Below are 57,671 nucleotides of genomic sequence, written 5' to 3' on the forward strand. Positions count from 1 at the left end.
CAACCCGCTTTCTGCCTTTCTGGCGACGGCGCTTCAGCGTATTCCTGCCGGCCTTGCTCGCCGAGCGCACGAGATAACCGTGAGTCGTTGCTCGCTTTTTCTTCTTTGGTTGGTAGGTCTTTGACATGTGCGTGAGTATAACATACCAACCGCCAACTTGTATAGTTACGGAAAAATTTTTAAAGAGTACAATATCAGTCTAATTCGAAAGTAAAAATTCGAAATTAGAAATTCAAAACCTTATGCCAGACACGAAAAAATTATGGGATGAGGCGCTCCTCGAGATAGAACTGATTATTTCGAAGGCAAATTTTACAACTTGGTTTAAAAATACCCACATCTGCCACTACGACGACGGTGTCGTCAACGTAAGCGTCCCGAACGAGTTTGTAAAAGAATGGATGCTGACGAAATATCATAAATGTATTCTAAAAGCTCTGCGTGATAAACATCAATCGGTAAGATCTGTCGATTTCGTTATCCAAAAAGACGAGGATAAGCAGCGTCCGCAGAAGCTGATGATCCAAGATGAGGCGCTCTACAGCGACCAGATGCATTTCCCCGAGCTGTACGTGAGCAAAGAGGATAATCTTAATCCTAAATATACCTTCGAGACGCTGGTTATCGGGCCTTTCAACGAGCTGGCTGTTGCCGCCTCTCAGAGTGTGCTCAAAAATCTCGGCACGACGTACAACCCGCTGTTTATTTACGGCGGAACGGGTCTCGGCAAGACCCACTTGATACAAGCTATCGGCAATCAACTCAAGAAGAACGATGCTAATAAGAAAATTTTTTACATAACCTCTGAAAGGTGGGCGACCGACCTTGTCGACTCAATAAGAAACAACAAGATCCACCTTTTTAAAGAGAAATATCGCAAGTATGACCTGCTTATAATAGACGATATCCAGTTCATCTCCGGCAAAGACAAAACGGAGGAAGAGCTCTTCCATCTCTTCAACAGCTATCACGACAACAATAAGCAGATAATCTTCTCCTCTGATAAACCGCCGCGCGCCATTATCGGCTTAGAGGAACGCCTGCGCACCCGCTTCGAAGGGGGGATGATGGTTGATATCTCCCAGCCGGAATATGAGACGCGCCTCGAGATATTAAGAACGAAGGCGAAGGGTTCGCACATTATGCCGCCGGAAGACGTGCTGGAATATCTGGCGACATCCATCCAAGACAGTGTTCGCGAGCTGGAGGGCGCCCTGAACCTTATTGTCGTCCAATCACAGGTGAAGAATCGCGCCCTTTCCGTCCAGGAGGCGAAGAATCTGATCAAAAACAACCTCAAACCGCAGAAAACCATCTCACTTAAAGACGTTATCAGGGTCGTCGCAGAGTTCTATAATATAGAAGAGAAGATACTATACGAGAAATCAAGGCGTAAAGAGATAGTGAAGCCGAGGCAGATCATTATGTACATCCTGCGAGAGGACTTTAATACCTCATACCCATATATCGGCCAGAAGATGGGTGGTCGCGACCACACTACCGTCATCCATGCCTACGAGAAGATCAAGCGCGATCTGAAAATAGACCAGCTTCTCGGTCAGGAGATGGAGCAGATAAAGACAATATTATATAAAGAGTACAGACCTGTGTGATTTTGGGTATAACCATGTTGATAAAGTGTGGAAACTGGTGATATAACGAGAGTACAGCCTGTCTAAAACAATTGAGTTACACACACCACTGTTCCACCCCGCACCGAGCTGTCGATATTATTAAAATAGACTCCGCCGTTTATCCAGAGTAGAATTCAAGAAAAAGCATTGTCGGACTACAATAAAACAGAGATATCCACTTATCCCCAACGCTAATAGTAATAATAAACTTATATATAAGATATATGAAGATCGAGTGCATAAAAGATAAATTACGGAATGCGGTAACCCAAGCAGAGAGGCTGACAGGTAAGAACTTATCATTACCGATACTCGCGTCGATACTTATAGAAGCGAAAGGGAGCAAGCTGCACATTAGAGCAACCAATCTTGATCTGGGGATAGAACTCGAATTACCGGTCAAGGTAGAAGAAGAAGGTAAGGTGGCGATATCCGGCTCTTTGTTAAATAACGTACTTAGCTTGCTTGATGGCGATGATAAAATAAAACTCGAGACGGTAAACGATAACATCGTTATTTCTACAAAAAAGAGCTCCACCTTAGTGAAATGTTTTCCGGCAGACGACTTCCCGACAATACCGCGTGTCACAGATGGTTCCGAATTTACGATTACTTCACAAAAACTCGTTCTAGGTTTGCGTTCTGTTTGGTACGCTGCCTCACTTTCTGATATGAAACCGGAAATCTCTTCCGTCCATGTATACTCCGAAGGCGGTGAATTTATTTTCGTTGCGACTGATTCTTTTCGTCTGGCGGAAAAGCACATAGAGAAGAAAGGCGAAGGTGGGGATGATCTCTCGATAATAATTCCGTATCGTAATGCCGTCGAACTCATCAGAATATTCGAAGGAATTACTGATCATGTCACTGTTTTGTATACTAAAAATCAAGTCTCGTTCGTTTCCGAGGTTTATGGATTACATATAACTTCTCGACTTACTGCCGGAGTGTTCCCGAATTATCGTCAGATAGTGCCGAAGGAGAAAAAGACCGAGGCCTGCATAATGAAGAAAGATCTGCTCTCAGCACTTAAGATGGCGACGTTGTTTACCGACAAATTCAATGTTATTGCAATGAAGATAATGCCGGTCGAACGGCTCTGTGAGGTGACAGCTAAGAACGGCGATGTAGGAGAGAGTGTTAGCCAACTCGATGCCACATTGGAAGGTGATGATTTACAAGCAAACTTTAATGCTAAATATATTCTGGATTCCTTCCAGTCAATAAAAGAAGACAGTATTGTTATAACGGGAAGCGGGCCATCCAAACCACTCGTCATCCGCGGTATCGGCGACAATACCTTCCTCTATCTCGTCATGCCGATCAATAGATAATTTAGGCCACTATGGCACTCCAAGGTATCCGGAATTTAGTCAGTAAGTATGATAAGCTTACAACGCCGGATAAAGAGGTGCGGGAGGCTCTAATCGCTCTCTGTGAACGTTTTGCCGGGGTAGAGATACCAATGGGCTCTATCAAGATAATAAGGGGTGTGGCGCAGATGCGCGTCTCGCCGGTTGTTAAGAATCAGATACTCTTGAATCAAGAGAAGATATTAAGCAATCTCGCTTTGCTTACGGGTAAGAAAATCGAAAAAATTTTATAACAGAAGACCGCCTTCTGCGAACCCCAGAAGGCGGTCTTCTGAGATTACTGGATGTTTATCGATACGGTAGCTTCGCCTTTGTTCTGAACGGTGTCATAAGCTACAACCTTAAGCTGGTACACTCCAGGTGTGAAATTTGGACCCAAAGAATTTGGTGTGAATTTAAAATTGAACGGTGCCGAATCCGAAAGTCCCAAGTAGATATCTCCAAGGAAGAAGGCCGCTTGATTGATGGGGTATTGACTACGCGCAATGAACGAGACTGTTACCGCGCTTTCTTTTGGATAATTAATAGTTGGTGCGGGCGAAGATATACTTACAGTAGGTGCCGCATTGGTTGTGTGGATGTTATCGTAGGCTGTCGGGATGATTGCGTCTGTCTGATTAACGACACCGTTTTCGGCAAGCCATTTTTGCGCCGGTATCTCCCAAAGATTATATTGCGGATCACTGGCTGGATTTGATGGTACAGAGCCGCGCGGGTCGTCTTTGTTAACCCAGTGAAGGATATCGTGAGCATCAGTCACAACTTTATGAATTCGCTGACTCTCCGGTGTCGCGCCAGTGGCTAGCAAGCCGGTCGTGCGGTCGATTATATATTCTTTATTCCCTTGCCACATACCTCGTAGTACCGGCTTAATATCTTGTGGTGTTGGCTCTGGCTGGATGAATTTCTCTACTGGCAGACCAGGTAATATTTTATTCATAAGGTCGTTCCAGATCGGAGCAATGATAAAACCGGCAACTTTTTTCTCGAGCGGAGTATTGTCGTTGTTGCCCGCCCAGAAGCCAAGTGCGAAATTCGGCGTGTAGCCTGTAATCCAGACATCACGATAATCATTGGTGGTTCCTGTTTTGACTGCCACAGGGCGAGAGGGGATATAAAGAGCCGAGTTGGTACCGAAGGCCGGCGCGCGGGCAGCATTATCAGACAGAACATCGTTGATTAGTCTCGCTGTGTTCTCCGGCAGGACTCTGCTCGAATCGGGCCGCCATTCGTCTATAACATTACCCTTAGAATCTTCAACCTTCAGGATGGTCGTCTCGGGGTAACGTACACCATCATTTGCAAATCCTCCATACGATTCTACTAGATCCAGAAGCGAGACTTCACCGCCACCAAGCACGAGCGTGAGTCCATAACGCTCTTTGTCGGCTAGGCCTTTTATACCCATATTTGTAGCCGTGGTTATAGAGTCTGTTATGCCGGCGAGATATAACGCTTTTACCGCAACGACGTTTACAGACTCGGCTAGGGCGCTCCTAAATGACATTGGGCCGTCATACTTTTTATCGTAATTCCCCGGCATATAACAATCGCTCGGTTTTGAATTTCCGACGGGCTTGCCTAATGAGTCACAAGCAGTCGAAAATTGTGTCTCGACATTAAATACCTCTGTTTCCGGCGTGTAGCCCTTATTAAATGCCGTGGCGTAAACGAAGGGTTTGAAAGAAGACCCCGGTTGGCGATGAGCGATAGTAGTATTGAAATTGCCTTCATCTGCGGTATTGAAGTAGTCGCGAGAACCGACCATAAGCAGAACTTGTCCTGTTTTGGGGTCGACGCCGACGGTGCCGATATTCTGTGCGTTGAATTTCTGCAGAATTTCCGGCGAACGATCCTTTATGACCTGTTCGGCATTCTGTTGCATCGTCCAGTCAAGCGTCGTGGTAACTCGCAATCCGCCATTCTCGACCAAGTCCTTTCCGTATTTCGCTTCAAGTTGCAACTTCACATACATTACGAAGTGCGGCGCCTTGATGGTGCCGTCTGATATAGGTCGGAAGGTGACATTCTCTGCTTTCGCGGCAGAGTGTTCATCTTTTGTAATATAATGCAAAGCGAGCATTCTATCCAAGACAAAATTCTTGCGAGAGTCCAGAGCGGAACGATTATTGCCCAGCGGCGAGTAATAAGTTGGTGCCTGGGGCAGAGAAGCGAGATAGGCGGCCTCTGCCAGGTCCACGTCCGAGGCGTGTTTACCGAAGAATCCAAGGCTCGCTTCTTCTACACCATAGACCGTACCGCCGTACGGAACTTCATTAAGATATAAACCAAAGATATCATCTTTACTCATCACTTGCTCCATCTTAAGCGCCAAGACTATTTCTTTTATCTTGCGGGTGATATTTTTATCGCTGGTGAGAAGAGTGTTCTTAATAACTTGCTGGGTAATAGTAGATCCGCCTTGCTTGGCCGACCCGGAAACGATGTCTTTATAAACCGAACGTAAAATAGATAAAGGCCTTATGCCGGCATGGGTGTAGAAGGAATCGTCCTCTATGGCCAATGTCGCATTCTTTATATTAAGAGAGACTGATGAGAAGGGGACCACGGTACGGCGAATCTGATTATGAACATCATATAAAACAACCGTACCGGTGCGGTCGAATATCTTTGTTGACTGAACAACTTTGCGCGAGTCAAATGACTTAAAGTCAGGGAGCTGGAGATTGGCAAACCAGATGATGCCAACGCCGAAAACAATGAAAAATAGGGCCAAACAAAGCAGAACGAGCCTTTTTATGTAGATTATCACACGGCGTCTTTTATGATGTTGCATTGTTCTATTTTACCATAATTCAAAAAAAGGGGATATTGTGATAGAGTATATTCATATGAAAACAGCACTAACGCGTGCGGTACAAAATATATATCCGAGTCGCGAGCTTTTAGAAAAAAAACTGGCGGGCGGTGACAAGCTCCGTATTTATCTGGGTATCGACCCGACCGGGCCGACGCTACACATTGGTCATGGCGTGGTGCTTCTGAAACTGCGCGAACTGCAGGATTTGGGACACCAGATTATCTTACTCATTGGGGATTTCACGGCGATGATCGGAGATCCGAGCGACAAAACCGCAGCACGAAAAAAATTAACAAAAGAAGAAGTGCTTGCGAACTGCAAAAACTATGTCGCGCAAGCCGGCAAGATCATCGATGTCGACAAAACAGAGATAAGATTCAATAGTGAGTGGCTGGGAAAAATGAATTTTGCAGATGTGTTGGAGCTTGCGGCAAATTTTACTGTTCAACAAATGCTCGAACGAGATATGTTCGAGAAGCGACTCGAAAACAAACAACCGATTTATTTGCACGAGTTTTTCTATCCGGCAATGCAAGGATACGATTCGGAAGCGCTCCGGGTTGATGCTGAAGTTGGCGGGAACGACCAAACATTTAATATGCTCGCCGGCAGAACTCTCATGTCCAAACAGGGCAAAGAAAAGTTTGTGATGAGTGTTAAGCTTCTGACAGATCCAACCGGGAAGAAGATGGGCAAGTCGGAAGGTAATATGGTGACCATGGAAGACTCACCAGAAAGTATGTTTGGCAAGGTTATGAGTTGGCCCGACACAATGATGGAAACGGCTTTTGAAATCTGCACACGCGTGCCGGCTGATGAATACAAAAAAATAACAGAAGGTAATCCGCTTGAGGCGAAACTGGCTTTGGCTGGCGCGATTACGAAGATTTATCACGGAGAGACGGGAGCCAAGGAGGGCAGAGAGTACTTTGCCGCGACTATTCAGAACAAAGAATTACCCACAGATATCACTGAAGTTACAGCCGAGAAGGGCGACGCGCTTTCAGAAATAATATTAAAACATAAGCTCGTCGCCTCGAAAGGCGAATTCACGAGGCTTGTTAAAGAAGGCGGAGTGCAGATAAACGGCGAAAAGCTCCACGACCCATTCTATAAAATAAGCGAACCGATCACAGTTAAAATCGGCAAGTTGCGTTATCTGAAGATTCTCGTTTAAATATTTCAGTATTTAAATATTTAAACTGCCGAAAGGCGTAGTCTAGTTCATATCTTCAAAGTCCGGAGCCTCTTCTTCCGGGTCTTCTTCGTCATCATCGACAGTGTGAAAGCCGAGAGCATCGAGCTCTTCGACGTCTGCGTCCAAATCGTGCGCGGCCGTCTCATCAAGGCTGGCCTCGAGGACGTCGGAATCAATCGCCGCCTCCTCTCCACTTTTACTCTTCGTTTCTTCGGAATCTTCTTCCTCTTTATCCTCATCTTTTACATCGTCGTCCTGTTTCTTTTTCGCCATATTAAAATTTACTTTTATTTTTTACCCGCCTCATCGGCGGGTCGCCGTTGAGGCGACAGCATGTTTGTAACAAATCGTGCGCAAATTTGCAACTGTGGACAAGCACACAAGACTGCCTTCTGGGATTCAGCAGAAGGCAGTCTTGTGTGCTACCGTTTTGTTGCCAAACATGTGAGCGCGATTGCTATTGCATCGTACTCATCATCGAGTTCTATTTCTTTTTTTATGTCGATAAGCTTAGGAATCATTTTAAATATGTCTGCCTTGGTTGCTCTGCCGTATCCGGTTACCGCAACTTTTATTTGGAGCGGTGTAAATTCTGCAACTCGCAACTTTTCCGACATGGCAATATAGGCGAGCATGCCTTTTACTTCCGCCACGTTCATCGCGGTCTTCTGATTATTTTCGAAATATAATTTCTCGACAGCGAAGACCTCCGGCTTCCATTTACGTATCTGTAACCAAAATTCTTCGCCCAAATTAAAAAGACGTTCGCTGAATTCAAGTTTGGGCGAAGTGCGAACACAGGCAGAATAAAGCAAAGTGTCAGAAGTGCCTTTTTTATGCTCGACAACAGCGATACCCATTCGTTCGTATCCTGGGTCGATGGCAATAACTTTCATGTTTACTCTAACGCGCCGTGGTAGACAGTCTTTACATCCTCAAGTTCCTCTAATGCGTCGATGAGCTCACCGAGTTTTTCGGCATCGGCATCATTTATGGGGAGTGGGGAGTTGGCGAGCCAGCCCTCGGGGCCTTTCATAAATGCCCAAGAGGCCGAGCCGGGTGTACCGAGGCTACCGCCGAAGGTTTCCATCGCGTGCTTGATCTCGGCATTAGCGCGATTCTTGCTGTCGGTAATGCCTTCTATCATGAGGGCAACTCCGCCTGGGCCGTAACCCTCGAAAAGTATTTCAGTATAATTTTCGGCCCCCGCGCCTTGCGCTTTCTTGATGGCGCGCTCGATATTTTCGTTGGGCATATTGGCGGCACGGGCCTTATCAATCAACGTTCTTACTCTTGGCGAGTTGGCATCGCCATTGGCCTGCTTGACCTCCATTGTTATCTGGCGCACCAGCACAGAATACAATTTACTCTTCTTTGCATCTTCCGCACCCTTCTTATGCTTTATCTTAGACCATTTGTTATGACCGCTCATTTTTAACAGAATTATAGAATTTGAGAATGTAAGAATTTTAGATCTTTAATTCCAAAATTCCTTAATTCTTAAATTCTGTTTATAATAGCTTTTCTTGTCTCGATTTTGGCACATCGTATCCTAAATGTACATACCCGCGAGTTGTGACGACACGACCGCGCGGTGTTCTTTCTATCAAACCTTCTTGCAGTAGATACGGCTCGTTGACCTCTTCTATTGTTGCCTCTTCTTCAGAAATTGCTGCGGCTATAGTGCTTAAGCCTACTGGCCCACCGGCAAACTTTTCTATCATCGTCGATAAAACTTTTCTGTCGGTTGTGCCAAGGCCGAGCTCGTCTATTTCAAGCAATGCGAGTGCCTCCTTTACCGCCTTCATATTAAGCGGAATTTTATTAACTTGAGCGAAATCACGGACGCGTTTGAGAAAATGATTGGCGATACGCGGAGTCTTACGGCTTCGTGAAGAAATTTCTTTCGCCCCGCCTTCTTCGAGCTCTACGCCTAATATTTTCGCCGAGCGCTTGATGATGCGTTCAATCTCGGTTTCTGTATAAAATTCCATATGAAATGTCCCGCCCGAGAATCGCGAACGCAAAGGCGCAGAAATCCGAGCCGCTTGTGTCGTTGCGGCAATTAAAGTAAAGGGCGGTAGGTCAAGCTGTATCGTGCGCGCTGACGGACCTTTGCCGATAATAATATTGAGAGACCCGGACTCCATGGCGGGATATAAAACTTCCTCGATACTTTTATGAAGTCTATGAATTTCATCTATAAAGAGAATATCGCCAGCAGAAAGATTGGTGAGTATTGAGGCAACATCGCCGACTTTCTCGATAGCGGGACCGGAAGTGACTTTTATCTGCGCTACCATCTCCTTGGCGATGAGATAGGCGAGCGTCGTTTTGCCGAGACCCGGCGGGCCGTAAAATAATAAGTGCTCCGGCGGATGTTGGCGCTCCTTGGCCGCGCGCAAAAGTATCTTCAGATTATTCTTGATAGTCTCTTGACCCACGTACTCATCCCAAGTGGATGGGCGCAGGGCGCTATCCAAGAATCGGTCGTCTGATTTTATGGTGATTTCGTCACTTGACATGATTTTATCCGTGTGCTAGTATGGAGTACTTACGTTTTTGTCTTTGTAAACAGAAAATTTTTTCGTTAGAGCGCACAAATCTCTAAGCAATAAGGTGCGAGCCTATCGGACTAGTTTCAGAGGACACTCTGGTTCGCTTCTTCGGAAGCTTGCTGGAGTTATCCCTAGGAACTAGTCTAACTTGATGCTCCCTGAGTATCAAGAGTTGCTTAGAGATTTATACGCTCTAAACTTCGTGTCCAGCCTAGCACAGAATCATTGAGGTTGAAGTGGATATGTAGCGCGTTCGACACCAGGTGTCTTTTGGGGTAAAATTTATTTATGGAAAAAGATAAAAAAATTGTCATCAAGGTTCGCGCAGTTATTTTGCACGATGGTCAATTGCTGACAGTTCGGCATGCGGGGAATATGGACTACGTCGCTCTTCCGGGCGGACACTTAGAATATGGAGAAGATTTAAAACAATGCGTATCCAGAGAAATGATTGAAGAGCTCGGAGTTAAGCCAGAAATAGGAAGATTGCTTTATATCAGTACGTTCGTTGAGGAAGAAAAAGGGAAGCAGTACGTAGAAGCATTTTTCGAAATAAAAAACGGGATAGATTATGTCGGTTGTGAAAAGCTAGCCCGTTCTCATGCCCAAGAACTTGATGAGATAGTTTGGGTGAGTCCTAGTGACACTGTATGTATTATGCCGAAAAGCTTCGGCGACGATTTTATGGCAGGGAAACTTCTTTCCGACGAAGTCAGATACATTAGTGTGTTCTAGACCACGTGGTCGAGTGAGAAGACTGGGGCTGTTTCATTTCTCAAAATCCTTTTTTGAAATTCCCGCCTGCTTGCGTATTTTTTCAATAAGTATTCCGGAGATGTCGCCCGTATGCGGATTGGGGATAGTCACCCTTAAATCACCGCGTTCCATTTCCTCGTGTTTGCCACCGCTAAAGGGGCCGGTAAATCCGTTTGCGCGTAATCGTCGAATCAGCTCACGCCGCGGCAAAGGCTTTGACATTGAGGTGGCTAAATTCAGAACCCAGTTTCTTTGGATTTGTGCCTTGGCGAAGAGAGGCAATCAGACGTTCTTCGAGTATTTCTGCAAGATCATTACGTACGCCTTCAAGCGTTTTTGCCTGCGCAATTACGCCGGGGACAGAGTCAATCCAGCCAACCCACGCCTTCACCGCCTTATCATATTCATAAGCAGCCTGGGCGAGTCTATTTTCTACATATTGCTGGGTCAGTAACTTCATATGCTCATCCTAGCAGAAATAGTGACGTACTTCAAACGAGCCTCTTACGTCAGATTGTAAAGATCGACGACACGGCCGAGTTCGGCCATCGAGGTTACGCCTTGCAATACTTTTATCACGCCGTCTTGCCGCATATCGAGGATGCCCTCGGGCGCGGCCGCTTTTTTGATATCGCGCTCGCTCGGATTATTGATGACCGTCTCTTCTACGGCGCGGGTCATTAAGATACCTTCGAAGACGCCGATGCGCCCTTTATATCCTATCCCCGCGCACTTTTCACATGCTTTATTCGGCCCTACGTCGCCAACCTTACTTTTGTCCGGAATCGGCACCTTACATGACGAATCTATAGAGGCAAGTGTCTCATCGATAACTTTTTTCTCGTCTACTGTCGGTTCGCGCATTATCTTGCATTCACTGCAAAGTCGGCGGAGTAAGCGCTGGGCCAATGTTAAAGTTAATGCAGAACTGATAACTTTAGGATTAACGCCGAGGTCTATGAGACGGGGGATAGCGCCAGCGGCATTGTTGGTGTGCAGTGTCGAGAATACCAAGTGGCCGGTCAAGGACGAGTTGATGGCAATCTTGGCCGTCTCACTGTCGCGGATTTCTCCCACCATTATAATGTCGGGATCTTGGCGGAGCGCAGATCTAAGTCCCTCCAGAAATGTATATCCTTTCTCTTCATTAACTTGTGTCTGTGAAATACCCTTCAAGTGATATTCGATTGGGTCCTCTATAGTAATGATTTTCGTGCCGGACTCGTTGACTTGATTCAGAAACGCGTAGAGAGTCGTTGATTTACCGGAGCCCGTCGGACCGGTGGTCAGTATCATACCGTTCGGCTTGGCTATCTCGTGCTGGATGACTTCATAGAGATGCGGCTCGATACCCATGTCGGAAAGCTTGATGGCCAAGGACTTAGGATCCAAGATACGCATCACCACTGACTCGCCATAGTTGCCCGGTAATACGGATACGCGGATTTCTAATGTATTGTCAGATAATGTGATAGAGAATCTGCCGTCCTGTGCGCTTAGCTTCACATTTAATTTCATTCCCGAGACAAGCTTGATGCGCGATATGATCAGATGATAAGTGTCATTACCGATATAAGCGGCATCATGGAGCACGCCATCCATACGATAACGCACGCGCACATTGCCTTCTTCCGGTTCGATATGGATGTCTGATGCGGAGAGAGAAATGGCGCCGGCGAGAATCGCTTCGAAAACGAGTGAAGTGCCATGACTCTTCTCTTTCGCCGAAGAAATAATCTCTTCAATTGTCACTTCGAGGGCTTTGAGCGACTTGAGCTTATCAACGAACTCCATCATCCGGTCTCCGGCGATATCGATAAGCCCTGCGCGCGTGACCGTCGCCTCCGATACCTCCTTGTACCTTTCCCATGCGCGTTCGAGCGAGACATTAGAGACCAAATGCTGGCCGACCTCGTACTTATTGCGCTTCAAATTCTCCATTATCTCCGGCAGATGAGGGTTGTTGGGGGTAAGGATAGCGAGCTCGAGCTTGCGGCCAACGAGCTGGAAGGCGGCGACGTTCGCCGCCCGTGCCTCGGCCTCCGGAATAGAGCGCAGAGCGTCCGTATTAATAGAGAATTTAGAGAGGTCGGCGTAGGGAATAGAGTATTTGCCGGCAAGCATCTGGGCCAGCTCTTCCGCCTCCTCTTGATGGAGCTCTGTAATCTTTTTAGTGCCTAGGTCGTCATTAAATTGCGCCATACTTCAAGCCTAACACACTATTATAATGAACGAAGTGGACAACCCCACCCCTGCCCCTCCCCGACCTGCCCGCCAGTGCCAGGCGTTGGCCGGCGGGAGGAGAGGGGGATGAAACACTTGACAAAATAAGTGCATAGTGTATAATACACTCACTAAATTTAAAGAAAAAATTATGCAAAAAATCACTATATTTACAGGCGTTTTTCTCGGTCTGGCTATCGGCGCGCTCACTGCTGCACCGGCTTATGCGCGCACAACGGCGTGCGGTACCTTCGATCCGACTCTTGGCTATTATGGCCAGTGCGATGCGAATAATAACCCTATTCCCGACACGACTACGAATAATACGAACGCAAATACCAATACCAATACCAATACGAATACAAACACAATCAATACGAACGGCCAGCAAACTACGACTACAGAATTGCCGACCGTTGGCTGTAATCAGTACGATACTCGTCAGGGCGGTTACGTGATCTGCGATACGTCCGGCCATGCAACGGGGTATTGGGTAACTGCACAAACAACCACCCAGCCGACCAATTATAACGTAACGGTTAATTATACCAACGCGAACACCAACACCCAGACGCCGAACTACTCCAACTACTACACAAGCCCGTATAACGCCTCGAATAATTACGGTTATGTGAGCGGGGTGAATGCATATTCGAACTACAACACTGTTCCGTATAACTACGGCGCCATCACATCTCCTGCGTACTCTAACTATGGTTACAATTCGTATCCGACATATTCGAATTACACCACGCCGTCATCCGGTGCCCAATTCTTCGGCTCATTGCTCGGTTCGTTGTTAAATAATAGTTATAGCAATAACAGTTACGGCAATAGCTACTACAACGCAGGGAACAACTACGGTTACTCTAACTACACGACTCCGACGTACAGTTCGTATCAACCTGTCAGGTCGTACGATTATTACACGCCGGAATATGTCAGTGTTCCCTACAGCAACTACGGAAACGAGATAGATAACTGGAGTGGCGGGGGATATACCAGCGGGTATTCAAACTACGGCAACGAGATCACTAACTGGGCAGACTAAAGTATAATCAGAAGCCTTAAAAACACCCCGACACGGGGTGTTTTTGTATCTTGACAAAATATTATTTTACTGTATAATTATACCCAGTTAATCATGGTGCGGGTTGGGCTAGTACTTGTGGCCTTAAATAAGGCTAGAAGTACCAGTCCAACTTTACAGCCCCTTTAAGGAGGAGCACTCATGAGCAAGATCATTTCCATCGTTCCGGTTTCGTTTTTTGTTCTCGCCGCCGTTTCCGCCAACGCCTCGCTCTTGCCGATTGCGGCAGAGTGGTGGAATTGCGATGGGCGGAGCAACGAAGAGGTTGTCGCCCGAGCCCGAGCCATCTTGCATTTTACAGATGGTCGAGCCACAGCCAACCCCCTCCAACCCAAGGTGACCGTCGAGGACTTTTTGTCCAAGACGGGTACAACCGTTGCCGGGTTCAGGGCTTGGAGACTGCTTCAGGTGACCGAATCCATCGAGGCTTCGGCGGTTGCAGGAGTTAATCCTACAACTGGGAAGATCACATGGGGAGACGGGAAGGAAATCCCAATCGGCGTCTGGGTTCTTTCCAATGAACCCAAGACACTCAAGGGAGGCGAAGAAGTAATATCGGTCGACCTGCGATGCTTTAACGTTTACAAGCATCGCGTCAAGACCAAGCAAGTGCTCCGGTGGGTCCGTCACCACGTGACGGAACTCCAACCCCCCGATAGGGTAGTTTACGAAACCCGCACGCTACCAGCGAGGGAGCAGCGAGTCCCATACTACTACCAACAACAGCAAGTACCGGTTCCGGTTGGTATGGGCGCAACAATGGGTGGCGGGTTCGGCGGTTATCAAACGCCACCGAACGTAATGTCGCAAAACTTTGCCCCGCCAATCTCGCAGGTTTTCGCCCCCGGGCAGGTCAACCAGCAGGGTGGCAACGTGAACATCACGTTGCCGAATCCGCCGCAGGTGCAGAACCAGCCCGGATACTACCGGCCGATAGTGTCGGACGGATCCGGTGGGCGAGGCTTCGGCGGCGGTGGCACTGGTGGCGCCGGTGGCCGGGGCACCGGTGGAGTTTCCACCGGAGGTTCCGGCGGTCGAGGCTTCGGGGGCAGTGGCGCCGGAGGCCGAGGATTCGGCGGTCCGGGCCACTGAAGTTAAGGGGTCGCCTCGTTGAGTTCGTGTGACAACGACTCAACGAGGCGACCCTGATAGGGAAGAATACAGAACGAAAAACGAAAGGAGAATTTGATCTTTACGGCTTAAATGTATGTCACTGCATTTGAGCACATTGATGAGGGTAGGAATTATGGCGAGAATAGGCATAATTCGTGCACCGATCAATGTCGAGCGGTGTCCAGAGAAAGGCTTGACAAGTTATGACATTAGTGGTAGTTGTATAGCTTAATTATGAGTAAAAATAATAATAAAATTATGACCAAATTAATCCGGAACAAGTTTGTTCAGGGGCTTTTCGTTGCCTTGGCGCTCATCGCCACGCCAGCCGTTGCCTCTGCCGCGTCTTTTAACACGGCGTCGAACGACCTCACAACTACGGCTGTTCTGAATGCGACTCAAAATCCGAATTCCAATACCGCATGGGGGCCATCAACAACAGCGCGCGGAGGGGACATGGTTACCGTGGAAATTTATTATCACAATTCGGGTACCGATGCGGCACAGAACACGATACTCCGCATGAATGTTCCGAATGGTCCGCAATCGTCAGTCACAATCAGCGGCTCGGTATCGGCGTCTAACGCGAACACCGCGAGCGGTTCGAGCATTATTACTTTCAGCGACGGTCAACAGCACACTCTGACATATGCCGGTTCTATGCGTTGGTACCCGGACCAAAACAGTTTGCACAACAACTCACCCCGCCCATTGTTAAATGGCCAATCGGGATCAGAAGTATTCAGCCAGGGTCTACAGGTTGGAACGGTTCCTATTGATAATCCTAATTCTGCTCCGGGTCAAGCGTGGAACTTTAGTCAAGGGACGCTTGATGTCGATTTTATCGTCAGCCAGACAGTGGCTCCGCAGGCTTCCCTCACTGCCACCACTAACCCGGCATCGGGCCTCACGCAGAACTCTGCAATGTTAAATGGTTCTGTGAACGGAACAAATGTGACCAACGTGACGCGCTGGTTCGAGTGGGGGACGACACAGTCTCTCGGCCAATCAACCTCACAGCAATTCGGCCAAGGGTCATATTCCGATTCCGTATTTAACTTACAGCCGAACACTACATATTACTTCCGTGCCGCCGCTCGCTCGAATGAGACGAACACGGTGTATGGCAGTATCATGACATTCCAAACTGTCGGCAATCCTGCCGTTTGTCCGGCCACGGCATTTACTAATCAGCCGACCAACATCACACAGACCGGTGCTTCATTTACCGGTACGGTTAGCCCGACTCCGGCCGGTTCATACACAAACTGGTTCGAGTACGGCACGACGCCTTCATTCGGCCAGTCGACATTCCAACAGTCAGGGAACGGCGCTGGCTTCAGCGGTTCTGTATTTAGCCTTACGTCAAACACGACCTATTTCGTCCGTGCCAATGTGCGCTCGAACGATTTCGCTTGCAATAATCAAATTATAATCGGCAACACAGTCCAGTTCCAGACCCAGCCGGTGATACAGCAATCATCGCTTGTTGCAACCACTAACTCGGCAACGGGAGCCACACAAAATTCTGCGATGTTGAACGGTTCTGCTAACGGCACAAATGTTACCAACGTCACACGTTGGTTCGAGTATGGTACAACATTCGCTCTTGGCCAATCCACAAGCCAGCAATTCGGCCAGGGGTCATATTCCGATTCTGTATTTAATCTCCAGCCGAACACTACATATTACTTCCGCGCCGCCGGTCGTTCGAATGAGACGAACACGGTGTATGGATCGATCTTAACCTTCCAGACCCAGCCGATCACACAAACGTCTTCTCTTGTGGCGACAACTAACTCTGCATCAGGCATGACCCAGAACTCGGCCGTGCTCAATGGTACCGATACTGGCACTAACGTCACCAACGTCACTCGTTGGTTCGAGTACGGCACTACATTCGCTCTCGGCCAATCCACAAGCCAGCAATTCGGCCAGGGCTCATATTCTGATTCTATATTTAATTTACAGCCCAACACCACTTACTACTTCCGTGCCGCTTCTCGCTCGAATGAGACGGGTACGGTTTACGGCTCCATCTTGACCTTCCAGAGCGGTCAGGTTTCGGCCGTCTGCCCAACATCAGTATTCACCAATCAGCCAACAAACATTACATTGAACAGTGCCTCACTAAGCGGTACGGTAAGCCCGACTCCGGCCGGTTCATACACGAACTGGTTCGAATACGGCACTACTGCCGCATTCGGTCAGTCGACCGTTCAACAGGGAGGCAGTGGGGCATCGTTCGCGGGATTCTTAAATAGTTTACTGCCTAACACGACGTACTTCGTTCGTGCTAACGTGCGTTCGACCGATGTGAATTGTACGGCGAACACGATCTTCGGTAACACGCTTTCCTTCCAAACCAATTTCCAACAGCAAAACAACTCGACGCTTGCCGCGACTACTCAAAGCGCGTCCGGCATAAGCCAGAACGGCATGACCTTCAACGGTTATGTTGCCGGCACCAATACTACGAATATGAATGAGTGGTTCGAGTACGGTACGACCATGAGCCTCGGCCAGACAACATATCAGCAATATGCAAGCAACGGCAACTATTCCTCCCAAGCCTATAACCTCCAGCCGGCGACGAACTACTACTTCCGCGCAGTTGCTCGCTCGAACGAGACAGGCACAGTCTATGGCGCGATCCTGACAGCTCAAACACTGGGTACAACTTATTATAATAACTATCAGCAAACGGCGACTCTTTCGGCTACGACCAATACTGCAACCGGCATCAGTACGAACGGCGCAACCTTGAACGGATCTATCTATAATAACGGGGCAACCAACGTGACTCGCTGGTTCGAATATGGAACAACACAGTCTCTCGGGCAGCAAACTTCACAGCAGTATCAGTCATATGCTTCGGGTAATTATTCTGACAACATCTACGGTCTCCAGTCGGGCGTGCTCTACTACTTCCGCGCAGCGGCTCGTTCTAATGAGACAGGTACGGTCTACGGCAGTATTGTACCATTCTCGACAACCGGGCTCGTTACTCAAACATACTTCCAGTTCCAGCCGCCGGTACAGCCTACGGTCGCTACCAATCCCGCAATTAACATCACAACATCTTCTGCCCGCTTAAATGCAAGTGCGGTTATGAACAACGTGCAAGCTAATGGCTGGTTCGAGTGGGGGACGACACCTTCATTGGGTCGGACAACCCTTCAGCTCAATCTGGGTTCTGGTGTATCAAACGGTTACTATACGACTGTGACCGGCCTCTCTGCTCATACACTTTACTACTTCCGCGCGGTGACACAGAATACTCAAGGCCAGACGGCTCGCGGTCAGATACTCTCATTCACCACGCTCACCCCGGCCGTAACATACGTTCCGCCGAAAATCATCACTCCTCCTGCACCGAAAGTTACGGTAGCCGTCGCTAATTATGTGCCGGTCAAATCCGGCGAAGTTATTACGAAGACTGTTGACGATATCTCATTCCCGTGCGGTACCAAGACCTACGTCTGCGCACGCGAGGGCCACACCATCCAGTACACTATTACCGTTATGAATCCGAGCTGGTCGGCCACAAGCAACGCTGTTATTACAGACACTCTCGCGCCGATCCTTGCCTTCAAGAATGCCTCGGAAGGCGGTACCTATAATGCAGGTACGCGTATGGTCCAATGGTCGCGCCAGCTTGGTCCGCGCGAAGGTCACACCTTCATGATCCAAGTTCTCGCCCGCGATATCGCCGACAACATCGTCGTGACGAACAATGCCCAAATCTATGTGAACGGCAAGACCTACGCATCCAACGACACACAAGTCTGCATCACTATAACACCGATAAAGCTTGAGATCACAGCCGACAAAGCTAATGTTGCGCCGGGCGATAACATCACTTACACCGTTCGTTACTCGAACGTTGACGGTGCACCGGTTCAGAACTTGAACTTGCGAATGTCTGTTCCTCAAGGTACGACTTTCGTCAGCTCCGACCATCAGAATATCCAAACACAGAACGGCATGGTGAATCTTACTGTCGGCGGGCTCAACCCCAAGCAGGACGGTACCATAAGCCTTGCTCTCAAAGTAGATTCGAAGGTTAATAAAGACCAGCCGATTACGTTCACTGCGAACGCAAGCTTCCAGGACACTCAAGGTGTCCAACAGCCCGATGTGCTGGCCACTGTTAATACGCCGATCTCGGCCGAGAGCACGAAGCTTAACACCGCAAGCGCCGTAAGTGTCGGCAGCTTCCTCCCCTCATCCTTACTCGGTTGGCTTGCCTTCATTCTCTTGTTCCTAATAATTATCCTCATAATTACTCGCATCTTGAGCGATTATAAGGGAGGCAAAGGCCATCCGCCCGCGACAGTGTAATAAAGAGTTGAAAGTAAAAAGTTATAAAGTTGAAAGTTGCACAAAAGCCTCGTTAATTCGGGGCTTTTGTTTTTCGCATTTTGCGCTATGATTAGCCTTATGGCGAAGCATACGACCAAAAGTTTGGAAGAGACCCATAAACTTGCTGCTGATTTTGTTTCGCGTCTCCCCAACTCCCAACTCCTAACTCCCAACTCCTGTCTCATCTTCGCTCTGCATGGCGACCTCGGCTCTGGCAAAACGGCATTCGTGCAAGGTGTTGCAAAAGCGCTAGGCGTTAAGCATCATGTAACGAGTCCCACTTTTGTAATCCAAAAGCGTTATGAAATCCCAGATTTATCGAAAAATATTATTCATATAGACGCATACAGACTAGGCGAGGGAAGCGATATGAGCGCACTAAGATTTAATGAGACGCTCGCCGACCCGAATAATATCGTCTTCATTGAGTGGCCGAACATTGTAACAAGCGCCCTGCCCGAACATGCCATCCCGCTAAAATTCAAATTCATCGATGAGACTACGCGCGAGATAGAATTACCAAACTAATATGAAAAAAGAAACAAAGACATTACTACTCCTAGATTCGCACGCGATCTTGCATCGGGCATATCACGCACTTCCGGACTTCCGCAGCGAGAATGGGGAGCCGACCGGCGCGCTCTACGGCTTCGTCGCCTTCGTGCTTAAGGCCATCAAAGATCTAAAGCCGGACTATGTGGCCGCCTGCTTCGACTTGCCGGGGCCGACATTCAGGCACGAGGAATATAAAGAATACAAAGCAACACGAGCGAAGACAGAAGATGATTTGATATCACAGCTTAAAGTGGCAAGAGGCGTGGCCGAGGCGCTAGGTATACCGGTCTATGAACATCCCGGCTTCGAGGCGGACGATATGTTGGGCACGATCGTGAAGAAGGTCGCCGAGGAGAGACCTCTCTCTGGGGGACTCACCTCGGCGTGCAAGATTATTATTGCTTCGGGCGATATGGATACTTTGCAACTGGTGAAAGACGATGATGTGGTGGTCTATACTTTAAAAAAGGGATTGAACGATACAGTTATATATAATGAGAAGGCGGTAGAAGAAAGATTCGGCTTTAAGCCCAAGCTCTTACCGGATTATAAAGGCTTGCGCGGGGATGCTTCCGATAATATCATCGGCGTTAAGGGGATTGGCGAGAAGACGGCAGAAGAATTAATTCAGAAGTTTGGCACGATAGAAAATATAATGAAGAAGGCGAAGACGCATCACGACGAACTGCTCGAGGCGGGAATCAAAGAGCGGATTATCGGCCTGCTCAAGACCAACGAAGATGAGGCGTTATTCTCCAAGATGCTGGCGACAATCCGCGATGACGCGCCGATTGATTTTAAACTACCGGAGAAGACTTGGCGAGAGGGAGTTGATATTGAAAAGGTTGAGGCAATGTGCAAGCAGTATAGCTTCCGGACTTTGGCGGGGCGGATACGAGAGGCGGTTGCTGGAACAGGAGATAGGGTGAATTCCCCAACTCCCAACTCCCAACTCCCAACTCCTCCCAACTTTAAAAAGCTCCAGATAATGGCATGGCTCGTTGACTCCAGCGCGACCGATCCGGAAATTGAGAAAGTTCTGGAAGTTGCCGGTGTTAGTGACGTTGGTGAAGTCGAGGCCGTGCTCATGAAGAAAATTCATGAGGCCAAGCTCGAGAAAGTTTTAAACGATATTGAGTTGCCGCTTGTTCCAATCATTGACGCGGCGGAGAAGTGCGGCATCTTGGTGAGTAAAAAGAAACTCGCCGACTTGTCGGAAGAGTATCACATTCATACGGCGCGATTAGAGAAGCAGATTCATGATTTAGCTGGCAAGGAGTTTAACATCAGCTCGCCGAAACAGATGGGCGAGGTGCTCTTCGATACGCTCAAGCTTGAGGTGAAGGGGCTTAAGAAGACTGCCGGCGGCGCCCGCTCAACCAAGGAGTCAGAGCTAGACAAGCTCAAGGACCTGCACCCGATAATCAATAAAATTCTAGAATACAGAGAATACAAAAAGCTTCTCTCGACATATATAGACGCTATACCCAAACTCTTGGATAAAGAAGGCAGATTACATACGACACTCGTGCAGGCCGGCACCACGACAGGCAGAATGTCTTCGAATAACCCGAATCTGCAAAACATCCCGATAAAGACCGAGCTTGGCCGGGCGATACGTGAGGCCTTCATTGCACCCAAAGGGACGGAACTTCTCGCGCTAGATTATTCGCAGATAGAGTTGCGCGTAGCGGCAGCGCTATCGGGTGATGAGAAATTACTTAAGATATTCAAAGAAGGCGGGGATGTGCACGCCTCGGTGGCATCTCTCGTCTTCGGCGTCCCGCCGGATAAAGTGGATCACGAGATGAGGCGCAAGGCCAAGGTCATCAACTTCGGCATCATCTACGGTATGGGCGTGAATGCGCTTAAGACCAACTTGGGCACTACGCGCGAAGAGGCCCAGCAATTCCATGACGCTTACTTCGAGCAGTTTAAACAGCTGGGTGAATATCTGGATAATATTCTGGCCGAGACCAAACATACTAAATATACGACGACTCTCTATGGAAGGCGCCGATACTTCAAGAATATCAACTCCCGTATGCCCCAGCTCCGGGCGATGGAGGAGAGGATGGCCGGCAATGCACCGCTCCAAGGTACCGCCGCCGATATTATCAAGCTCGCGATGATCAAAGCGGAACACGAATTAAAGAAAGCACATTTACACGACGACGCGAAGCTTCTCCTGCAAGTTCATGATGAATTGATCTATGAAGTGAAAAAAGAAAAGGTAGAAGAAGTCGCGAAAGTTATTAAACAAGCGATGGAAACGGCGTCAGACATCAAATGCCCGATAATAGCCAACGTTTCCAAAGGCCCAAGCTGGGGCGAGATGAAGAAACTAAATATTTAGAATTCTGAACAGGGCGATGCCGGTGGCCACGGACACATTGAGCGATTCTTTCTTTCCTTTCATCGGGATTTCTATAATGCTGTCACATTGGTCTAGGATGTCTTGCGTGATGCCGAATCTCTCTTCGCCGATTATTAAAGCCGTTTTTCCTGACGATTTGAAGGTTTTATAGTCTACGGAATTCTCGGCTTGCTCAAGCGCGACGATATTAAAACACTCCTCCCTAAGTTGCGCTATCGCGTAGGATAGGGAGGGGTGTTGTTCCCAAGAAACAGACTTCTCGGCGCCTAATGCCGTCTTCGTAATATCCTTTCGTATACTGCCGAAGCGGTCTAATGGGGATGGGGTGTAGCCGGTCAGGTATATTTTAGAAACCCCGGCAGCATCTGCGGTGCGGAATATCGCCCCGACGTTATAAACACTGCGGATGTTATGAAGAATGAGGATCATGACAGAATTAAAGAATTTAGGAATTAGAGAATAATACAGTAAAATCAAGAATAGACAAGCGGGTCTAAAACTGGTATTATTTCGAAACTTCGCGCTCGTAGCTCAGTTGGTAGAGCAGCTCCCTTTTAAGGAGATGGTCGAGGGTTCGATTCCCCCCGAGCGCATAAACTAGAGTTCCAGCACGAAGCGTTCTAACGATGTTTCGAAATCGGTGAGACCCCTGCGGGCTTTATGGTAGATATTAATAAGCTTCAATGACAGATGGGGTAGTTCTTCTGCGCGATAATTTCTAAGCAAGGGTTTTATTTTGCGAATCTGCCAGTCCTGTAAAGAGCTTTTATCCATCGGCGTCATTTTGGCAACCATAAGCATATTTTTGAGCTGCCATGTCAGCTTCCAAAATAATTCTTCTGCTGGCAAGCCGGCGGTAAGCGCCGTTTCGTACTCGACCCACAGCTTTTTCTTATCTCGCAGGCCGAAGGCGTCGCTAAAGCGGTAGATGTTGTAACCGGCGAAGATCGGATGAGACACTTTGACCTCGCGCGCGCCGGCATATCCTGCCGGCTCTGCTTTCATGAATTTATTAAGCTTGGCGCCGGCAGATTCCAGTTTCGCGAGTGGTTCTTTGGTCAACGAGCCGTCTACAATAATTACGTCGTGCGACGACGTTTGCAGATGGGGGATTAGATGGATGAGCAGTTCACGCCCTGTCGCAGTCTCGCAAAAGTAGCGCAACAAAATGAGATATGTCTCGCCAAAGAGACTTGTACTTGCCGCGAAATTTTTTATTTTTTCGGCATTTTCTTCGCTCGCCTCGAACTGGACGACCTGAATATCCGGTTGTTTCTTGACGAGTTCGTCGAGCTGAACACGAGCCTTGGCCTGCACTTTGTCCCGATCGGAACCGTAAAAAATCGTAATCATAGTATGAAAAATAAATTTGCTGCATCACGAGAACACGGATATTTTTCTGCTGAAAAATTCCTCGTGTTCGCGCCGACCGCGCTCGCAAGTTTCTCGAGACGCACAATTTTATTTTTCATAGCCAACGACGAACTTTTTCTGTATATCGTTTGTAGCGCTCGCCGAATTTGCGCGAGAGATAATGTTCTTCCGGGATTACGACCAAATAGTCGAGGATGGCGTATTGAGCAATATCGAGAATAATAAGCCAGAGCGTCCCAACCCACAGCCCGATACCGAAGGTCAAAATTAGAAAAGCAAGATACATTGGATTACGGCTGTATTCATGCGGGCCGGTTATGACCAAGTCAGTGGTCGCGCGTGTCGGATTGGAATGAGTACCGACGTTTTTGAATGTTACATCCGACCACCAGAGGATAAGCATTGCGCCGATAGTAAGCATAAAGCCGATGCCTCTAAAGAACGAAGATGCAATGACCGGCAAGGGGAAGAGGAACTGCATCAGGAGGCCGAAAGCGATGGTCGCAGTGACGACGACGGGCGGGTAAATCTTCACGTGAGGTACGTCGTGATGAGTATTTGGTTGATGAGTTTCGTTGTCCATATGTGTATTCTATTGCGTATTTGTCGAAGAGGCAAGCGGATGGAGGAGTGTGCCGAACGATTCGCCTGTGCCTAGTGGAGCGGGGGAGGTGAGGAAGGCGCCGGGATGTTCACGTTCATACTTGGCCGGGCCGCCGATAGCCAGCCAGACGAAGAACATTGCGATCATTAGCGCAACGAATCCCAATAAAAATGCTCCGGCCTCGTTCATATTTTAACAGAATTATTGAATAAAGAATTTTGGAATTTAAGATCTTTAATTCTCAAATTCCTCAATTCCGTTTAATGCTGGTGCTTCGGGCAGAAGTGTGTTGAGCGACTGCCTAATACTATGCGCTTTATTATACCACCACAGCCCTTCTTTTTGCACGCCTCGCCCGTCATGCGATATGCCATATGATGATTTTGAAAGCCGCCCTTCTCGCCGTAGATATTGCGGTAGTCTGATTTAGAATCACCGCCGAGTTTAATCGATTTAGTCAGAATCTTGCGCATTGATTTTAATATCGCACCGGATTCTGCTGGGGATACATCTTTTGCTTTTCGCGTCGGGATAATCCCTGCGTCCCATAACGACTCATCGGCGTAGATATTGCCGATACCGGATATTATAGTCTGATCCAGCAGGGCGAGTTTGATAGGCAGATTCGGTCGGCGTAATAAACGCGCGAGCAAAACTTTCAACGTAAGTTTTTTATCAAAAGGGTCGGGGCCGAGTGTTTTAAGTGTCTCGTGCTCATGAAGTTTAGAAGTTTCGATAAGTTCGACTCGGCCGAATTTACGCAGGTCGGAGAAAGAAAGCTCGTGCCCTTTCGACAAGAAAAATCTCTGGTGAATATATTTAGAGTTCGGTCGGTCGAAGAGCAGTTGGCCGGTCATTTTCATATGAACGCGCAAGGTCATTCCGCCGGAGAGATGAATTAAAACATTTTTCGCCTGACGCGATACTGAAAGAAACTTTTTGCCTATCAGTAATTTCTTAAAGTCTTTGAAATTGTGACCCTTGATCTGCTTGGGCCAGCCCGTCCAAACGTCAGTAATAACAAGCCCGGGCAACACCGCATTAAGCCCTGTAACAGTGGTATGTACTTCAGGCAGTTCCGGCATAATGGTTATATAAAAACTCAAAAATCAAAGTTCAAAATTTTGATATTTGATATTTAATCTTTGATCTAAGTAAGTTTCATCGCACGCAATATTTCTTCTTGCGCTACTTCGTAGTCGCTCCATGGTTCTTTAGTGCCATTCGTGCCCATGATGTACGGGTCGGTGCCTTTGCCGGAGATTAAGACCACATTATTTTTCTTCGCCTCGGCTATTGCCGCTCTTATCGCTTCGCGTCTGTCCATTATGATGCGATATTTGCGGCGGCCCATACCCTTTGCTATTTCCTCAACTATCGTTTGCGGGTCTTCGTCATACGGATCTTCATTGGTCAGAATGATTGTATCGCAATATTCTGCCGCTATCTTGCCCATCTGTGGACGCTTCCATTTATCCCGCCCGCCCCCGCACGAGCCAAGCACGCAAATCTTGTGTGAATTAGGGAAAACTTTATATAACTTCTCTAAAGAGTCGGCAGTATGGGCGTAGTCCACTATTACAGTATAAGGCGGCTCGATGCGACCGGCAGGGAACTTGGCGCGCACCTCCTCGGGGAAGCGCGATGGATCGATAACCACTTTCTCCAGCCGGCCCGGGACGCCTTGGAACTTCTCGATGGCGCGCTTAATAACGTCCGGTGCGATACCCTGACTTTTCGCGAACATGGCGGCGGCCAAGATGTTGTAAGCGTTGAACTCGCCGGCGAGTTTCGTCACAATTCTTTCTCTAAAAATATTTAATTCTGAAGAATCTTCTTTGAGGGTGAATGGTTTGGCATCGCCGATATTGTAAGCCACCTTTTGGGGCACATTAATAGCTAAAAATTTGTCAGAGTCCTGACTGTCTTTGTTCACCACCAAGACTTTATTCTTCTTCCATGATTTCTCGAGTGAGTGGGCGATGGCGAGCTTGGCGGCCAGATAATTTTCATACGAGCCGTGCGACTCGATATGTTCCGGGGAGATGTTCGTAAATATTAATGCATCGAGCGAGATGAACTTATGGCGGAACTGTTGGGCGCCGTTACTGGTCATCTCGACAACCGCCCAGTCGCACTTCTCCTCAACCGCTTGGCGCAAGAAATTTTGCAGGAACGATCTGCCCGGCATCGTCATCTTGAACATGTTGCGTTCGGACTCTTTACCAATCTTGAAGCGCAGGGTAGAAGCTAGAGCGGTTTTATAGCCAGCTTCTTCTAATATCGCAGAGACCAGTTCTGCCGTCGTTGTCTTACCCTTGGTGCCCGTTATCGCCACCACTTTTATTTTGCGCGAAGGGAATTTGTAACGAGCGGCACCCCAGACAGCCAAAAGATAATGGTAAATAGGCTGGCCGGCCCGGAAAAGCTTCTCGGGTATGAACTTCCTAAATCTATTCAGGCTTTCATCGGTATCCATAAATTATTTACCAATTTGCTTCAAGGCCTCTTTGATACGTTTATTAAGACCGGTCACGTCTGCCGGGACTTTTTGCAATGCTTCTCGCGCCTCTGTGTGCGCGTAACCGAGCGCTATCAAAGCAGAAAGCGCGTCTCTATCTTCATTCATAAGCGGGCTATCGGCCAAATCTCCGCCCAGACTTGTTATTTTATCTTTGAGCTCCAGTACGATTTTATCCGCGATTTTTTTGCCGATACCGGAGACTTTCGTCAGATATGAAGCGTCGTTAGATAGAACGGCGCGCTTAAGGGTAGTGGCGGGAGCGGCAGAGAGCACGGCCAGCGCCTTCTTGGGGCCGATGCCAGAGATGCTTATTATAAGTTCGAATAATGCTCGCTCGTCGGTCGTCAAGAAGCCGTAAAGATCCAGCGCATCCTCGCGAACGACGAGATAAGTAAAGAGCCGGGCCGGCTCGCCTAGATCCTTGGCCGATTGCAGGGTTGCTAATGTCTCCGGCAGGCAGAAAACCCGCAAACCAAGGCCGCCAAGGCTGATAACAGCCGCTTTTTCTTCAATATTCAGAACAGTTCCCTCAATCTGCGCAATCATGATGTAATACTACACCAAGGTTGCCTTTTTAACAAAAACTGTGCATTTCGAGGTTCGACCTTAAGCATCAAAAAGGTCGAACCTCTGGAAGTTGCATTTAGCCATGTTTTCTGGTAGTATTTCGGGATTATGGCAATCACCGCATCAGCAAAAAAGGCTATCAGGAACTCCAAGCGCAAGCACGAGGTCAACTTGAAGCACAAGAAAAGCGTCACCGATGTCCGCAAAGACATAGAGAAATTGGTGGCCAAGAAAGACCTTAAGGCCGCTGTAGCGCTCCTCCCCAAGGCCTATCAGGCAATCGACAAATCAATGAAGCTCGGGCTACTTAAGAAAAACACCGCCGCCCGCCGAAAATCTCGCCTAGCCAGACTAGTCAGCGCGAAATAAATTTAAAAAAACAAAAAGGACCCTAATAGGGTCCTTTTTGTTTTTTATACCTCCCCCTCCTTGCTCTTAGCTAATGCTGCCACCAAAATTTTTAATCTCTTTTTATCCCTTTCTAAAAAGTTCCTCTGATTTCTTAGCCAACTCTCCTTGTTAAATCCCGGTTCCATTATTACCGGCATATCGTTTACCCGTGCCTCTGACTGCCTTACTTCTGTCTCTTTATGATTGACCCAATCCTGCAACTTCTCCATGTTCCCCTTGCTCTCTTGCAATGTTTTGCCTATGAGTGCATCATTTATCTTTGCCAACGGCCTACTTTGTAATTCGGTAATCACCGAACTTAGATTCAGGCCCATTCTATCTAGATGCTCCAGTGTTTTTACTACATTCTCTAAGTCATCCGCCATACCTTCTAACTTCCGGCTGTCATTTTCCATCAAATCTTCCACCGAGTGTTCCTCGTTTGAATCATAAGAATCTTCGATTCCCATAAGTATTTATTTACCTAATATGCACCTCACTTTACCCCCCCCACGAAATTTGCAAGGGTAGGGTGGGGAAAAGCGGAAAACAGAAACTCGGTTTCTCAAGAGAAAACCGAGTTTCTAAAGCCTAAAATTTTTGGTGCTCCCGGCAGGAATCGAACCTGCATCTGATCCTTCGCAGGGATCTGTCCGGTCCATTGAACGACGGGAGCGGTGAAACAATTTGCTTACTTTACCATAAAATTTGGCTCTCGGGAAGAGGTAAGAGTGTGGCCTAATTGAGTTCCTAATTCGAGTAATTCGCGCCGAATATTGCTGTCGCCGTAATACACGTAGCAAATCCCTTTAAAGTTTTTGCGATATCGTTTCGTCACACTTCGCTTTTTAAAATATGGTTTTTTAAATCTTTCTAGGGGAACACTCAACACTTCCGACCAGAATTTTTTTGCGTCAGTAATACTATGATAATAGTGGAGATGAAGATGAATGGAGAAGTGGGCGTTATCTATGATATAAACTTTGCGCAACAGGGTAATGAAAAGACGATGCATTACGGGGTCAGTATTCGCAAACTTAATCCCGCCTCCGCCGGTCCCTTTTGCGCCTTCTGCCCAGTACAACATTGAGAGTAGTGATTTAAGGTAGAACAAATCACTAAAGTTTTCACTTCCAGATTCAATAATCTTCTTAACCTTATTGGTGCAATCTTGTGTTTGAACTTCGGTTCGGTGCCTCAGGGCTGCAAATGCAAGAGGGCGGACACGGGCCAAATGGTCTTTCTGTTTCTTGGAGTCTTTTTTGTATCCAGTGATAGAACCAAGCCAGTAGGAAAGAGTGCCTTTTGAGGAAACGCCTAAAATTTCAGAAATTTCCGAGTATGGTTTCCCTAACTTATGCAGACGAACGGCCTCTTTCCTAACCTCATCTGAATATCTATTGCCAGCCATTTGAACATAGTATACTACAAATATTTGTCAGTATCTAGGTTCGATTCCTGCCAGGAGCATTAAAAGCCCAGTCGCCGCGAGAGTAACTCCGCGAAGGGGATTTGATGTTCTTCTTCGGGTAAATGCTTGAGAATAAAGGCGCGGGTGTTGTCCGGATTAAGATATTCTAGGGGAATAATAATGTACGGCGAGAGCATCTTCTTGGATTTGAAGATGATGCTCGCCGGCGTTTGCAGATAAATCCAGAAAGATTCGAGCGATTTAAATGAGTGAAATTCGTTGTTAAGTTTAAGCCCTTGGTTTGTAAGCTCGCAGTGTACCGTTTGAGGCGGGCGAGCACCGAAGAGCATAACTGTAAAAGCTGCTACTATGATTAAGACAGCGAAAAGGATGTTGCCGAAGAAGAGCGAGGCGATAGCGATACCCGCGGCGATTATGCCCACGACCCAATACCACTCGCTAGTTTTATGCACGAACTCGTACTCTTGCGTCTGCCAGGAGATTTTTTCTGCTATCCGCTCGATGTTTTCTTGTTCCGGCATAATTATATCGAGAGGGGATATAGTTTATTCTCACAGCCAAGTGAATATCCTTTCTGAACGAACTCAAGCTGGCAGAAGGTAATCTCATAGGTCTTGCCATCGGAAAGGTAAGTAATGTCATATTTAGGAGATTCCGGATCGATGGGCGGATGTGTTCGGATAAGGAAGAAATCGTTCGTGAGAGCGGTGATGACGTTACTGCCGGCCGTCACATTCTCCTTGGGTGTTACTATCGGATATGTGCTGTGGGAAAGAAAATAATTCTTAAGCGAGCGCTGGAGTTCTGTCGCGGCGCCAACTCGGCGGATGTCGTGCGACTCTGTCGCGTATCGGCGCCAAATCAAAGGCGCGATTATTGCGATAATTAATATGGTAACGACAGTGATTATAACCTCTAGTATTGTGGTGCGCTCATGCATATATTATTCTCTAAAATATCCCCAAGAGTGCAGACGGTCGAAGTCTTCGAACCATCTGTCGCCAATGTCGGTGCGGTAGTACATGTGGGGGATCATGATGTTCTTGATGCGGGAATACGTTTGTGCCTGTGCTTGTTTCATTGTCGGGCCAGTACCGCAGACAATGAGGACGACGCCAGAGGTACCCGTGACGAGCCACTCGCCGTTCTCTAACTTAACATCTTCTATATGCACGCCTTCTGTCGGCTTGTTGAAAAGAATGACAGAGTCTTTGGACTTAACGTTGAACGTCTCCGGGTCGGTGAAGGGGAATGGCGGCACGACAATGCGCACGCCGATCTGGAAGCCCGTTTTAGTTTTGAACTTGGTGAGCGTACCGGCCGCGAGCTCGTAGAAAAATTCACCCATCGGCATAGTGATGCCTTCTTGTTGAATACAGATAGTAGGGTAGCCGAAGCGCGATGTCCACTCAAGCGGGTAGATGCCGTTGCCGTTCACAATGCAGTTGATATCTATATAGCCGAAGTAGTGTTCTTCCGCCAACTTCGCTTCCATCTTTTTTAATGTCTGGTTGTAAATTTTATTAGGCTCGGACCAGAACATAAACGTCCCCATCTCGCCCGTGCTTGGGCCGAGATTACCGGGGAAGAGCTTTTTATTCTCGAAGTTTACGTTTATGGGCAAGGCGAATTCTTTGCCATTAAAAAATGCGCCAACCGCCACCTCTACGCCCACGATGCGCTTTTGTAACTGGAATGACTTAATCTTCTTGGCGTAAGCCTTCTTGTAATCATTCAAGACCTGCAACATATCCTTGCCGTCGTCATCCTCGCCAACATACAGAATACTCTTTACGTTTTGTGCTTCCAAGGATGGCTTCAAGACGTATTTACCCGGGTTGGCCTGGACGAAAGCTATCGCATCGTCGAATGAAGTGAAGTCGTTGTAGGGGACTATCGAAACGCCGTATTTCTTAAGCTCCTCTTGGCCGAAGTTACGATCGTCCTCGAGCATATCGGTATAAGGCGTACCGCCGACGACAAGCTTGCCGGCATCACGAAGCTTCTTGGCCTTCTTGCCTTGGCCGAGCACATCGTCGAAGATTATGACGTCTGCCCAGTCTACGTGCGACTCCCAATCGTCTATTTTCTCAACGAAACCGTCAGACACCTCGCGCTCCTCCTTGTGCTCAATGAAGTATTTAACGTCGTTGCCCTCCTTGACTAATTGCCAAGCGATATCGCCAATGAGGCCATCGAGCGATACGAATAAAAATCTCTTTTTTTCCATATGTTCATAAAGTATACAAAATAAATCCGCAAGAAGCGAGTATTAAGCCATGTCCGATAGAATATCTAGTAAAATAAAAGCGCCCTAAAGGACACAAGAAGGCGTAAAAATGTCTTTTATAAACAGGTTAAAAATCAAGATTTCCTATAACCGAATAGTCATGTTGAAAGTTACAAAATCGGCTTGACACGTCGCCGCATAAAGATAGTATGAGATGTTTGCGCTTATTTAGTAATCTAGTTTTAAAAAATAATTTATGAGCATAAAAAGAATTTCAGGAGTCGTGGCGCTGTTAGCCACTGCCGGTATTGCATCGGTCGCAATGGCAGTTGGACCAGGTGCGCCAGCTACACCGACCATAACAGGCGGTAATTTGGTAAGCGGAACTATTTACGCAAGCTCTACAACTGCGATTCAGGCCAACGTTAACTTTACTGGAGTGGGTGCGGATGTAAGTGACCACATACTCCTTTATCTCGACGGCTCTCTTTTCGGGGGGAAAGATTATACGATAACAGGGTCAGAGTTGGTTTCAACCACAAACAACCCCGTAGAATTCCAGTTTGTTGGAAGCGATCTGACCACTGAAGTGTCACACAATATTACCGCAGTTGCCAGTACTACCTCGGGCGGAGGATTCAGTGTAGAATCTGCTCCGGCGACAGTTATTTTTGATAACACTACGCCGACACTTCCAACTGTTTCTATCGCTAGCAACGCGGCGAGCACGACTCTAGCAGGTGTGGGTCGAACTATAACAGTCTCTGTAAGCGCAAGTGAAAATCTCGACCCGGCCAAAGTTACGGGTACTATTGCTGGTCAAACAGCAACTGTAAGCGGAAGTGGTTCTTCATACACACTTTCTTATACAATGACGGGAAGCGATACTCCTGAAATAGTTCCGTTTGCTATAAACTTTTCTGACCTCGCGGGTAATGCCGGGACGCAAGTTGTTTCTACTACTGACGCTTCTTCAGTAACATTCGAAAAAACACTGCCAACGCTTAGTGCGATAATCTACTCTTCTAACGCAAGCTCAACACTTGCAAAGTCGGGGGACATAATTACAATTGCGGCGAGTTCAAGCGAAGAAATATTCCCAGTATCTGCGACCATTGCAGGACAAACTGCCACAGTCGCTTCGACCAGCCCGACCGATTACTACTTCACCACAACTGTTGACGGAAGTCATGCTGAGGGACCTGTTGCTTTGGCGATAGACTTCTCTGATCTTGCCGGCAACGCGGGCACGCAAGTTGTTTCTGCAACGGGAGTTGTAAGTATAGACAAGACCGCTCCAACCGCAGGTATTTCTTATGACATTAACCATGCGGTAAAAAATGGTACGTCGCTAACTATTACCGCAACAACAACGGAATCTTTAATCACTGCTCCGCTTATTTCAATCACAGTGCCAGTAGGCGGAAGTAATGCGGTGTCGAATGTAAGCATGTCGACTTCGAACGATAAGGTTTATGTTTATAGTTACACAGTTGGTACGAATGACGGCACGGCAAGTATTGCTTTGAGTGGAACGACAGATTTGGCCGGCAACACAATCACAGTAACACCAACGAACGGCACGACATTCACCGTCGATAACACCGTACCGGCGGCACCAGTAGTAACTACGGTTGGCGGTACCGATAATAAAGTAAACGCCAGCGAAGCCTCGGCAATCATTGTTGTTGGCACGGCAGAAGCGAACGCTACAACGACAGTTTCTATAACAGACGGCGTAAACACAGTAACTAAAGATGGACTTGCCGATGGATCCGGAAATTATTCCATAACTCTGAACGGTACGACTGCCGTGCCAGCCGCACTCGCCGACGGCGTTATTACTGCATCAGTAACGGCGACAGATATCGCAGGCAATACCGGTCCTGCGGGAACGAAAGCAGTACTCCAGAATACCTCTGTCCCGATTGCACCAGTGCCCTCGATAACCAACAATATTAACAGCGCTGCAAGTACAACTGTTGCGCTGATCGGTACTGCGCAAAGTAACACTACGCTTTATTATTCAATCTCGGATGGCACTAAGTACCTAACCGGAACATCAACTGTAGTAGCCGGCGCATTTAACGTGACCGGCCTCAATCTCTCGACATTTAACGAAGGGAGCATAACCGCGACGACGACAGTAACAGACTCGGTAGGGAACGTGAGTTCTGTCGGAATAGCGACTCCAGGAACGAAGGATACCGTCGCTCCGGTATTTTCTTCTGTTACACCAGCCACCAACGCATATATAAAGAATGTAACAACGAGCACCCAGCTTGGTTACACTTTGGGTGAATCGCTCGCGTCCGGTCTCGCGGTCTTCACGAGGACTGGTGGCACTGCCGATGGAACTGTTCATTCTTGTGCGCTCGCGGGTACAGCTAAAACAACTGGTGCCCCGCGTACGCTCGATATCTCAAACACGACTAATGGCTGTACGATAGTGCAGTCTCTCGTCTCTGGCTCTGTATATAGTATCGACTTCGGCGGGTCGGACGCGGCAGGGAACAATTCGGCAACCACGACTGTAACTGGCGTCACCTTCGATAATACATTACCTACGCTCTCGCCGGTTTCTATTGCCTCAAGTAATGCGTCTACAACACTCGCAAAAGCAGGTGATGTTGTCACATTATCATTCACAAGTGATGAGCCAATCCAAACACCGACTGTAACAATTGCCGGCCATTCTGCCACTGTTCTGGATATGGGTAGCAACGTCTGGAATGCTTCGACAACCGTGCTTATCGGAGACACTAATGCCGCTACGTCTTTCACAATCGACTTCACAGATCTCGCTAATAACGCCGGGACGCAGGTTGTTGCGATAACCAGCGGAAGTCCGGTGGTTATCGACACCGTTGCACCGACGGCGACACTTGCGTATTCACCGACGACGGCAGTTAAGCCAGGCGCGTCGCTCGTCATCACCGCAACATTGAGCGAGCCGATTGCTGATGCACCGGTCTTGAACTTCGATATTTCCGGTCCTTATACTCAATCAGCGGCGGCGATGACAAAAACTGATAGTACACATTATGCAACAACGACCATTGTGGGTGTTGGAAACGGTTCCGCTTCGGTCAACTTGAGCAATGCAACTGACCTCGCGGGGAACGCAATCACTGGTCTCCCGACGAGCGGCGCGACCTTCACAGTAGACAATGCTGTCCCTACGCTCTCCGGGGTTTCTATAAGCTCCTCGAATACGACACCGACACTTGCAAAAGCGGGGAATATAATAACGCTCGCATTCACGAGTAACGAGACAGTCCAAACGCCGACCGTCACAATAGCAACCCATTCTGCAACGGTACTGAATATGGGAGGTAATGTTTGGAATGCTTCGACAACAGTGTTATCTAACGACTCCAACGCGGTTACACCATTCGCAATAGATTTTTCCGATATTGCCGGTAACGCAGGGACACAAGTAACGACAACAAACGATGCGTCAGGCGTTGTCATTGATACCGTCTTGCCGAATCTGTATCTCGAAACCGCGATAGCTTCGTTAGTTAACACCGCGACACCGAGTTTTGCATTCCGTTCCGATGAGGCGGGGAATGTCAGCTATTCCGGCGGGTGTACAGCAACTACACCTTCTGTAACTACGGCAACCACCACAATAACTTACAATTCACTTACCGATGCCACTTATGGAAGTTGCGCGGTCAAGGTAACTGACGCTACTGGCAACCAAAGCTTGTCGCTCACGCTCCCAAGCTTCACTATCGATACACTCGCACCGACACTTTCTTCACGTTCTATTTCTTCGAATAATTCATCAACTACCCTAGCCGTTGTGGGCGACGTCGTCACACTCTCGATTACTTCAAGTGAAAATCTCGCCTTTGCTACTAGTACAATAGCAGGTCGTTCCGCGGTGCTCGCAACCACATCTCCGACAACCTTCACTTTCACAATAACAATGAATAGCGGTGATGCAGAAACAGTCATACCGTTCACTATCGACTTCACGGACTTTGCCGGTAACTCCGGTACACAAGTTTCTACTGTAAGTTCCGGTTCCAATGTCGTCTTCGATAAAACCGCACCGACCCTCTCATCCGTTGCGATGGTATCTAATAATGCTTCTACCACACTGGCAAAGTCCGGTAATATTATCACCCTCTCGTTCACCTCCAGCGAGCCTATCCAGAATCCCTCGACAACCGTTATCGCTGGACATCTTGCGACCGTGACCGGGTCGGGTACAACATGGACTGCTACTTACACAATGAGCACAGGGAGTCAATCGGACGGGCCGGTTACCTTCACAATAGACTTCAAGGATAAAGCCGGCAATGATGGAACCACCGTCTCGGCTACGACCGATTCATCTGCGGTAACCTTCGACAAAACGGCACCGACATTATCTTCGGTATCAATTGCTTCTGACAACGCGAGCACTTCTCTCGCCAAGGTCGGCGACACTATTACTTTGTCATTTACGAGCAGCGAACCATTGTTGGCGGCCGGTGGGACTATAGCTGGACACACTGCGACATTGGCTACAACAAGCCCAACGACATTCACGCTTACAACCACGATGCTGGCCGGTGACACTACAGGAACAGTGTCATTCTCTGTGACGTTCACCGATAACGCTGGTAATGCTGGTAGCGCGGTTTCTGTTACCAGCAACGGCACGTCGGTTAAATTCGACAAAACCAACCCGACGGTCTCTGCCGGTTCAGACGCATCGGCGAATGCGCAATTCACTCAAAACGCAACAGCGAGTGACGCAGGCTCCGGTATCGCGACTTATTCTTGGACGAAAACAGCCGGCTCGGGCACAATTACCTTCGGCACCCCTGTGGCGGAAGATACTACAGTAAGTGCATCAGTCGATGGTGCTTACACGATTCAACTTGTTGCAACAGATAACGCAGGCAATACCGCAACATCGACGGCGACAGTAACATGGGATGCCACCGCACCGACGATTGATATCACCGCACCGATAGAAGGACTGACAATCGCGACGACGACTTCGCTTACTGTAACAACAAGTGAGACAGCAACTTGTACTTATTCGCTCGACAGTGCGACATCAGTAACTCTCTCGACAACAGGCGGCACTTCTCACAGTGATACTTTAAGCAATGTTGCTTCCGGCGCACATTCGCTCACGACCACCTGTACTGATCTCGCGGCTAATATTGCCACCTCATCGACACGCTCGTTCACAGCTCTCACGACAAGCGGTAGCAGTATCACTGGCGGTTCCGGCCCGGTTGTCCTCGACAGCACTCCAAACGATGGAGACGTAGCACTTCCGGGCGGGGTCACCAGCCTTACACTTTCCGCAAGTTCGCCACTCTCGGCTTCGACCAGCCTCTCTACTGTTGTGCCGGGTAGTCCAGGGAGCCTCATGCTCAATGGTGCGCCAGTCTTGCTTAACAACTTCACGATTGGAACAACTACTCGTGTTGGCCTCACGACTGCACAGACAGTAGGGGACAAAACTATAACCGTTGGCACCGGCTTTACCTTGCAGTCCGGTACGAACGGCACACCAATCACGATAGTTGGCAGTGGCACCGGCGTCAGTATGGACTTGCCTGATGGTGTTTCAATCCTTGGACCAACAGGTTGGAACGGCCAAGTCTTGCCTCCGTCCGGCGGTACGACCAACGGCTCCGCACCTTCCGGCTTTACGGTTGGTGATTCATTCGAAATTGGTTCATCGGACGTACCGCTTCTCCTGACCCAAGCGGCAACCATCACCTTCCCAACTATCAAGCCGATGGTAATGCGCGTGACCGGTTCAAATACCTGGAACACTCTATCGACCTGTGCCGGCACTTACGCTGTACCAACGGCACCAGCGGCGTTCGGCGAATGTGCCATCGCGGGAACTTCTGCGACCAAGGTCCTGACATACCACTTGACAACCTTCGGCACGATCACAACGATTCCGGCTACAGTAACACAGAGTTCGAACGGGCCGATAATTGGATCGTATGGAGGTAATAATGGTTCAGCTTCAGTGACTACCCCAACCCCAACGCCAACGCCAACGGCAACAAAGACAACCTCTGTTGTTTCGAAAATAACTACAAAAGTACCGACAACGACAACGACCGGCAACAAGATTACTGCTCAAACTCCCGCAACTTCGCGTGCTGCGCTCATTGCTAAGTTGAACAGCCAACTCGCCCAACTTCGCAGACAGTTGGCATTATTGAAGAATAACGCCCCCGCCTCGTCCGTAACTAATATCGCTAAAGTTAAGCCGAAAGTCGTTCCGCCAATAGCAAACATCAGCGCCTTGAACGAAGAAAAAGTAACTGCGCCCAAAGCCACAACCACCAAGAAAAGCACAGGCTTCTTCGGTAAAGTCTTAAACTTCTTCGGATTCTAAAAACGGAGGGTAGAGGACTCGAACCTCTAAGGGCTTTCACCCGCTAGTTTTTCCGCCCTTCGGCGGACCCGCTGGGGCGGGCAAGACTGCTTTCGAGACAAGGCGGAGGGAGCGAGATTCGAACTCGCGAGACCCTTTCGGGTCTACCGCATTTCAAGTGCGGCGCACTAGACCAACTATGCGATCCCTCCGCCTTGTTTCGAATAATTTATCAAGATACTCTCGCCCCGTCCCCGACTTCAACCAGTTCTCCCTTTTTCTCGCCTCGGTAAAATCTTCACAGGATTCGGTATGAATCAATTTCCAAGGTCGTCCTGCTTTTGTTGAACTGGTTTTTCCGGCATTGTGCGCTCGTAACCTTATATCAGGAATATTCTCGTGGCTTGACCCAACGTAACGCTTCCCAGTTTTCTCGCTTAGAAGAACATAGACACAGGACATTTTGTGAGTATATCACAGGAATGGTTTTTTGCCTTTGCACTTCCGCCCTTCGGCGGACCCGCTGGGGCGGGAGACCGCTATGCGATCCCTCCCAGACCGCCTATATTAGCGAAAAGTGGACAATTAGTCTAGACACTCGCTAATGGCAGTGTTACGATTATATTATTAGCAAAAGATTATTAGTAATTAATTTAAAAAAGTATGATGGGTTCATGTGATGGTAAGAATCACTGCGCGATGATGAAGTTGGGCCACTGGCTCATCCTCATCGGTGCTTTGAACTGGGGGGTGTTTGGTCTTGGTATGCTTGTGGGCAAGAGTGACACCTGGAACATTCTTCGAATGTTGCTCGGCAACATGCCGGTAGTGGAAGGTGTTGTTTATCTGCTGGTCGGTGTCTCCGCTGTGATGAAGCTCATCGGCTGTCACTGCAAGACCTGCTGTTCGGGTGTAAAATAATAACAGAGAACAATTAGCACAAGGCCCCACAAGGGGCTTTTGTGCTATACTAAATACAGCCCCACCCCCAACCCCTCCCCGAAGGAGAGGGGTGTTGAAACGAGTATTCACCCTCTCCTTCGGGGAGGGAAAGGGAGGGGCGAATTTTTATGAAATATCTAGGCGTGGATTATGGGACGAAGCGGATAGGCCTGGCCGTCTCGGATGATGAGGGGAGCATGGCCTTCCCCTATACTGTCGTACCGAACAGAGGCATCATGCATGCGGCCGATGATATCGTTATGGCTTGCCGGAATAAAAAGATAGACGCGATTGTCATCGGCGAGTCACTCAACTATGCGCTCGAGGATAATCCTATAATGAAGCACATTCGGACGCTCGCCCAGCATTTGAAGGATAAGATAAACCTGCCGATATTTTATGAAGACGAGACGCTGTCATCCGCCCATGCAGAACGTACGCAAGCCTGCCCGCCATCACTGCGTCGGCCAGAACAGGGCCGTTCACGCAGTGGGCGGGGTAAAAATGAATTATTAGACGCCTCCGCCGCGGCGATAATACTGAACAGCTTCTTGGAAAAGCAGAAGAATAAAAAATAGAGAGGAATACGAATAGATATGCAACGGTCCCGGTAGCGCAAGCGCATACCGGGACCATTTTGTTGCGGGGGAGGGTCGAGCTATGCCTATGCCTCGACCTGGTGCTTCTTGTACTCGTTGATCATGAGGATCACGACCTCATGTTCAGCCCTGCCTGCCGCGACCTCGCGACGGGCCCTCTTCTCGAGCGATCTCATGAGGCCGAATTGGCCCCGAGTTTCCGTGATGATCCCCATTTCCCGAAGAGCTTCCTGAAGCATCGTGTGCTTCCTCCTAATTAGTAGGTTCCCGCAACTGCGTGGTGTCGCAAGTAAGCGAAACCACTCGAGAACTAGTGTGAAATGATAACACATGTGGATAACTTACGCAAGTTGGATATCCACAACTTGTGAATATCCCCAACTCTAACTCCTAACTCCCATCTCCTAACTCCTATTTGTAGTATACTAAAGTCATGAAGTCTTCTTTCAGCGCTTTTTTTCCTTTGCCCAATAGTTTGGTCCGGCCGGCTGTGGGCTTGGATGTCTCTGATGAATCTATCAAGCTTATCGAGCTGTCGTACGCAGGGGGACAGGCGAGGCTCAAGCAGTTTGCCGAGCTACCGATACCGCCCGGTGCCATCGTGGCGGGGCAGATCAAACAGCCGGCCGACCTGACGATGGTGCTAGCCTCTATACGCAAGAGATATAATATTTTCCAAGCGAATGTGTCGTTGCCGGAAGAATTAACTTATGTTACTAAAGTTCGCGTAGCGCTAGCACCCAAGGTGGATATTCGCGAGCAGATAGGATTGCATTTGGACGAATACGTACCTCTTCCTCCGCAAGAAACGGAATTTGATTTTGAACTAATCGCCGAGCAGGGCGACAGTATTGACTGCGCAGTGGTTGCTCTGCCGAGAGAGACGGTCACCAGCTATCTCGGCGCCTTTAAAGAGTCGGGGATAGAGCCGTTGGCATTTGAGATCGAAGCGCAAGCCGTGGCACGGTCGCTAATAAAGTCGGACGACACCGATACGATAATGACAGTGGACTTCGGCAAGGCAAGGACGGGCCTGGCGATAGTGAGCGAAGGCCGAGTGCTTTTCTCGGCGACACTGCCCTTTGGTGGCAGATACAATACTAATATCGTCATGCAGATGGAGAAACTTGATGAGGCCAAGGCGGAGGCGCTCAAGCGTAACTCCGGCTTGTCGCGTGCGTCCGGCCACGAAGAATTATACTCCATGCTCCTATCTCACATTTCCGTTTTGCGCGACGAGATGAACAAGTACCTCCTATTCTGGGGTTCTCACAAGAAGGAGGGTGAGGCCGATCCCAAACCGGTCAACAGAATAATTCTCGCCGGTGGTGAATCAAACCTGCTCGGGTTGCCGGAATACCTGTCGGCCACGCTGGGTCTTAAGGTGGTGATGGGGAATCCCTGGATCAATGCGTTCTCGCTTGATGAATATATCCCGCCGATCGAACAGCCGGCCTCGCTCCGGTACGCGACAGCTATCGGGCTCGCCTTGCGCGCCAACGTAATTTTCTCCTAAATCATTCGTATCTCCATGATCATAAACCTGCTTCCGGAAGAAGAAAAGAAATCATTAAAACGGCGCTATTATGCGAGAATGTTTCTTGTCGGCTCAATGCTCTTTACTGCAATCATTTTTGCGGCCATACTTAGTTTGCTCCCGCCGATAATCCAACTTAACTACGCGATAATCGGCCCTGCGCATCAGCAAGCAGCTGCGGCGAAATCCAGGGAAGCTAACGCGACCTCCACTACCCTGGCCGCAATCGTAAGTGAGATAAAAGATGTAAACGCGAAGATTGCGATAGTGAACGGTATGCCAGGAAAAATGCCTACAGGGGCAAATGTTACGAAGCAATCGGTCTTGATCTCGCGGATAATCGATTCATTGGCGCGAGCAAGCCAAGTCGCCCATGCCAAAGTAACGATATCTAATTGGCACTTCAACCGATACCCTGCCGACCCTAGCACCAAGACCCCGGCGGGCTATAATATTTCTGTCTCCGGCGTGGCGGCGACTCGAGAAGTCTTGCTTGCTTTAACCAAAGAGCTCGGGCGCAACGAGGGTATTATTGCAGTCGACAATCCTATTGCGAATTATGTCCCGGGCAAGAACAGCTCATTCGTCATCTCGCTAATCGCACGATAGTTATATGAAGATCGATTCGTACAAAATAATATATTTAAAAATGGCGCTGTTCGTTGTCGTCCCGCTCCTGCTTTATGGGATGGTCTTTCGAACTTTGCTTAATGCGCGCGGAGAGGCGGAGAAGATACAGACTGCGAACGCATTCGAAGAGGATACCCACTCATTGCGCGTCGCTCTCAAAGCGGCAATGGATAATTCGCTTGAAGATAGGAGTAAAATAGAAACTCATTTTGTACGCAAGGATGATATCGTCAACTTCATCAATAATTTGGAAAAGTTAGGAAATGATAACGGTGTCGTGGCGAACGTGAGCTCGCTTGGAGAATTATGGCAAGATCAGAATAGCGGGTCGCTGGCCATTTCTCTCCATGTCGCGGGAACTTTTACTGACGTGTACAATTATCTCCTTCTGCTTGAAGAGACACCGCAGAAATTGACGCTTGACGACATCCAGCTGATAGCTGGGGACAGCGGAGCGCCGACGACAATAAAAGCGTTAGGCCCGCATACGAGTATCTGGACAGCCGACATTCGCGCTACGGTCGTACACTATATTAAATAGACATGTTTAAAAATCCATTTACTAGACAAGTAAGAGCAACACATGGCCGGCACGAGAGGCCGTGGGGTGGTATCTACGCGCAGCGTATTTGGAAGTGGATGCTCCTGGCGACGCTTATAATCTTCTGCCTCTTTGAATGGGCGCATTTGCAGATATATCGTTATTATACGCGCCCGGTCTCCATCTCTGTTAAGGCGATAACTAAGGAGGTTGTGAATCTGGACCGCGCCGGTCTCGATATGGCCGTATCTAGCATAAAAGATAAAGAAGTGATGTTCAACCAGTACCTCAAACAAAAGGTCCAGATAACCGACCCGGCGCAGTAGTGTACTTATTTCGAAAGTTATTGTATTGTAATGCGGTGTGCCCCCGTAGCTCAATGGATAGAGCAGCGCTCTTCTAAGGCGTTGATGTGAGTTCGATTCTTACCGGGGGCGAACGAAGTTTCCTACGATTCGAATTCGCTTGCCGACATGAACGGGCAGACGCAGGAAGGTTTGTGGCAAGTGGCGCAATTGTTGTGATACACCTTCGCTATTTCTTCAGCGATATTGATACCGGCAGAATTGGCGACATCGAACATACAGGAGATAAGGTCGGCGAATTCTATCTCAAGTTTCGCCAAATGCTTCTCGTCGTGAATGGAATAATATTGATTGACAGCTTCGCTGAATTCTCCTGTCTCTTCAGCCAAGTGGATGCCGGCTTGGTCGAGAGTACGATCAGATTTGGGATAAATAGCATCGAGTTCTGCTTGGGAGGCGGCGAGAGTGCGAGGCTTTTTGCCGATAGAGTGCAGGCCTTTCACTCTTGTCTCGACATGTTTGCTTTTGCAGATGCATGGCCGCTTGCCGCAGTATGAGCAACAGCCGGGGAATCTCTTCCAGAGCATATCGCTTGCGTCGATGTGCAAGCGATTGGCAATCGACATCACCCAAGAAAACGAGAAGAGCAAATTAATGCGCAACTTCTCGACATCATTTTTCCTGATGCCTTTGATGGCTCGCATGGCGAAGATTGCTTGATTGTCTACCAGTTCGAAAAGAGAGAATTTTTGATCTTCAGAGACACCATAAACAGTAGAGACGAATTCTTGTAAGTCTGCAATTGAGCCGTTCTTGAGGAAAGAAGCCATCGCACTTGTATTATCCCACTCCTACCGAATTTTGCAAGTACCTCAAAATTTGCTACTATAAAGCCTTGTATCCGCGCGGTTAGCTCAGTTGGTAGAGCAGGGCTTTTACACAGCCAAGGTCAGGGGTCCGAGTCCCTTACCGCGCACTTTATTATGGAAAAGAAAGATTATCCCATATTGCTCACACGACATCTTGAGGCGCTTAAAGCCGAGTGGAAGATTGCGTCTGCCGAGATAATAGAGTCTTGTCGTGCTATCTATCTCGAGGGGAGCGGGCTTGCCAATGAGTTCGCGCGGTTTCTCGAAGCACCGGGCAAGTTCATCCGGCCGAGCATGTTCTTGTTCGGGTACCGACTTGGCGGAAACGAGCCGGACGAAAAGCTAATACGCCTCGCGCTCGCCTTCGAACTTCTGCATACATACCTGCTTATACACGACGACATTATGGACGCGTCCGATTTGCGCCGAGGCGTACCGAGCGTTCATCGTTTGTGCGAAGCGTATCATAAAAAAGAAAAATTTCGTGGTGACAGCGCCTATTTCGGCGTCAGTATGGCTATTTTGTTCGGTGATATTATATCTTCAAAAGCTATTCAACTTTGGTCAGAAGCCGAAGTGGCGGGCGCATCGTTGCCGAAAGCGCGCGCAACCTTCGACGCAATGCATGTTGAGGTGTGTTTGGGGCAGTATCTGGATCTCATGTCTCCGGCCGGTTCAAAGGTTCCGTCTCGAGATATTGTGGCGCAGATAATGGAAGAGAAGACGAGTAAGTACACAATGACCGCACCGCTCACAAGCGGGCTCTTGATGATTGATGCGCCCAGCGAATGGGTGCGCGACTTTGGGACCAATCTAGGCATTGCTTACCAAGTAGCCGATGATATTCTAGGCGTCTACGGAGACCCGAGGGTAACAGGGAAGTCGGCAGACTCCGATATCCGCGAAGGCAAAGCCACGTTCCTTGTTTGGTCAGTGCTAGAGTCTGCAACTTCTGACGACAAACAGACAGTTATAGAGTTTTATACCGGCAACGATAGAAGTGATGATGCTGTCCTGCGGGTGAAAAATCTTTTTGATAAATATGATGCGCGCGCGAAAGCCGGAGCGATTGCATCAGAGTATATGAGCAAGGCACTTGATGTCCTGACAAACGCACCGATCTCCGATATTGCAAAAGACGAGCTCAAAATATTTTCAAAGTTCGTCGTAGAAAGAAACAAATAATATGCAACCAGAAAAAATCCCAACCAGTGTCGGTATTATTATTGATGGCAACCGTCGTTGGGCGAAGGCTCACAGCCTCCTGCCGTGGCAGGGGCACGAAGCCGGATATAAAAAAGTAAAAGAGGTGGTCGCATGGCTTCGCGACGCCGGCGTAAAAGATATCGTCGCCTATACCTTCTCGACAGAGAACTGGAAGCGCCCGGAACAAGAAGTTTCTTTTCTTATTAAGCTTATCGAACATGTGCTCGTGAACGAGTTGGATTGGGCGAATCAAGAAGGCATACGACTTCGAGGTGTCGGTGATATGACTAAGTTTTCCGAACAAGTTCAGAAGCTCGTAAAAAATGCCGAAGAGAAAACGAAAAATAATAGTCGCATCACGTTAGGGATAGCATTGAACTACGGCGGTCGAGCAGAAATTTTACAGGCCGTGAACAAGCTACTTACTGTGCGAGGTTCAACCTCGCACAGTCTTGTTACTGAAGAGGAATTTTCCAAACTGCTTTATACAAAAGATATTCCGGATCCTGATCTGATATTGCGCACGAGCGGGGAACAACGTCTCTCTAACTTCCTCCCATGGCAATCAACCTACAGCGAACTTTTTTTCTTGCCTAAAATGTTTCCGGATCTGACGAAGGAAGATGTAACGAATGTCCTTGCAGAATATTCTGCACGTGATCGCAGAAGGGGAAAGTAGAATGAAGCGGATAAAAATAATTTTTGAAAATAAAGATTTGCTGGTAATTGACAAGCCGGCGGGGTATTTGTCGCACGGCGACGAGAAGAGCAAGGGGTCAGACGTGGCAAGTTGGTTCGCGAAGAACTATCCCAAGTCTGCAAAAGTTGGGGACGACGGTAGGGCGGGGATAGTTCATCGCCTAGACAAAGATACTTCCGGCGTGATGCTCTTGGCAAAGACGCCGGAGATGTTTACGTATCTGAAGCAGAGTTTCGAAACTAAAGATATAGAGAAAACGTACCTTGCCATAACCTACGGTGTGGTAAAAGACGAGCAGGGGATGATAGACCGGCCTATTGGCAGAAGCTCGCACGACGCGCGGCTCCGCCGGACCGGTGCCGACGCCGACGGCAAACAGCGCAATGCGCTCACGTATTACAAAGTGCTGGAACGATTCCCGCAGAATACTTATCTCGAAGTGCACCCCAAGTCTGGTCGCACACATCAGGTGCGTGTACACCTCAAATCTATCGGCAAGCCGATACTCTGCGACATGTTGTATGCACCGGGCAAGGCATGCATGCCCGAAATGGGCAGGCAAGCCCTGCACGCATCAGAAATAACATTCGCACTGCCGAATGGAGCGAAAAAGAGCTTCAAGTCACCCCTGCCGGACGACTTCAAAAAGACGCTTGAAAAGCTCCGAAAGATGTGTTAGGATTCCAAAGGTTCAACCTTAAGCACCAAAAAGGTTGAACCTTAAAAATTTAAAAACCCCAATGATTCCCGTCATTTCACCCGTCAATATAGAAGAACGCCGCAAACTCGACTTTCGAGCCGGCGACACCGTCCGCGTGACCGTCAAGATCGTAGAAGGCAAGAAGGTTCGTCTCCAAGCGTTCGAGGGTATCTGTATTGCTCGAAAGCACGGCACCGAGCCGGGCGCCTCGTTCACTATCCGCAAGATCGCCTCCGGCGTCGGCATGGAGAAAATCTTCCCTTTGTACGCTCCCGTCATCGACAACATTAAAGTTATCAAGCGTTCCAAGACTCGCCGCTCCAAGCTCTACTTCATCCGCGACAAAGCAACGCGCGAAGTGACCAAGAAGATGAGCAAGATCCGCGCCGGCAAAGAGTCCGAGCCCTTGCCCGAAGAAGCTCCTGCTGAAGCGGTCGCGGCATAAGACAAAATAGAAACCAAGAATAGCCCGTAAGGGCTTTTTCTTTTCGCCTCGCTGTGTAATACTTTCTAAATGGAGAAAGAAACGAATAACGAGCTGGAATCAAGATTAGAAATAATGCCCACGCCTGAAGTCGTCGTCCAAGATGAACCGGGGATGCGACTGTGGGGTATTGCGCAAAAAGCGGCAGACAAACAATACGACAAGAAAGAATACCCGATTGTTGAAGATATTGAAGATTACTTTTCTGAACGTCCATTACCACGGGCTGTTATACAAAAGATACAAGAATATCAAAAAGTAAACGAAGAAGCTGTTTTCTGGATATCTCTCGCATACAATCATCTCGAACGGATTGACCTTGTTAAAAAAGAAATTATTTCACACAAATCCTGGATTACGAATATTGATGATTTGATCAACGGTGTTCATGCTGTCATGCGGGAGGTTGAAAATTCGTTAGACGCCGATATTCAGGAAAAGATACAAGGTGCGGTACTTACTGACCTCTCAGCAAAAGAGCGCATCCACGACCAGCTTACTGCTGATATCACCGAAATCATTAATTTTTATAAACTTAGTCCGGAAACGAATATTAAACAAGCAGTACTGACTACCGCGAATTTTTTCACACCAAAGAATTCTGGCAGGGGATTATCGGTCGGAGAAGATCAGTACCTATTCTGTCATGCAACGAATCGCGATAATATGCGGCACGAATTCTCGCACGGGTTCATTAACGACATGGTCCATGAGCTCGACCAAAAACTCTTCGAAGAGCAAAAAAATAAAATAGTCTTGCTGGCTGGAGACTGGTTGAAGTACGGAAATGACTATGGTGAGTATTGGGAAAGCTTGTTGGATGAAGAACTGATTAGAACGTATGTCGACTGCTACTCAAAGCGACAGCAGCTCAAGATGACTCCGCTGCGTACATTGGTCTACAAACTCTATGAAGACTACGATGTGGCGAAAGAAACAGACCCGCAGCTTCGATTCAAACAGTTTTTACTAACAGAATTTCCTAAACGACTCTGGTAAAAAAGTGGATAAATAATTGGTAGACGCTATACACTTGAGGTATACTAGAGGCATGGGAATGCGAGGACCATTACCAAAGAGGAGAGTGAAAATTAAGTGGTCGGCAAAATTTGCCTATGCTATTGGATTATTGGTAACCGACGGTTGTCTCTATAACGATTATCGGCACATGAGTCTGACTTCTAAAGATATTGAACAGGCTCGAAATTTCAAAAAGTGTCTCGGCTTGAAAGTTAAAATTGGATTGAAGGGGAGCGGAGCGTCCAAAGAAAAAAAATACTATCATGTACAGTTCGGGGATGTCGAATTTTTTGAATTTTTACAGTCTGTTGGACTCACGCCCGCAAAGTCAAAAACGATCGGTGCCGTCAAAGTCCCAGACGAATATTTTTTTGACTATGTTCGGGGGTGTTTTGATGGAGATGGATGTTTTTATTCATACTGGGATCCTCGCTGGCGATCGAGCCATATGTTCTATGTTGAATTTGTTTCTGCGAGCAAAGTACATATCAATTGGTTTCGAGAAGAGTTACGAATGAGGGCTGGAATTGTAGGTCATCTGACAGATGATGGGAAACACTCTACAACTCAGCTCAAATACGCAAAGAAAGAGGCGCTGGTAATTATCGACAAAATGTACTATAATCCTCGTGTTATTTGCCTCACCAGAAAAAAGCTCAAAATCAAAAAAGCTTTGAAAATTGAGCGAAGACAGCAAAAGTTATATTGAGTTATGCCCGGGTGGAGGAACTGGCAGACTCGCAACCTTGAGGTGGTTGTGCCCGCAAGGGCGTGCAGGTTCAAGTCCTGTCCCGGGTACCAGAATAATTTCTAATAAAATCTATGACTATAGAATTTTTGCGTTCGTACCGTGTTGGACCTTTTGCGATTTTTGATTTCGCTCTTTCTTACGTTGCTGTATATTTCCTAGCACCATATCTATCTAAACTTTTTGCTCTCGTTGGCATAAGTATAAACAGAGAACAGTGGCTGTGGCTCACTTTGCCGATCGCGCTTATTACACATCTGGTCTTTAGAATAGACACGCCATTTACCAGAATGATGCTAGACCCCTCTGGCGGGTATATTGCGAAATTTGTTATTATATTTATGCTGATCATGGTATACGTAAGACGGTAAGATTGCGACGGAGCAAAGTTCATGCCTAACAAATTCTACACCGGCAAGGGAGACAAGGGCGATACAGGGTTCTTCGGTACTGCCGAGCGCCACCCCAAATCATCAATGCGCGTTGAGTGTCTCGGCGCGGTGGATGAACTTGGCTCGTGGGTCGGCCTCTGTCGTGCGAAGTTGGTCACCGAGGAGAGACCTCCCTCTGGAGGACTCTCCTCGGTGACAAAATCAAAAATATTAGAAGAAGTTCAGCAAAATCTGTTTATCATCCAGGGCGAGTTTGGCGGAGCCGACGTGCATTTGAACGAGAAACATCTAGCGAAGCTCGAAGAAGATATTGCTGACATTTCTAAACGCTTGCCGGAAATCACCAGTTTTGTTTTACCCGGCGCATCCGAGCTTGGCGCGATACTTGATATAACTCGCACGATAGCGAGGCGCGTCGAAAGGCGAGTGGTTGCATATGCCAAAGATACGCAACTTATGGGAGCAGTGCAGGGGAGGGCGCGCGAATTTACTCTGGCCTACTTGAATCGTCTATCGAGTCTCTTATACGTCCTCGCTCGACACGAGGCCGCAAAAAGAGGAACGCAAGAAAAAACTCCGACCTATGAGTAGGGTGGTGTTAGCACTATTCTTTGTGGATAAAGTCGAACACGGGTATATACCGACGCTGTAAAAACCGTTATAATTAAGTGATGGTATGGATGCTATGCAGTCATTGTAAAAAGGAGTTTCAAACAAAACCTTCTTGGATTCGTTATGGCAGGAAGTATTGTTCAGAACCATGCCAGCGCTTAGGTATGCGCAAGGGTAAAAACGTCAAATGCTCATGGTGTGAAAAAGTAGTATACAAATCACTGAAGGAACTGCACGGTACGAAAAGCGGCAAATTATTTTGCAGTAAAACCTGCAGTCTAGCTTGGATTGCGTCAGAACACCAAGAAGAAAATCATCCCAATTGGAAAAATGGTGAAAAATCATATCGTCACATTCTCGAGCGTCACACCAAAAAGAAGATTTGTATTCTCTGCCAGACAGAAAACCCTGATGTCATGGCCGTCCACCATGTTGATCAAAATCGAAAGAACAACAAGTTAAGCAATCTCCAATGGCTCTGCCATAACTGCCATCATTTGGTGCATTGTTACCCGAGAGAAAAAATAAGATTTACAAAATTACTTACGCCCACAAATGCCACGCCACTGTAAAATATGCAATACATTATTTTATGCTAAACCCGGACACGTTAAGCGTGGCTGGGGCATATACTGTTCGCGAACGTGTCATTACTCGGACACAATTGAAAAGGTGAAGAAAGAATGCGAGACGTGCAAAAAACCGGTTTTCGTTGTGCGCTCCAAAATTATTCGCTCAAAAAGCGGAAAGTTTTTCTGTAACAAATCCTGCCAGACAAAATGGCGTAATCGGCAGTATGTCGGCAACAAACATAGTAATTGGAAGGACGGGCTTAATTCGTACCAGTCAATTCTTGATCGCAATAAAGTTCCCCGGATATGCTTGTTATGTAAAATCACTGATATTCGCATTCTGGTAACTCATCATGTTGATGAAAATCACCGAAACAATGAGCTTTCAAATTTGGCTCGTTTGTGTCATAATTGCCATCACTTGGTTCATAACAGGCCTAAGTATAAGAGCAAGCTTATGGTGCCTCTGGTGTAACGGTTAACACAGACCCCTGTGGAGGGTCAAATTCGAGTTCGATTCTCGGGAGGCACCCCAAATAAAATTTAAATCTATGGAAGACCAACCGCGATTTGATTATCTTTTTATTGGTACGGGGAATTCAGCTTTGACCGCCGCCGCTTTGCTTGCCAATAGCGGTGCGCGAGTGCTTATGCTTGAGGCTCACGATATACCCGGCGGATACGCGCAGTCTTTCGCTTGGGGCAAATATTTCTTCTGCGGGCAGGTGCACTATATCTGGGGTTGTAGTCCGGAGGGGCGTATTGGTACCTTCTTGAGGAAGATAGGCTTGGATAAAGATATCACCTTCGAGCTTTATGACCCCGATGCCTATGACATTATGGCGATGCCGGACGGCAAAAAAGTAGGCATGCCGTATGGTTGGGAGCGCTTGGCGATAAATATAGAAAAAGCTTATCCCGGTCAAGGCGACCGCGTCCGTGCTTTTACCGGAATTATTAGTCGGATAAGAAAAGAGTTAGCACAATTCCCAGAACGCAATATTAAATGGTGGGAATATATTACCCGTGCGAGGCAATACCGAACGCTTATTAGATATCGCAACAAAACACTACAAGACGTTTTCGACGAATGCGGGCTCTCGATAGAAGCGCAGACGGTGCTCGCGGCTAATGCCGGTGACTTCATGGCGCCGCCGAACAAGCTCGCCATTCTTGCGTATCAAGGGCTTATGGCCGGATATAACGACGGGGCATATTATCCGACCAAACATTATAAATACTATATAGACAGAATCGCTGAATTTATAGAAAGTCATCGCGGTTCTCGAATCATTTATAAAGCCGAGGTTGCGGCGATAGAAACATCCGGCGACAAAGTGACTTCGGTAAAAACGAAAGACGGCAGGACTTTTAACGCGAAGACAATAATCTGTAATATGGACCCAAAGCGTGTGGCCGAAATGATCGGTTTGGAGAAGTTCGGAGATAAATTCAAGAAAAAATTAGATTATGTTTATTCACCATCGGGAGTAATGATCTATCTGGGTCTTAAAGATATTGATCTAAAAAAGTATGGTTTCGGAAGGCACAATATTTGGCATTGCGAGAACTTCGATATGAATAAAATGTGGCAAGATCAGGGTCAGAATAATTTTGAAAAGCCGTGGATTTTCATATCGACCCCTACTCTGCATACGCAAGAGTCAGGCACCTGCCCGCCAGGTAATCAGATAATGGAGGTTGCAACATATGTCGAGTATGGTGATCTGGCAAAGCTAAAAGCTGAAAACTATAAAGAATATGAGGCTCGCAAACTCGAAATCGCTGAACGCATGCTTGATATTGTAGAAAAGCGCTATATTCCCGATTTACGCAATCATATCGACGTAAAAGTAGTCGGCACTCCGAGCACAAATGAATACTGGGTCTCGGCTCCGAGGGGGAATGCTTATGGTGCAGATATGCTCCCGAATCAGATTGGTCTACACCGTGTGACAATGGAAACGCCGTTTAAGAACTTCTACTTCTGTAACGCTAGCGCCGGGTATGCCGGTATGCATGGTACGACCGGCAACGGCATATTATTGTACGAAAAACTGACCGGGGAAAAAGTTTTTGACCCAAGCAAAGCTCCTAGCGACGACGAGCTTGCCGAGGCGGCTTATCTTAAGGCTAAACAGAAAAGCGTTTCCTAATCATTTCTGCGACTCGCTTTCCCGACCGTGCGGCGCCCTCGGTCCATGGACTGTTCATGTAATCGCCGGCTAGGTAGATATTGTTCACCCCCTGGCCTTCTTCTTCGAACTTCACGACGCGTGGCAGATAATCGTGGCGAAACTTAGGCATTGCTTGAGGCCAATATTTGAGCGCCAAGGGTTTGATGTCCGAAATGTGAGCACGAACCTCCGGACAGACTTTTTGTAGTTCGGCTAAGACCGACTCGTACACTTCGTTATCCGGTTTACCGTTTGATTGTTCTGCTGCGGTCTCGTGCAGGTATACATTCAATATCGAGCGGCCGTTATTCTCGAGTTTCGCACTTTTCCTGATTTGATTATCGTAGCCGGATATCATCTCGTTCTCGACGAAAGGGACGTAAGTCAAGTGCGTGCCGTCGGGGAAAAGATTTACGGGAATATCAAAGGTAACGACCATCGTCTCGGCGTAAGTTAAATTTTCAAACATTGCAACTACGGAAGCGGGTACGTTTTTTATGATATTTTTTGCCACATTGCCGGTCGTCGCCACGATAACTATGTCAAAAAGTTCTGAAGTATTGTCGCGAATAATCTCAACACCAGAATCTTTCGGAGAGACGGAAGCAATTTCTGTGTTGGTCAGTACCTTTAGTTTACTTGCAATAGCTTTCGGTATTGACGCAATGCCCCCGTCGGTATAGGTGGTGTGGAAGCCGCCACTTTCGGTCATCATCTTCATAAGCGAGAACAATGCAGCTGCGCTGATTTCGTCTACTCTGTGGAACTGCATAATTCCTGTAAATGGATCAGCCACATAATCTGCGACTTCGGGTGAAATTTTTTCGCGGAGATATGCTGAAGCGGAGATACTCTGGAGCTCCAAGCCCACTTCAGACAAATGAAAAAAATTAAGAGGCGAACGAATCAGTTTAAGATGCAAACCCCATAGTAAAAATCGCAGCCGAGCTCCGAGCGATAAAAGCTTGAAATTGAAAAGCAAATCGAACGGGCCCGATAGATCTATATAATAGGGGATTCCTTCGCGGATAATGCGATGCTTGCTGTTCTTCTGTGTGGCTACCCATGCGATACCAAGCTCGGTGGCATACGCGTGGAGCAGATCGTACCGATTGACAAAAAAGTCCGCACCGGAGTCAAAAATAAAGCCATTAATAATCTCTGTCTGAATACGCCCTCCAACAACCGAGGAACTTTCAAAGACTGTGACATTATGGCCAGCCTTTTGGAGTTCATAAGCTGCCACCAGCCCCGCGATACCGGCGCCAACGACCGCAATCTTCTTTGGACTTTGCATGTGTGGTAGTATAGCGTAATGGTAAATTTAGACCAAGTGCAGGATAAAATTTATGATCTGCTTATTGTGGGCGCCGGGCCTGCTGGGATTGAAGCGGCTTTACAGGCCAAGAAGGCCGGCATGAACGCACTGCTCATCGACCGTGAAGAGGCGGGCTTTATTATCGCCCACACAATGAGCAATAAAAAGTTCTACCACGCTTACGGGCAGAACGTAGAGGCACCAAAAGGTCTGCTAGATTTCCCAGACCGCAAGCAAGGCAGTGAGCTGGTGCGCCTCTGGCGCCTGCAGGCAGACACGGTGCCGTATGCACCGCACACCGTGTTTAAAACGATCGAGGACGCAAGAGGCGAGACCTCCGGCAAAGGCGGAGGTCTCGCCTCGGACACGGTTTACAATTTTATTACAGACAAAGGCGCCATCCAAGCGCCGAAGTTAATTCTCGCCACCGGCATGTTCAGCAAGCCGTGCAAGCTAGGCGTGCCGGGCGAAGAGGGTAATACCAGCGTTGCGCACGAATTTGATTACAACTCCTTTATTACAGACAAGAAAATTTTAGTAATAGGCGGCGGCAACTCGGCCGTCGAAGCCGCGCTCGAACTCTCGCTCGATAATGAGGTGACGCTCCTGGTGCGCAAGCCACACGTCGCGGAGACCGTGACCGAACGCAACAGGGTTGAGCTTGAGAATGAAGCCGGGAAAGGGACGATAAAAGTTTTTTATAACTCGAGCGTCACAGAATTCAATAATCAAGAAGCGACACTAAAATTAGAAGACAAAATTGAGAAGAAAGTGTTCGACAAAATTTACATAACCATTGGATTCGAGAAGCCATCCGACTGGCTTGCCTCGATGTCGATAGCGCTCGACCAGGATGGCTTACCAAAACTGTCTGACAAACTAGAGACCTCCCGCTCTGGAATTTTTGTATCCGGGGCACTAACCGGCAACGATTCAATAATCGGTTCGGCCAATCAGTCTATAGACATTATCCGGTACATGGCCTATACTGCGAAATCAGCATAATAAACAATAATATATGAAGAAACTCATCGGTTTTTTGGTTATCGTATTTGTTCTTGGCGGGATATGGCTGGCGATGTCTGGCTCTAAGTCTTCTACTAGTCCGGTTGCCAATGTTGGCGCGGTAGACTCTCTTCCGGTTTTAACAACGCCATGGATAGAGGTAAAAGCCAGCACGACTGTTTCTCTCTTTAACCCGACGACAAATGTCTTGGTGGTACAAGCGAAGACCGGCGACCTGCTCACGCCTCCGGTGCGCATCGAGGTGGCGAAGAAAGGTGGCGCGGTACTCCACTTTCCCGACGGGTCGCAAGCTCGTCTTGACGCGGGAACTATTCTTACGCTGACGGAAGCAAGCTATCAAAAAGAATCTCACAGTCTGCGTGCGCAATTTACTCTTGCTATCGGTCGAATCTGGTCTAAGGTTATCGACCTGGCGACGCCGGAATCTGTGTGGGAAGTGCAGACATCGAACGCCGTTGCGACGGTCCGCGGTACTGCCTTCAGCGTTTCTGCTGATGCAAAAAAGCAATCGAAGGTCTACACTGCCGAGAATGCTGTTACCGTCGCGACCATTAACCCCGACACCAAAGAACGCACGAAAGTTGCCACGGCACTCGTCGAGGTTGGCAAGCAAATAGATATTACTGATACGATTGCTCGCACCGTAGAAAAGCAAGGTACATCGACGCTTAAAGTGGTATCGGCTCCAGCAAGTTTGCTCGCCGACGTGTGGGTCAAGGATAACGGCACGCGCGACGCGCAATTAGACACGCAAGTTGCGGAGTTGAAGCAAGAAGGTTTAACCGGCGACGCTCTGCGCGTGAAGCTTGAAACAAAAGTGCGCGAAGAATATCAGATAGTTATCGAACCGATAAAGCAAGAAGAAAAAGCAGAACCGCAAGCAGACGCTAAACCGACAGTTGAACCTGCGATACTAAAACCGGAGGCAGTAAAACAGGTACCAAAAGCTACCGAACAAACGGTTATCGGTACGAAGCCGATTGTTTCGACAGCGACACCGAAACAACTTGATGTAAATACAAAAAGCGATCTGACAAATATTAATGAAGGGGATCGTGTACAGTTTACCGCTGTATTGATGTTGAGCGATGGCACGACGCGCGATGTTACCGCCGAGACAATGTGGAAGGTTATCGGACCTATCGGTAATATCGTAAAGCCAGGAATTTTGGCGACACAGCTTGATGCGAATTCACAAGAGCTGGGCGAGGGTTCCGGCTCTATCATCGCGACTTGGACCGATAATAAATCGGGAGAAGGTTTCCTCGGTAAAAGCCCGATCTTTAAGGTGAAGTTTGCACCGACAGATGCCGGAGGTCCTGCGATTTAGGTAATCATAATAATGAACCAACGCCTGCGGAGCAAAGAAATATACATAGCGCTCGGTGTCGCGTTGCTTCTCGCAATATCTTACCTCGCCGGTACATTTGCCGGACTCGAGAATTTCTTCGAAGATATTCTTGTCTCACAAAAGCCAGCCAGTGATAAAATAATCATCGTTGCGATAGATGATGCTTCTGTCGCTACAATAGGGCAGTGGCCGTGGCCGAGGGCAAAGCTTGCGGAACTCGTCACTACTGTCGATAATGCTCGCCCGCTTTCTGTCGGCCTGGATGTTATACCGCGTGAGCCCTCCCGGCTTGGTGTTGCCGACGATGCGGTTTTGCGCAAGGCTCTTGCTGGCTTAAAGACACATCTCGTACTTCCTGCTGAAGCAAATCCACTGTATCTCACGAATCCGCCTCATGGGGATAAGCCGCTCTTACCACTTTCTAAATTTTTCGGGAAAGGTTTAGATCGCGTTGAGCTCGGGCAAGTTAACCTTGTCGCTGACAGAGATAATAAAATTCGCCGATTACCGCGGACAATCCAATTCGATGTCGGAGTCCAGTATGAATCCTTTGCTTCGCGTACCGCGACACTTTCAGGACTGAATATCCCAATTTTGTCTCGCCCAATAATTGACCGGATTGTGTATGCCGGCCCGAACGGTACAATACAGAATGTTCCCGCAGGGAAAGTATTAAACAAAGACGTAGCTACACTTAAGTTGCTTGAGGGTAAAATGGTCTTCATCGGTGCGACCGCTTCAGACCTCCACGACGAGAAACCTACTCCTGCCGATCGTGGCTCGCAGATGAGCGGGGTAGAAATCCAGGCACAGATTGCGAACATGTTTCTTCAGGGCTACTCGTTGACTGCACTCGCAACATTCCCGATGATTTTCTTGATATTTCTAACAGCGCTAATAGGCGCGCTGGTTTTCTTAATCTCAAAAAGTTCAACTAGGGCGCTCGTATACAACATCATTCTCGGCGTTATATATACGGTACTAATTATTATCGCTTTCGATTCTGGCGTTGCGATTAACTTTATTCATCTGCATCTCGCATGGATTGTCTCGACGGCCGGAATCTTTTGCTATCGATATTTCATAGCCGACAAAGAGAAGCGTCAGCTCCGCTCGACATTCTCCAAGTATGTGTCTAAAGATGTGCTCGAAGACTTGCTTGCGAATCCGGAAAAAGTAAAGCTCGGCGGAGACGAGAAAGATGCGACTATCTTCTTCTCGGACGTGCGCGGCTTCACAACCCTTTCAGAAACAATGACGCCGACCCAGCTCACGCAGTTCTTGAATAAATACCTAACAGTAATGACCGATATCGTGCTCGAACGGCGCGGAGTCATAGACAAATATATCGGTGATGCCATTATGGGTTTCTGGGGTGCACCCTTGGACAATCCCGAACACGCGTTCGTTGCTGTTGAGACCGCGCTTGCAATGACCGAGGCGCTCGCGCAATTTAATCTAGAATCAAAAGCGCGCGGCGAGCTCGAGATTGATATCGGTATAGGATTGAACTCCGGCAAGGTTACGGCCGGCAATATGGGCTCTACCCAGCGCTTCGATTATACGGTGATGGGTGACACGGTAAATCTTGCATCGCGGCTAGAAGGGCAGACCAAGACGTACGGTATTCACATTCTCATTTCCGAAGCGACATTTAAATCAGCGCAACCGGAGAAACTCGAACAGGCTGGAATTCTTGTGCGAGAACTGGATAGAATTAAGGTGAAAGGTAAAAAGCTGCCGGTGACAGTATTCCAAGTTGTTGATCGTGCGCTTGCGCCAAGTGTACGGAAAGTTTTAGAAGACTTCAACAGAGCTCGTGAGCAATATTACGCCGGCTCTTGGGATGGTTGTATTGAGTCTTGTAAAAAAATCCTCGCAGAATATAATGATAAAGCCACGCATTTGTACTTAGACCGCGCAGAATATTTCCTCGAGCATCCGCCGGAGAATTGGGAAGGGGTGTATGAACTTAAGACCAAGTAAAAAACAAAACATCGCCCATGTTCTCGTTACCATATAACTCATGGAGGTTAAGATAGAAAAGAGCTGGAAGTCTGCTTTGCAAGATGAATTTGGGAAAGAGTATTTCAAAACTCTTACTGGTTTTGTGCGGGCGGAATATAAAAACGGCAAAGTCTATCCACCCGCAAAGTTTATCTTTCGTGCTTTTGAGCTTACGCCTTTTGATAAAGTAAGAGTGGTGATACTCGGGCAGGATCCGTACCACGGCCCCGGTCAAGCGCACGGGCTTTCGTTCTCGGTGCCAGAAGGTATCGGCGCGCCGCCGTCATTACAAAACATATATAAAGAGCTTGAAGCCGACCTCGGTAAGACGCTTGGACGCTCTTCTTCCAAGTCGGGTAATCTGGAACATTGGGCAGGGCAGGGAGTTTTACTATT

56 protein-coding genes and 7 tRNA genes (2 of these 63 running past the window's edge) are annotated in these 57,671 nt (G+C 48.0%); 37 read left to right on the forward strand and 26 right to left on the reverse strand.

Annotated elements, in window-relative coordinates; all coding sequences use genetic code 11:
* A protein-coding gene (rpmH, locus tag WC764_02430) for a 50S ribosomal protein L34 (protein MFA6006561.1) crosses the window boundary here: on the reverse strand, positions 1–127 show its 5' portion. It extends 8 nt beyond the left edge of the window; the window shows 127 of its 135 coding nt (coding positions 1–127); its start codon is at positions 125–127; its stop codon lies beyond the left edge, outside the window.
* A gap of 115 nt (positions 128–242) precedes the next feature.
* On the opposite strand from rpmH, the gene dnaA reads away from it, so the two are divergent.
* The 3 genes from dnaA to WC764_02445 all read left to right on the forward strand — a co-directional run bounded on the left by dnaA (position 243) and on the right by WC764_02445 (position 3,240).
* A complete protein-coding gene (gene dnaA / locus WC764_02435) occupies positions 243–1,613 on the forward strand; it encodes a chromosomal replication initiator protein DnaA (GenBank protein ID MFA6006562.1) in 1,371 nt (456 codons plus the stop codon).
* Between the two features lie 245 nt (positions 1,614–1,858).
* Positions 1,859–2,968 (forward strand): DNA polymerase III subunit beta, encoded by a 1,110-nt coding sequence (gene dnaN / locus WC764_02440; GenBank protein ID MFA6006563.1) that lies wholly within the window; start codon positions 1,859–1,861, stop codon positions 2,966–2,968.
* A gap of 11 nt (positions 2,969–2,979) precedes the next feature.
* Positions 2,980–3,240: a hypothetical protein gene (locus WC764_02445; GenBank protein ID MFA6006564.1), complete on the forward strand. Its 261-nt coding sequence runs from the start codon at positions 2,980–2,982 to the stop codon at positions 3,238–3,240.
* 44 nt (positions 3,241–3,284) lie between these two features.
* Here WC764_02445 and WC764_02450 read toward each other — a convergent pair whose 3' ends face one another.
* Positions 3,285–5,804, reverse strand: coding sequence for a transglycosylase domain-containing protein (locus tag WC764_02450; protein ID MFA6006565.1), 2,520 nt, complete (start codon positions 5,802–5,804; stop codon positions 3,285–3,287).
* A 55-nt stretch (positions 5,805–5,859) separates the two neighbouring features.
* Here WC764_02450 and tyrS point away from each other — a divergent pair, with 55 nt between their 5' ends.
* Positions 5,860–7,005: a tyrosine--tRNA ligase gene (gene tyrS / locus WC764_02455; protein MFA6006566.1), complete on the forward strand. Its 1,146-nt coding sequence runs from the start codon at positions 5,860–5,862 to the stop codon at positions 7,003–7,005.
* A gap of 42 nt (positions 7,006–7,047) precedes the next feature.
* Here tyrS and WC764_02460 read toward each other — a convergent pair whose 3' ends face one another.
* From WC764_02460 to ruvB, 4 genes are all read right to left on the reverse strand, one after another.
* Positions 7,048–7,299: a hypothetical protein gene (locus WC764_02460; GenBank protein MFA6006567.1), complete on the reverse strand. Its 252-nt coding sequence runs from the start codon at positions 7,297–7,299 to the stop codon at positions 7,048–7,050.
* A 149-nt stretch (positions 7,300–7,448) separates the two neighbouring features.
* Entirely contained in the window at positions 7,449–7,922 is a 474-nt protein-coding gene (locus tag WC764_02465) for a crossover junction endodeoxyribonuclease RuvC (GenBank protein ID MFA6006568.1), read from the reverse strand.
* Between the two features lie 2 nt (positions 7,923–7,924).
* A complete protein-coding gene (locus WC764_02470) occupies positions 7,925–8,458 on the reverse strand; it encodes a YebC/PmpR family DNA-binding transcriptional regulator (GenBank protein ID MFA6006569.1) in 534 nt (177 codons plus the stop codon).
* Positions 8,459–8,537: 79 nt separating this feature from the next.
* Positions 8,538–9,551 (reverse strand): Holliday junction branch migration DNA helicase RuvB, encoded by a 1,014-nt coding sequence (gene ruvB, locus WC764_02475; GenBank protein MFA6006570.1) that lies wholly within the window; start codon positions 9,549–9,551, stop codon positions 8,538–8,540.
* Positions 9,552–9,872: 321 nt separating this feature from the next.
* Between ruvB and WC764_02480 the strand changes: the two genes are divergently transcribed.
* On the forward strand, positions 9,873–10,319 hold the full coding sequence (locus WC764_02480; GenBank protein ID MFA6006571.1) for an NUDIX domain-containing protein: 447 nt from the start codon (positions 9,873–9,875) through the stop codon (positions 10,317–10,319).
* A 33-nt stretch (positions 10,320–10,352) separates the two neighbouring features.
* Here the strand turns inward: WC764_02480 and WC764_02485 are convergent, their stop codons facing one another.
* From WC764_02485 to WC764_02495, 3 genes are read right to left on the reverse strand one after another with little or no spacing between them, the layout of a single operon-like run.
* On the reverse strand, positions 10,353–10,562 hold the full coding sequence (locus tag WC764_02485) for a type II toxin-antitoxin system HicA family toxin (GenBank protein ID MFA6006572.1): 210 nt from the start codon (positions 10,560–10,562) through the stop codon (positions 10,353–10,355).
* The gene (locus WC764_02490) at positions 10,537–10,800 is read right to left on the reverse strand and encodes a hypothetical protein (protein MFA6006573.1); all 264 of its coding nucleotides are present in this window, start codon (positions 10,798–10,800) and stop codon (positions 10,537–10,539) included. Before WC764_02490 ends, WC764_02485 begins: the two co-directional genes overlap by 26 nt.
* Positions 10,801–10,844: 44 nt before the next feature.
* On the reverse strand, positions 10,845–12,542 hold the full coding sequence (locus tag WC764_02495) for an ATPase, T2SS/T4P/T4SS family (protein ID MFA6006574.1): 1,698 nt from the start codon (positions 12,540–12,542) through the stop codon (positions 10,845–10,847).
* 172 nt (positions 12,543–12,714) lie between these two features.
* Between WC764_02495 and WC764_02500 the strand changes: the two genes are divergently transcribed.
* From WC764_02500 to WC764_02520, 5 genes are all read left to right on the forward strand, one after another.
* Complete coding sequence (locus WC764_02500) at positions 12,715–13,614, forward strand: hypothetical protein (protein ID MFA6006575.1); 900 nt, start codon at positions 12,715–12,717, stop codon at positions 13,612–13,614.
* Positions 13,615–13,794: 180 nt separating this feature from the next.
* Entirely contained in the window at positions 13,795–14,745 is a 951-nt protein-coding gene (locus tag WC764_02505) for a hypothetical protein (GenBank protein MFA6006576.1), read from the forward strand.
* A gap of 279 nt (positions 14,746–15,024) precedes the next feature.
* Positions 15,025–19,110 (forward strand): hypothetical protein, encoded by a 4,086-nt coding sequence (locus WC764_02510; GenBank protein MFA6006577.1) that lies wholly within the window; start codon positions 15,025–15,027, stop codon positions 19,108–19,110.
* Between the two features lie 99 nt (positions 19,111–19,209).
* Positions 19,210–19,659, forward strand: coding sequence for a tRNA (adenosine(37)-N6)-threonylcarbamoyltransferase complex ATPase subunit type 1 TsaE (gene tsaE, locus WC764_02515; GenBank protein MFA6006578.1), 450 nt, complete (start codon positions 19,210–19,212; stop codon positions 19,657–19,659).
* 1 nt (position 19,660) lies between these two features.
* Positions 19,661–22,042, forward strand: a complete 2,382-nt coding sequence (locus WC764_02520) for a DNA polymerase (protein ID MFA6006579.1) — start codon at positions 19,661–19,663, stop codon at positions 22,040–22,042.
* On the opposite strand, the gene WC764_02525 is transcribed toward WC764_02520, so the two are convergent.
* Positions 22,031–22,492, reverse strand: a complete 462-nt coding sequence (locus WC764_02525) for an RNA methyltransferase (protein MFA6006580.1) — start codon at positions 22,490–22,492, stop codon at positions 22,031–22,033. The two genes, WC764_02520 and WC764_02525, sit on opposite strands and share 12 nt — an antisense overlap.
* 91 nt (positions 22,493–22,583) lie before the next feature.
* On the opposite strand from WC764_02525, the gene WC764_02530 reads away from it, so the two are divergent.
* Positions 22,584–22,656, forward strand: a tRNA-Lys gene (locus WC764_02530).
* A gap of 4 nt (positions 22,657–22,660) precedes the next feature.
* Here the strand turns inward: WC764_02530 and WC764_02535 are convergent.
* From WC764_02535 to ruvA, 6 genes are all read right to left on the reverse strand, one after another.
* Positions 22,661–23,416 (reverse strand): hypothetical protein, encoded by a 756-nt coding sequence (locus WC764_02535; GenBank protein ID MFA6006581.1) that lies wholly within the window; start codon positions 23,414–23,416, stop codon positions 22,661–22,663.
* Positions 23,417–23,531: 115 nt separating this feature from the next.
* A complete protein-coding gene (locus tag WC764_02540; protein MFA6006582.1) occupies positions 23,532–24,020 on the reverse strand; it encodes an isoprenylcysteine carboxylmethyltransferase family protein in 489 nt (162 codons plus the stop codon).
* Between the two features lie 9 nt (positions 24,021–24,029).
* Positions 24,030–24,230, reverse strand: coding sequence for a hypothetical protein (locus WC764_02545; protein ID MFA6006583.1), 201 nt, complete (start codon positions 24,228–24,230; stop codon positions 24,030–24,032).
* A 71-nt stretch (positions 24,231–24,301) separates the two neighbouring features.
* Positions 24,302–25,126 (reverse strand): bifunctional DNA-formamidopyrimidine glycosylase/DNA-(apurinic or apyrimidinic site) lyase, encoded by an 825-nt coding sequence (gene mutM / locus WC764_02550; protein MFA6006584.1) that lies wholly within the window; start codon positions 25,124–25,126, stop codon positions 24,302–24,304.
* 65 nt (positions 25,127–25,191) lie between these two features.
* Complete coding sequence (gene murE / locus WC764_02555; GenBank protein ID MFA6006585.1) at positions 25,192–26,520, reverse strand: UDP-N-acetylmuramyl-tripeptide synthetase; 1,329 nt, start codon at positions 26,518–26,520, stop codon at positions 25,192–25,194.
* Positions 26,521–26,523: 3 nt separating this feature from the next.
* On the reverse strand, positions 26,524–27,111 hold the full coding sequence (gene ruvA / locus WC764_02560; protein MFA6006586.1) for a Holliday junction branch migration protein RuvA: 588 nt from the start codon (positions 27,109–27,111) through the stop codon (positions 26,524–26,526).
* A 129-nt stretch (positions 27,112–27,240) separates the two neighbouring features.
* On the opposite strand from ruvA, the gene rpsT reads away from it, so the two are divergent.
* Positions 27,241–27,501 (forward strand): 30S ribosomal protein S20, encoded by a 261-nt coding sequence (gene rpsT, locus WC764_02565; protein ID MFA6006587.1) that lies wholly within the window; start codon positions 27,241–27,243, stop codon positions 27,499–27,501.
* Positions 27,502–27,545: 44 nt separating this feature from the next.
* Here rpsT and WC764_02570 read toward each other — a convergent pair whose 3' ends face one another.
* The 6 genes from WC764_02570 to WC764_02595 all read right to left on the reverse strand — a co-directional run bounded on the left by WC764_02570 (position 27,546) and on the right by WC764_02595 (position 31,184).
* On the reverse strand, positions 27,546–27,992 hold the full coding sequence (locus tag WC764_02570) for a hypothetical protein (protein ID MFA6006588.1): 447 nt from the start codon (positions 27,990–27,992) through the stop codon (positions 27,546–27,548).
* A gap of 131 nt (positions 27,993–28,123) precedes the next feature.
* Positions 28,124–28,198 (reverse strand) — tRNA-Arg (locus WC764_02575).
* 15 nt (positions 28,199–28,213) lie between these two features.
* On the reverse strand, positions 28,214–28,933 hold the full coding sequence (locus tag WC764_02580) for a helix-turn-helix domain-containing protein (protein MFA6006589.1): 720 nt from the start codon (positions 28,931–28,933) through the stop codon (positions 28,214–28,216).
* Positions 28,934–28,992: 59 nt separating this feature from the next.
* Positions 28,993–29,475: a hypothetical protein gene (locus WC764_02585; GenBank protein ID MFA6006590.1), complete on the reverse strand. Its 483-nt coding sequence runs from the start codon at positions 29,473–29,475 to the stop codon at positions 28,993–28,995.
* Positions 29,476–29,477: 2 nt separating this feature from the next.
* Positions 29,478–29,894, reverse strand: a complete 417-nt coding sequence (locus WC764_02590) for a hypothetical protein (GenBank protein MFA6006591.1) — start codon at positions 29,892–29,894, stop codon at positions 29,478–29,480.
* A 3-nt stretch (positions 29,895–29,897) separates the two neighbouring features.
* Positions 29,898–31,184 (reverse strand): phosphoribosylglycinamide synthetase C domain-containing protein, encoded by a 1,287-nt coding sequence (locus WC764_02595; GenBank protein ID MFA6006592.1) that lies wholly within the window; start codon positions 31,182–31,184, stop codon positions 29,898–29,900.
* A 256-nt stretch (positions 31,185–31,440) separates the two neighbouring features.
* Here WC764_02595 and WC764_02600 point away from each other — a divergent pair, with 256 nt between their 5' ends.
* Entirely contained in the window at positions 31,441–37,560 is a 6,120-nt protein-coding gene (locus WC764_02600) for a hypothetical protein (protein MFA6006593.1), read from the forward strand.
* A 103-nt stretch (positions 37,561–37,663) separates the two neighbouring features.
* On the opposite strand, the gene WC764_02605 is transcribed toward WC764_02600, so the two are convergent.
* Positions 37,664–37,751 (reverse strand) — tRNA-Ser (locus WC764_02605).
* On the reverse strand, positions 37,714–38,001 hold the full coding sequence (locus WC764_02610) for a GIY-YIG nuclease family protein (GenBank protein MFA6006594.1): 288 nt from the start codon (positions 37,999–38,001) through the stop codon (positions 37,714–37,716). The genes WC764_02605 and WC764_02610 overlap by 38 nt, the downstream gene beginning before the upstream one ends.
* A 201-nt stretch (positions 38,002–38,202) precedes the next feature.
* Between WC764_02610 and WC764_02615 the strand changes: the two genes are divergently transcribed.
* From WC764_02615 to WC764_02645, 7 genes are all read left to right on the forward strand, one after another.
* Positions 38,203–38,460 (forward strand): DUF378 domain-containing protein, encoded by a 258-nt coding sequence (locus WC764_02615; protein ID MFA6006595.1) that lies wholly within the window; start codon positions 38,203–38,205, stop codon positions 38,458–38,460.
* A gap of 149 nt (positions 38,461–38,609) precedes the next feature.
* Positions 38,610–39,059 carry a Holliday junction resolvase RuvX gene (gene ruvX / locus WC764_02620; protein MFA6006596.1) on the forward strand — a complete coding sequence of 150 codons (450 nt, stop codon included), beginning with the start codon at positions 38,610–38,612 and terminating at the stop codon, positions 39,057–39,059.
* A gap of 454 nt (positions 39,060–39,513) precedes the next feature.
* On the forward strand, positions 39,514–40,596 hold the full coding sequence (gene pilM, locus WC764_02625; protein MFA6006597.1) for a type IV pilus assembly protein PilM: 1,083 nt from the start codon (positions 39,514–39,516) through the stop codon (positions 40,594–40,596).
* 15 nt (positions 40,597–40,611) lie between these two features.
* Positions 40,612–41,226 (forward strand): hypothetical protein, encoded by a 615-nt coding sequence (locus tag WC764_02630; GenBank protein ID MFA6006598.1) that lies wholly within the window; start codon positions 40,612–40,614, stop codon positions 41,224–41,226.
* A gap of 4 nt (positions 41,227–41,230) precedes the next feature.
* Positions 41,231–41,788, forward strand: coding sequence for a hypothetical protein (locus WC764_02635; protein ID MFA6006599.1), 558 nt, complete (start codon positions 41,231–41,233; stop codon positions 41,786–41,788).
* A 2-nt stretch (positions 41,789–41,790) separates the two neighbouring features.
* Positions 41,791–42,114, forward strand: a complete 324-nt coding sequence (locus WC764_02640) for a hypothetical protein (protein MFA6006600.1) — start codon at positions 41,791–41,793, stop codon at positions 42,112–42,114.
* Positions 42,115–42,153: 39 nt separating this feature from the next.
* Positions 42,154–42,225 (forward strand) — tRNA-Arg (locus tag WC764_02645).
* An 11-nt stretch (positions 42,226–42,236) separates the two neighbouring features.
* Here WC764_02645 and WC764_02650 read toward each other — a convergent pair.
* Entirely contained in the window at positions 42,237–42,923 is a 687-nt protein-coding gene (locus WC764_02650) for a MazG-like family protein (protein MFA6006601.1), read from the reverse strand.
* Between the two features lie 73 nt (positions 42,924–42,996).
* Here WC764_02650 and WC764_02655 point away from each other — a divergent pair.
* From WC764_02655 to WC764_02715, 13 genes are all read left to right on the forward strand, one after another.
* Positions 42,997–43,069 (forward strand) — tRNA-Val (locus WC764_02655).
* A 7-nt stretch (positions 43,070–43,076) separates the two neighbouring features.
* The gene (locus WC764_02660; GenBank protein MFA6006602.1) at positions 43,077–44,147 is read left to right on the forward strand and encodes a polyprenyl synthetase family protein; all 1,071 of its coding nucleotides are present in this window, start codon (positions 43,077–43,079) and stop codon (positions 44,145–44,147) included.
* A gap of 1 nt (position 44,148) precedes the next feature.
* Positions 44,149–44,847: a polyprenyl diphosphate synthase gene (uppS, locus tag WC764_02665; protein ID MFA6006603.1), complete on the forward strand. Its 699-nt coding sequence runs from the start codon at positions 44,149–44,151 to the stop codon at positions 44,845–44,847.
* Positions 44,801–45,547, forward strand: coding sequence for an RluA family pseudouridine synthase (locus tag WC764_02670; protein MFA6006604.1), 747 nt, complete (start codon positions 44,801–44,803; stop codon positions 45,545–45,547). Before uppS ends, WC764_02670 begins: the two co-directional genes overlap by 47 nt.
* A 61-nt stretch (positions 45,548–45,608) precedes the next feature.
* Positions 45,609–46,013 (forward strand): 50S ribosomal protein L19, encoded by a 405-nt coding sequence (rplS, locus tag WC764_02675; GenBank protein ID MFA6006605.1) that lies wholly within the window; start codon positions 45,609–45,611, stop codon positions 46,011–46,013.
* A gap of 69 nt (positions 46,014–46,082) precedes the next feature.
* Complete coding sequence (locus WC764_02680) at positions 46,083–47,051, forward strand: hypothetical protein (protein MFA6006606.1); 969 nt, start codon at positions 46,083–46,085, stop codon at positions 47,049–47,051.
* Between the two features lie 52 nt (positions 47,052–47,103).
* Complete coding sequence (locus tag WC764_02685; GenBank protein MFA6006607.1) at positions 47,104–47,781, forward strand: hypothetical protein; 678 nt, start codon at positions 47,104–47,106, stop codon at positions 47,779–47,781.
* A 5-nt stretch (positions 47,782–47,786) separates the two neighbouring features.
* Positions 47,787–47,873 (forward strand) — tRNA-Leu (locus WC764_02690).
* Positions 47,874–47,894: 21 nt separating this feature from the next.
* Positions 47,895–48,191 (forward strand): hypothetical protein, encoded by a 297-nt coding sequence (locus WC764_02695; protein MFA6006608.1) that lies wholly within the window; start codon positions 47,895–47,897, stop codon positions 48,189–48,191.
* 21 nt (positions 48,192–48,212) lie between these two features.
* Positions 48,213–48,803 (forward strand): cob(I)yrinic acid a,c-diamide adenosyltransferase, encoded by a 591-nt coding sequence (locus WC764_02700; protein ID MFA6006609.1) that lies wholly within the window; start codon positions 48,213–48,215, stop codon positions 48,801–48,803.
* Between the two features lie 80 nt (positions 48,804–48,883).
* Positions 48,884–49,396 carry an HNH endonuclease signature motif containing protein gene (locus WC764_02705; protein ID MFA6006610.1) on the forward strand — a complete coding sequence of 171 codons (513 nt, stop codon included), beginning with the start codon at positions 48,884–48,886 and terminating at the stop codon, positions 49,394–49,396.
* 460 nt (positions 49,397–49,856) lie between these two features.
* Positions 49,857–49,931, forward strand: a tRNA-His gene (locus WC764_02710).
* 16 nt (positions 49,932–49,947) lie between these two features.
* Positions 49,948–51,552, forward strand: a complete 1,605-nt coding sequence (locus WC764_02715; GenBank protein ID MFA6006611.1) for an NAD(P)/FAD-dependent oxidoreductase — start codon at positions 49,948–49,950, stop codon at positions 51,550–51,552.
* On the opposite strand, the gene WC764_02720 is transcribed toward WC764_02715, so the two are convergent.
* A complete protein-coding gene (locus tag WC764_02720; GenBank protein MFA6006612.1) occupies positions 51,530–52,870 on the reverse strand; it encodes an NAD(P)/FAD-dependent oxidoreductase in 1,341 nt (446 codons plus the stop codon). The genes WC764_02715 and WC764_02720 overlap by 23 nt on opposite strands.
* Positions 52,871–52,888: 18 nt before the next feature.
* Here WC764_02720 and WC764_02725 point away from each other — a divergent pair, with 18 nt between their 5' ends.
* The 4 genes in view from WC764_02725 to WC764_02740 are tightly spaced (at most 40 nt apart) and all read left to right on the forward strand, a layout consistent with a single transcriptional unit that may run on beyond the window.
* Positions 52,889–53,896 carry an NAD(P)/FAD-dependent oxidoreductase gene (locus WC764_02725; GenBank protein ID MFA6006613.1) on the forward strand — a complete coding sequence of 336 codons (1,008 nt, stop codon included), beginning with the start codon at positions 52,889–52,891 and terminating at the stop codon, positions 53,894–53,896.
* Between the two features lie 13 nt (positions 53,897–53,909).
* Positions 53,910–55,247 (forward strand): FecR family protein, encoded by a 1,338-nt coding sequence (locus tag WC764_02730; GenBank protein MFA6006614.1) that lies wholly within the window; start codon positions 53,910–53,912, stop codon positions 55,245–55,247.
* A 12-nt stretch (positions 55,248–55,259) separates the two neighbouring features.
* Positions 55,260–57,254 carry an adenylate/guanylate cyclase domain-containing protein gene (locus WC764_02735; GenBank protein MFA6006615.1) on the forward strand — a complete coding sequence of 665 codons (1,995 nt, stop codon included), beginning with the start codon at positions 55,260–55,262 and terminating at the stop codon, positions 57,252–57,254.
* A gap of 40 nt (positions 57,255–57,294) precedes the next feature.
* Positions 57,295–57,671 carry the 5' portion of a uracil-DNA glycosylase gene (locus WC764_02740; protein MFA6006616.1) on the forward strand. Its footprint extends 298 nt past the window's final position, so the window shows 377 of its 675 coding nt (coding positions 1–377); its start codon is at positions 57,295–57,297; its stop codon lies beyond the right edge, outside the window.

Source organism: Candidatus Paceibacterota bacterium (assembly GCA_041660505.1).
Classification (GTDB): Bacteria; Patescibacteriota; Minisyncoccia; order Phycocordibacterales; family JACRKE01; genus JBAZWG01.

Bases quoted from the DNA above. Each gene is read 5' to 3' on its own strand.
- WC764_02600 (MFA6006593.1), top strand. From the start codon at position 31,441: ATGAGCATAAAAAGAATTTCAGGAGTCGTGGCGCTGTTAGCCACTGCC.
- WC764_02500 (MFA6006575.1), top strand. From the start codon at position 12,715: ATGCAAAAAATCACTATATTTACAGGCGTTTTTCTCGGTCTGGCTATC.
- WC764_02715 (MFA6006611.1), top strand. From the start codon at position 49,948: ATGGAAGACCAACCGCGATTTGATTATCTTTTTATTGGTACGGGGAAT.
- WC764_02630 (MFA6006598.1), top strand. From the start codon at position 40,612: ATGATCATAAACCTGCTTCCGGAAGAAGAAAAGAAATCATTAAAACGG.
- WC764_02735 (MFA6006615.1), top strand. From the start codon at position 55,260: ATGAACCAACGCCTGCGGAGCAAAGAAATATACATAGCGCTCGGTGTC.
- WC764_02480 (MFA6006571.1), top strand. From the start codon at position 9,873: ATGGAAAAAGATAAAAAAATTGTCATCAAGGTTCGCGCAGTTATTTTG.
- WC764_02595 (MFA6006592.1), bottom strand. From the start codon at position 31,184: ATGGAAAAAAAGAGATTTTTATTCGTATCGCTCGATGGCCTCATTGGC.
- WC764_02640 (MFA6006600.1), top strand. From the start codon at position 41,791: ATGTTTAAAAATCCATTTACTAGACAAGTAAGAGCAACACATGGCCGG.
- WC764_02470 (MFA6006569.1), bottom strand. From the start codon at position 8,458: ATGAGCGGTCATAACAAATGGTCTAAGATAAAGCATAAGAAGGGTGCG.
- WC764_02670 (MFA6006604.1), top strand. From the start codon at position 44,801: ATGTCCTTGCAGAATATTCTGCACGTGATCGCAGAAGGGGAAAGTAGA.
- WC764_02465 (MFA6006568.1), bottom strand. From the start codon at position 7,922: ATGAAAGTTATTGCCATCGACCCAGGATACGAACGAATGGGTATCGCT.
- WC764_02585 (MFA6006590.1), bottom strand. From the start codon at position 29,475: ATGCCGGAACAAGAAAACATCGAGCGGATAGCAGAAAAAATCTCCTGG.
- WC764_02485 (MFA6006572.1), bottom strand. From the start codon at position 10,562: ATGTCAAAGCCTTTGCCGCGGCGTGAGCTGATTCGACGATTACGCGCA.
- WC764_02510 (MFA6006577.1), top strand. From the start codon at position 15,025: ATGACCAAATTAATCCGGAACAAGTTTGTTCAGGGGCTTTTCGTTGCC.
- WC764_02730 (MFA6006614.1), top strand. From the start codon at position 53,910: ATGAAGAAACTCATCGGTTTTTTGGTTATCGTATTTGTTCTTGGCGGG.
- WC764_02545 (MFA6006583.1), bottom strand. From the start codon at position 24,230: ATGAACGAGGCCGGAGCATTTTTATTGGGATTCGTTGCGCTAATGATC.
- ruvA (MFA6006586.1), bottom strand. From the start codon at position 27,111: ATGATTGCGCAGATTGAGGGAACTGTTCTGAATATTGAAGAAAAAGCG.
- uppS (MFA6006603.1), top strand. From the start codon at position 44,149: ATGCAACCAGAAAAAATCCCAACCAGTGTCGGTATTATTATTGATGGC.
- ruvX (MFA6006596.1), top strand. From the start codon at position 38,610: ATGAAATATCTAGGCGTGGATTATGGGACGAAGCGGATAGGCCTGGCC.
- WC764_02590 (MFA6006591.1), bottom strand. From the start codon at position 29,894: ATGCATGAGCGCACCACAATACTAGAGGTTATAATCACTGTCGTTACC.
- rpsT (MFA6006587.1), top strand. From the start codon at position 27,241: ATGGCAATCACCGCATCAGCAAAAAAGGCTATCAGGAACTCCAAGCGC.
- dnaN (MFA6006563.1), top strand. From the start codon at position 1,859: ATGAAGATCGAGTGCATAAAAGATAAATTACGGAATGCGGTAACCCAA.
- WC764_02520 (MFA6006579.1), top strand. From the start codon at position 19,661: ATGAAAAAAGAAACAAAGACATTACTACTCCTAGATTCGCACGCGATC.
- WC764_02705 (MFA6006610.1), top strand. From the start codon at position 48,884: ATGGTATGGATGCTATGCAGTCATTGTAAAAAGGAGTTTCAAACAAAA.
- WC764_02650 (MFA6006601.1), bottom strand. From the start codon at position 42,923: ATGGCTTCTTTCCTCAAGAACGGCTCAATTGCAGACTTACAAGAATTC.
- WC764_02610 (MFA6006594.1), bottom strand. From the start codon at position 38,001: ATGTCCTGTGTCTATGTTCTTCTAAGCGAGAAAACTGGGAAGCGTTAC.
- WC764_02570 (MFA6006588.1), bottom strand. From the start codon at position 27,992: ATGGGAATCGAAGATTCTTATGATTCAAACGAGGAACACTCGGTGGAA.
- tyrS (MFA6006566.1), top strand. From the start codon at position 5,860: ATGAAAACAGCACTAACGCGTGCGGTACAAAATATATATCCGAGTCGC.
- WC764_02460 (MFA6006567.1), bottom strand. From the start codon at position 7,299: ATGGCGAAAAAGAAACAGGACGACGATGTAAAAGATGAGGATAAAGAG.
- ruvB (MFA6006570.1), bottom strand. From the start codon at position 9,551: ATGTCAAGTGACGAAATCACCATAAAATCAGACGACCGATTCTTGGAT.
- WC764_02685 (MFA6006607.1), top strand. From the start codon at position 47,104: ATGGGAATGCGAGGACCATTACCAAAGAGGAGAGTGAAAATTAAGTGG.
- WC764_02725 (MFA6006613.1), top strand. From the start codon at position 52,889: ATGGTAAATTTAGACCAAGTGCAGGATAAAATTTATGATCTGCTTATT.
- WC764_02490 (MFA6006573.1), bottom strand. From the start codon at position 10,800: ATGAAGTTACTGACCCAGCAATATGTAGAAAATAGACTCGCCCAGGCT.
- WC764_02700 (MFA6006609.1), top strand. From the start codon at position 48,213: ATGCCTAACAAATTCTACACCGGCAAGGGAGACAAGGGCGATACAGGG.
- WC764_02495 (MFA6006574.1), bottom strand. From the start codon at position 12,542: ATGGCGCAATTTAATGACGACCTAGGCACTAAAAAGATTACAGAGCTC.
- WC764_02695 (MFA6006608.1), top strand. From the start codon at position 47,895: ATGACTATAGAATTTTTGCGTTCGTACCGTGTTGGACCTTTTGCGATT.
- WC764_02445 (MFA6006564.1), top strand. From the start codon at position 2,980: ATGGCACTCCAAGGTATCCGGAATTTAGTCAGTAAGTATGATAAGCTT.
- rplS (MFA6006605.1), top strand. From the start codon at position 45,609: ATGATTCCCGTCATTTCACCCGTCAATATAGAAGAACGCCGCAAACTC.
- WC764_02615 (MFA6006595.1), top strand. From the start codon at position 38,203: ATGATGGGTTCATGTGATGGTAAGAATCACTGCGCGATGATGAAGTTG.
- WC764_02505 (MFA6006576.1), top strand. From the start codon at position 13,795: ATGAGCAAGATCATTTCCATCGTTCCGGTTTCGTTTTTTGTTCTCGCC.
- dnaA (MFA6006562.1), top strand. From the start codon at position 243: ATGCCAGACACGAAAAAATTATGGGATGAGGCGCTCCTCGAGATAGAA.
- WC764_02720 (MFA6006612.1), bottom strand. From the start codon at position 52,870: ATGCAAAGTCCAAAGAAGATTGCGGTCGTTGGCGCCGGTATCGCGGGG.
- WC764_02580 (MFA6006589.1), bottom strand. From the start codon at position 28,933: ATGGCTGGCAATAGATATTCAGATGAGGTTAGGAAAGAGGCCGTTCGT.
- WC764_02535 (MFA6006581.1), bottom strand. From the start codon at position 23,416: ATGATTACGATTTTTTACGGTTCCGATCGGGACAAAGTGCAGGCCAAG.
- WC764_02635 (MFA6006599.1), top strand. From the start codon at position 41,231: ATGAAGATCGATTCGTACAAAATAATATATTTAAAAATGGCGCTGTTC.
- mutM (MFA6006584.1), bottom strand. From the start codon at position 25,126: ATGCCGGAACTGCCTGAAGTACATACCACTGTTACAGGGCTTAATGCG.
- WC764_02450 (MFA6006565.1), bottom strand. From the start codon at position 5,804: ATGCAACATCATAAAAGACGCCGTGTGATAATCTACATAAAAAGGCTC.
- WC764_02540 (MFA6006582.1), bottom strand. From the start codon at position 24,020: ATGGACAACGAAACTCATCAACCAAATACTCATCACGACGTACCTCAC.
- tsaE (MFA6006578.1), top strand. From the start codon at position 19,210: ATGGCGAAGCATACGACCAAAAGTTTGGAAGAGACCCATAAACTTGCT.
- WC764_02525 (MFA6006580.1), bottom strand. From the start codon at position 22,492: ATGATCCTCATTCTTCATAACATCCGCAGTGTTTATAACGTCGGGGCG.
- murE (MFA6006585.1), bottom strand. From the start codon at position 26,520: ATGGATACCGATGAAAGCCTGAATAGATTTAGGAAGTTCATACCCGAG.
- pilM (MFA6006597.1), top strand. From the start codon at position 39,514: ATGAAGTCTTCTTTCAGCGCTTTTTTTCCTTTGCCCAATAGTTTGGTC.
- WC764_02680 (MFA6006606.1), top strand. From the start codon at position 46,083: ATGGAGAAAGAAACGAATAACGAGCTGGAATCAAGATTAGAAATAATG.
- WC764_02660 (MFA6006602.1), top strand. From the start codon at position 43,077: ATGGAAAAGAAAGATTATCCCATATTGCTCACACGACATCTTGAGGCG.